Annotated in this window: 40 protein-coding genes, 1 tRNA gene, 1 rRNA gene and 2 pseudogenes (1 of these 44 cut by a window edge); 12 read left to right on the plus strand and 32 right to left on the minus strand. The window is 64.0% G+C overall.

The features are described from left to right. Positions 1-1,109, minus strand: partial view of a PucR family transcriptional regulator gene (locus ACNEOT_RS24255; protein ID WP_415977264.1) — the 5' portion only. Its footprint begins 196 nt before the window's first position; 1,109 of the gene's 1,305 nt are visible here — the first part of the coding sequence; it begins with the start codon at positions 1,107-1,109; its stop codon lies beyond the left edge, outside the window. A 256-nt stretch (positions 1,110-1,365) separates the two neighbouring features. Here ACNEOT_RS24255 and ACNEOT_RS24260 point away from each other — a divergent pair, with 256 nt between their 5' ends. From ACNEOT_RS24260 to ACNEOT_RS24280, 5 genes are all read left to right on the plus strand, one after another. Beyond that, positions 1,366-2,313 (plus strand): 3-hydroxyacyl-CoA dehydrogenase, encoded by a 948-nt coding sequence (locus tag ACNEOT_RS24260; protein ID WP_415977266.1) that lies wholly within the window; start codon positions 1,366-1,368, stop codon positions 2,311-2,313. A gap of 47 nt (positions 2,314-2,360) precedes the next feature. After that, complete coding sequence (locus ACNEOT_RS24265) at positions 2,361-2,705, plus strand: hypothetical protein (RefSeq protein ID WP_415977318.1); 345 nt, start codon at positions 2,361-2,363, stop codon at positions 2,703-2,705. A gap of 104 nt (positions 2,706-2,809) precedes the next feature. Continuing rightward, the gene (locus ACNEOT_RS24270) at positions 2,810-3,976 is read left to right on the plus strand and encodes a PucR family transcriptional regulator (protein WP_415977268.1); all 1,167 of its coding nucleotides are present in this window, start codon (positions 2,810-2,812) and stop codon (positions 3,974-3,976) included. Positions 3,977-4,384: 408 nt separating this feature from the next. Then, positions 4,385-5,911, plus strand: a complete 1,527-nt coding sequence (locus ACNEOT_RS24275; protein WP_415977269.1) for a flavin-containing monooxygenase — start codon at positions 4,385-4,387, stop codon at positions 5,909-5,911. Next, the gene (locus ACNEOT_RS24280) at positions 5,908-6,753 is read left to right on the plus strand and encodes an alpha/beta fold hydrolase (RefSeq protein WP_415977270.1); all 846 of its coding nucleotides are present in this window, start codon (positions 5,908-5,910) and stop codon (positions 6,751-6,753) included. Before ACNEOT_RS24275 ends, ACNEOT_RS24280 begins: the two co-directional genes overlap by 4 nt. A 388-nt stretch (positions 6,754-7,141) precedes the next feature. Here ACNEOT_RS24280 and ACNEOT_RS24285 read toward each other — a convergent pair whose 3' ends face one another. From ACNEOT_RS24285 to ACNEOT_RS24295, 3 genes are all read right to left on the minus strand, one after another. After that, positions 7,142-7,456, minus strand: a complete 315-nt coding sequence (locus ACNEOT_RS24285) for a DUF3263 domain-containing protein (RefSeq protein WP_415977271.1) — start codon at positions 7,454-7,456, stop codon at positions 7,142-7,144. A 73-nt stretch (positions 7,457-7,529) separates the two neighbouring features. Further along, complete coding sequence (locus tag ACNEOT_RS24290) at positions 7,530-8,636, minus strand: alpha/beta fold hydrolase (RefSeq protein WP_415977272.1); 1,107 nt, start codon at positions 8,634-8,636, stop codon at positions 7,530-7,532. Positions 8,637-8,711: 75 nt separating this feature from the next. Further along, entirely contained in the window at positions 8,712-9,536 is an 825-nt protein-coding gene (locus ACNEOT_RS24295) for an aldo/keto reductase (RefSeq protein WP_415977274.1), read from the minus strand. 552 nt (positions 9,537-10,088) lie between these two features. On the opposite strand from ACNEOT_RS24295, the gene ACNEOT_RS24300 reads away from it, so the two are divergent. Beyond that, positions 10,089-10,934 (plus strand): alpha/beta fold hydrolase, encoded by an 846-nt coding sequence (locus ACNEOT_RS24300; RefSeq protein WP_415977275.1) that lies wholly within the window; start codon positions 10,089-10,091, stop codon positions 10,932-10,934. A 104-nt stretch (positions 10,935-11,038) separates the two neighbouring features. Here ACNEOT_RS24300 and ACNEOT_RS24305 read toward each other — a convergent pair. The 4 genes and pseudogenes from ACNEOT_RS24305 to ACNEOT_RS24320 form a co-directional block, all read right to left on the minus strand. After that, positions 11,039-11,167 (minus strand): annotated as a pseudogene (locus ACNEOT_RS24305) (acyl-CoA dehydrogenase); the annotation flags it as partial. 190 nt (positions 11,168-11,357) lie between these two features. After that, positions 11,358-12,149, minus strand: a complete 792-nt coding sequence (locus ACNEOT_RS24310) for an enoyl-CoA hydratase-related protein (protein WP_415977277.1) — start codon at positions 12,147-12,149, stop codon at positions 11,358-11,360. Beyond that, positions 12,146-13,668 (minus strand): annotated as a pseudogene (locus ACNEOT_RS24315) (acetyl-CoA acetyltransferase). Before ACNEOT_RS24315 ends, ACNEOT_RS24310 begins: the two are co-directional and overlap by 4 nt. Before the next feature lie 67 nt (positions 13,669-13,735). After that, positions 13,736-14,341, minus strand: coding sequence for a TetR/AcrR family transcriptional regulator (locus tag ACNEOT_RS24320; protein WP_415977278.1), 606 nt, complete (start codon positions 14,339-14,341; stop codon positions 13,736-13,738). A 272-nt stretch (positions 14,342-14,613) separates the two neighbouring features. On the opposite strand from ACNEOT_RS24320, the gene ACNEOT_RS24325 reads away from it, so the two are divergent. Then, a complete protein-coding gene (locus ACNEOT_RS24325; RefSeq protein ID WP_415977279.1) occupies positions 14,614-16,221 on the plus strand; it encodes an acyl-CoA synthetase in 1,608 nt (535 codons plus the stop codon). 234 nt (positions 16,222-16,455) lie between these two features. On the opposite strand, the gene ACNEOT_RS24330 is transcribed toward ACNEOT_RS24325, so the two are convergent. Continuing rightward, the gene (locus tag ACNEOT_RS24330) at positions 16,456-16,602 is read right to left on the minus strand and encodes a hypothetical protein (RefSeq protein ID WP_415977280.1); all 147 of its coding nucleotides are present in this window, start codon (positions 16,600-16,602) and stop codon (positions 16,456-16,458) included. 460 nt (positions 16,603-17,062) lie between these two features. On the opposite strand from ACNEOT_RS24330, the gene ACNEOT_RS24335 reads away from it, so the two are divergent. The 4 genes from ACNEOT_RS24335 to ACNEOT_RS24350 all read left to right on the plus strand — a co-directional run bounded on the left by ACNEOT_RS24335 (position 17,063) and on the right by ACNEOT_RS24350 (position 20,738). Continuing rightward, positions 17,063-18,382 (plus strand): MFS transporter, encoded by a 1,320-nt coding sequence (locus tag ACNEOT_RS24335; protein ID WP_415977281.1) that lies wholly within the window; start codon positions 17,063-17,065, stop codon positions 18,380-18,382. Next, positions 18,379-19,617 carry an amidohydrolase family protein gene (locus tag ACNEOT_RS24340; RefSeq protein WP_415977282.1) on the plus strand — a complete coding sequence of 413 codons (1,239 nt, stop codon included), beginning with the start codon at positions 18,379-18,381 and terminating at the stop codon, positions 19,615-19,617. The genes ACNEOT_RS24335 and ACNEOT_RS24340 overlap by 4 nt, the downstream gene beginning before the upstream one ends. 2 nt (positions 19,618-19,619) lie before the next feature. Next, positions 19,620-19,991: a hypothetical protein gene (locus tag ACNEOT_RS24345; RefSeq protein ID WP_415977283.1), complete on the plus strand. Its 372-nt coding sequence runs from the start codon at positions 19,620-19,622 to the stop codon at positions 19,989-19,991. A 72-nt stretch (positions 19,992-20,063) separates the two neighbouring features. Further along, positions 20,064-20,738 (plus strand): GntR family transcriptional regulator, encoded by a 675-nt coding sequence (locus ACNEOT_RS24350; RefSeq protein ID WP_415977284.1) that lies wholly within the window; start codon positions 20,064-20,066, stop codon positions 20,736-20,738. Between the two features lie 40 nt (positions 20,739-20,778). On the opposite strand, the gene ACNEOT_RS24355 is transcribed toward ACNEOT_RS24350, so the two are convergent. The 4 genes from ACNEOT_RS24355 to ACNEOT_RS24370 all read right to left on the minus strand — a co-directional run bounded on the left by ACNEOT_RS24355 (position 20,779) and on the right by ACNEOT_RS24370 (position 24,294). Then, the gene (locus tag ACNEOT_RS24355; RefSeq protein ID WP_415977286.1) at positions 20,779-21,768 is read right to left on the minus strand and encodes a proline racemase family protein; all 990 of its coding nucleotides are present in this window, start codon (positions 21,766-21,768) and stop codon (positions 20,779-20,781) included. Beyond that, entirely contained in the window at positions 21,765-22,712 is a 948-nt protein-coding gene (locus ACNEOT_RS24360; protein WP_415977287.1) for an ornithine cyclodeaminase family protein, read from the minus strand. The genes ACNEOT_RS24355 and ACNEOT_RS24360 overlap by 4 nt, the downstream gene beginning before the upstream one ends. Positions 22,713-23,095: 383 nt before the next feature. Further along, positions 23,096-23,644 carry an ester cyclase gene (locus ACNEOT_RS24365; protein WP_415977288.1) on the minus strand — a complete coding sequence of 183 codons (549 nt, stop codon included), beginning with the start codon at positions 23,642-23,644 and terminating at the stop codon, positions 23,096-23,098. A gap of 269 nt (positions 23,645-23,913) precedes the next feature. Beyond that, a complete protein-coding gene (locus tag ACNEOT_RS24370; RefSeq protein ID WP_415977289.1) occupies positions 23,914-24,294 on the minus strand; it encodes a hypothetical protein in 381 nt (126 codons plus the stop codon). 112 nt (positions 24,295-24,406) lie between these two features. On the opposite strand from ACNEOT_RS24370, the gene ACNEOT_RS24375 reads away from it, so the two are divergent. Beyond that, a complete protein-coding gene (locus ACNEOT_RS24375) occupies positions 24,407-25,117 on the plus strand; it encodes a TetR/AcrR family transcriptional regulator (RefSeq protein WP_415977290.1) in 711 nt (236 codons plus the stop codon). 750 nt (positions 25,118-25,867) lie between these two features. Here the strand turns inward: ACNEOT_RS24375 and ACNEOT_RS24380 are convergent. The 19 genes from ACNEOT_RS24380 to rrf all read right to left on the minus strand — a co-directional run bounded on the left by ACNEOT_RS24380 (position 25,868) and on the right by rrf (position 43,516). Further along, positions 25,868-25,941 (minus strand) — tRNA-Pro (locus ACNEOT_RS24380). An 85-nt stretch (positions 25,942-26,026) separates the two neighbouring features. Then, on the minus strand, positions 26,027-27,475 hold the full coding sequence (gene der, locus ACNEOT_RS24385; RefSeq protein WP_243596100.1) for a ribosome biogenesis GTPase Der: 1,449 nt from the start codon (positions 27,473-27,475) through the stop codon (positions 26,027-26,029). Beyond that, positions 27,472-28,155, minus strand: coding sequence for a (d)CMP kinase (cmk, locus tag ACNEOT_RS24390; RefSeq protein WP_415977291.1), 684 nt, complete (start codon positions 28,153-28,155; stop codon positions 27,472-27,474). Before cmk ends, der begins: the two co-directional genes overlap by 4 nt. Beyond that, positions 28,155-29,360, minus strand: a complete 1,206-nt coding sequence (locus tag ACNEOT_RS24395) for a pseudouridine synthase (RefSeq protein WP_415977293.1) — start codon at positions 29,358-29,360, stop codon at positions 28,155-28,157. The genes cmk and ACNEOT_RS24395 overlap by 1 nt, the downstream gene beginning before the upstream one ends. 12 nt (positions 29,361-29,372) lie before the next feature. Then, positions 29,373-30,056, minus strand: a complete 684-nt coding sequence (gene scpB, locus ACNEOT_RS24400) for an SMC-Scp complex subunit ScpB (RefSeq protein ID WP_415977294.1) — start codon at positions 30,054-30,056, stop codon at positions 29,373-29,375. After that, positions 30,053-30,889: a segregation and condensation protein A gene (locus tag ACNEOT_RS24405; protein ID WP_415977295.1), complete on the minus strand. Its 837-nt coding sequence runs from the start codon at positions 30,887-30,889 to the stop codon at positions 30,053-30,055. The genes scpB and ACNEOT_RS24405 overlap by 4 nt, the downstream gene beginning before the upstream one ends. Then, the gene (locus ACNEOT_RS24410) at positions 30,886-31,848 is read right to left on the minus strand and encodes a ParA family protein (RefSeq protein ID WP_415977296.1); all 963 of its coding nucleotides are present in this window, start codon (positions 31,846-31,848) and stop codon (positions 30,886-30,888) included. The genes ACNEOT_RS24405 and ACNEOT_RS24410 overlap by 4 nt, the downstream gene beginning before the upstream one ends. Before the next feature lie 110 nt (positions 31,849-31,958). Next, entirely contained in the window at positions 31,959-32,873 is a 915-nt protein-coding gene (gene xerD, locus ACNEOT_RS24415) for a site-specific tyrosine recombinase XerD (protein WP_415977297.1), read from the minus strand. A gap of 5 nt (positions 32,874-32,878) precedes the next feature. Further along, positions 32,879-33,511 carry an NUDIX domain-containing protein gene (locus tag ACNEOT_RS24420; protein WP_415977298.1) on the minus strand — a complete coding sequence of 211 codons (633 nt, stop codon included), beginning with the start codon at positions 33,509-33,511 and terminating at the stop codon, positions 32,879-32,881. Then, a complete protein-coding gene (locus ACNEOT_RS24425) occupies positions 33,508-35,241 on the minus strand; it encodes a CTP synthase (protein ID WP_415977300.1) in 1,734 nt (577 codons plus the stop codon). Before ACNEOT_RS24425 ends, ACNEOT_RS24420 begins: the two co-directional genes overlap by 4 nt. Positions 35,242-35,392: 151 nt before the next feature. Next, the gene (locus ACNEOT_RS24430; protein WP_415977301.1) at positions 35,393-36,340 is read right to left on the minus strand and encodes a copper transporter; all 948 of its coding nucleotides are present in this window, start codon (positions 36,338-36,340) and stop codon (positions 35,393-35,395) included. Then, a complete protein-coding gene (steA, locus tag ACNEOT_RS24435) occupies positions 36,337-37,521 on the minus strand; it encodes a putative cytokinetic ring protein SteA (RefSeq protein WP_415977302.1) in 1,185 nt (394 codons plus the stop codon). Before steA ends, ACNEOT_RS24430 begins: the two co-directional genes overlap by 4 nt. Before the next feature lie 84 nt (positions 37,522-37,605). Beyond that, entirely contained in the window at positions 37,606-39,375 is a 1,770-nt protein-coding gene (recN, locus tag ACNEOT_RS24440; protein WP_415977303.1) for a DNA repair protein RecN, read from the minus strand. A 2-nt stretch (positions 39,376-39,377) separates the two neighbouring features. Further along, positions 39,378-40,343 carry an NAD kinase gene (locus ACNEOT_RS24445; protein WP_415977304.1) on the minus strand — a complete coding sequence of 322 codons (966 nt, stop codon included), beginning with the start codon at positions 40,341-40,343 and terminating at the stop codon, positions 39,378-39,380. Next, positions 40,340-41,161 carry a TlyA family RNA methyltransferase gene (locus ACNEOT_RS24450; protein ID WP_415977306.1) on the minus strand — a complete coding sequence of 274 codons (822 nt, stop codon included), beginning with the start codon at positions 41,159-41,161 and terminating at the stop codon, positions 40,340-40,342. Before ACNEOT_RS24450 ends, ACNEOT_RS24445 begins: the two co-directional genes overlap by 4 nt. Position 41,162: 1 nt before the next feature. Continuing rightward, a complete protein-coding gene (locus ACNEOT_RS24455; RefSeq protein ID WP_415977307.1) occupies positions 41,163-41,405 on the minus strand; it encodes a hypothetical protein in 243 nt (80 codons plus the stop codon). 52 nt (positions 41,406-41,457) lie between these two features. Further along, positions 41,458-42,447 carry an HAD-IIA family hydrolase gene (locus ACNEOT_RS24460; protein ID WP_415977309.1) on the minus strand — a complete coding sequence of 330 codons (990 nt, stop codon included), beginning with the start codon at positions 42,445-42,447 and terminating at the stop codon, positions 41,458-41,460. Continuing rightward, the gene (locus tag ACNEOT_RS24465) at positions 42,444-43,325 is read right to left on the minus strand and encodes a hypothetical protein (protein WP_415977310.1); all 882 of its coding nucleotides are present in this window, start codon (positions 43,323-43,325) and stop codon (positions 42,444-42,446) included. The genes ACNEOT_RS24460 and ACNEOT_RS24465 overlap by 4 nt, the downstream gene beginning before the upstream one ends. Positions 43,326-43,399: 74 nt before the next feature. Beyond that, positions 43,400-43,516, minus strand: a 5S ribosomal RNA gene (rrf, locus tag ACNEOT_RS24470). Positions 43,517-43,524 lie beyond the last annotated feature (8 nt).

Below are 43,524 nucleotides of genomic sequence, written 5' to 3' on the forward strand. Positions count from 1 at the left end.
ACCTGCAAACTCGCGGCCAGCCGCCGCGTCGTGTCGTCATCTTCGGCGAGGCGCCCCAGTGTCTGCTCGACGAACTGTGCCGCGTGTTTCGGGTCGGCGATGCACAGAGCGATCAAGGCTACGTCCGGGTATCTCGTCACACGTGCGTCTTCGCCCGCGCGCAGAGCCGCCACCCGGCGACCATGCTCGGCCTGGACATGAGTCATCCGGAAACCGGCGATGCCCTGGGCAGCCTGCCCGACGGCGACCCTGACACCAGGCGGGAGGGCTGGGGCACTTCCGCCACCGATGATCACGTCGCCCTCGAAGCCATGCCTGCGGCCGAACCAGCCGGCGATAGCTGCCGACCCCAGCGGGTGGGTGATGCTCGACTCGGCACCGTTCGCTCGGGCCGCGGCGGCGATCACCCCACTCAACATCGATGGGGTGACGTGCGCGTCCACTGCATGGTCCAGCCACACGACAACGCCGACGTGGTGCCGAGTGAGGTCGTACCGAAGCCGTGCAGAGAGTGCCGGCACGTCTGTGCTCCGATCGGCCAGCACATCGTCGATCGCTGCCACGCGCGCCGCCGCAGCTCCTTGCGACCACACCTCGCGCTCTACCTCGTACGCCTCGTCACCACGGGTCAACGCGCGATCGGCGAACAACGTCATCATGGTCGTGACGAGATCCAGGGCGATGGTTCGATCTTGTCCGTCGGGCGTGTTCTCGGCGATCTGATGATGCAGCCAACGCCACACGTGGGCGTGCACCAGACGGTAGGTGCGGGAATGCCACGCCAACGGGGTCTGTCTCCTGACCGCTGATCTCATGATGGCCACCGTCGACGGTGGCAGATCGCTTCCTGCCGGATCTTTACCATCTTCCAGCAGTGCAGCGAAGAGGCGCAGGGTCTCGGCCGTGCTCCAGATTGCTTCGTCCCTGGCCTGCACGTCATCCAACAGCTCGGCGACCTCGGTACGCACTTGCGTCACCGCATCCACGGCCAGAGCGTCGGAGGCGTGCTGCAACCTTGTGGCGAGAGGCTGCAGCACCTCGCGCCAGACTCGCTGAGCGGACTGCTCGCGTAAGGGTGGCCACTCGGGATCTGCGCGGACGGTGGCCATCTCAGCCCCTGAATCCGTACACGTTTCGACCCGAGTCGCCCATTCCGCGCACACCACGTATTGCCATCACGTTGTGATCGTGTCACAACGATCCGCACGAAGTCTGGCGTGGTGTGACGAGCGCAACATTCACATCCAGTCATAGGTTTCAGTGCAGTGAAGGCGACCAGCTGCTCCCACAGCAACGCGGAGTGCGCCGACGCTCCCTCCGACAAGGAGAGCGCCATTGCTACAAACTACGAAAGAAGCCACTCAAATGTCCTCCATCAGTTCGGTGACCCTGCTCGGATCCGGTGTGCTCGGCGGCCAGATCGCCTGGCACAGCGCATTCAAGGGCAAGAACGTAGTGGTCTACGACATCGCCGAGGATGCGCTGACTCACTGTCGAGAGGCGCATCAGCAGTACGCCGCGATCTACGCCGGGTCACTCGGCGCCAGCGAAACCGACATCGCGGCGACCCACGGCCGTCTGACTTTCACCACGGACATCGCGGACGCGGTCCGCGGAGCAGACTTGGTGATCGAAGCCGTCCCGGAGATTCCCGACGTCAAGACCGTGGTCTTCAAGGAGATCGCCGATCTGCTGCCGGAGCACACTCTTGTCGCGACGAACTCGTCGACCCTCCTACCCAGCACTTTCGCCGAAGCCACCGGACGTCCTGAGAAGTTCTGTGCTCTGCACTTCGGCAACGGTATCTGGGCCATGAACTTCGCAGAGATCATGGCGCATGCCCTGACAGCGCGCAGCACGTTGACACAGATCACCGAGTTTGCGATCGAGATCGGCATGATGCCCATCCCCGTGCGAAAAGAGCAGAACGGCTATGTGGTCAACACGTGGACGCTCGCGTTGTCCAACGCGGCGCAGACGCTGGTCACCAACGGGATCAGCACGCCGGAGGATGTCGATCGCTCGTTCATGAAGTTCGGCTTTCCGATCGGACCGTTCGGAATGCTCGACCAGGTCAACATGAAGACCGCCTTCGACATCTTGGCGTACTGGGGCGAGGTCCGCGACGACCGGCAGATGACGGCCAATGCGCAGTGGATCAAAGAGAACCTGATCGACAAGGGTCGCCACGGTGCCCAGTCCGGAGCGGGCTACTACACCTGGCCGGAACCAGCGTTCATGGCCCCGGACTTCCTCGCAATCCCCGACATCTCGAAGGTGCCCGAGATCGTCTCCCTGCTCCTGCCGAGCTAGACGTCGTCTCTCCGCTTTCACCCGCAACTACGGAAAGAGAGGTCACCGTGACCGCATCTACTCAGACCCTCCCCCAGCACGTCGATGTCCTGGTCGTCGGTGCCGGGCTGACCGGTATCGGCGTGGGGCATCACCTTCGAAAGCTTCAACCCGCAAAGACGTTCGCAATCCTCGAGGCGCGCGGCGCGATGCCTCGACGTCCGTACATCGATATGGGCACGGGATACGTGAATCGGGCCATGCACCTGTTCCCCCAGCAGGGAACCGAGGGCCCCTGGGTAGCCGCTCAGGACTACAAGAACGATCGTCGAATGTTGGGCAAAGACCCGATCGAGGACACCGCGCTGTCCTTCGCTGTCGCGACAGCGAAGACGCTCGACGCCGTGCGATGACAGCCGCCACCGCGCACACGCGTGCGCGGCCCCACCGTCGACTCAGGTCGCTCCCGCTGCTGCATGAGCGGCCGGGACCGGCGGTTATCGCCGCGTGCCACGAGATGGCCGATGATGTCGATGTTCTGGCAGGCGCCGTATCCGAGCAGATCTGCCAGAAGGAGCCGTACTACACCGAGGCTTTCGACCGCAGCCAACTCGTGGAGAGCGTGCGGCCCCACATCCTGGCGATCCTCGACGCCATCGGCGGCGATCATGGCGACGGGGACCCCGCACCACCGCGGCACACCGGAAGGCGCTGTGCCGAGCAGGGCGCTCCGCTGGCGGTGGTGCAGCGCGCCTACCGGTTGGGCATGTCGACCATCTGGGACGAGTTGGTCGGCAAGCTCGGCAGTGATCCCGCGGCGACGCAACACCTGCTCCGGTCGTCGGCAAGCTTCTGGAACACTCTCGACGAACACCTGGAGGTCCTCAATGCTGCTTACCGTGAACACGAGCTGGAGCAGACGAAACACGATCAGCGCCTCCGCGAGAGCGCACTGACGACGCTCTTCCACGGCCCGCATGGCGGTGGTATGGCGTTCTCCCAGGCCGCCACAATCCTCCGACTACCCACACGAGGACTGTTCGCAGTCGTGGCCGCCGACCCCCTCACGGCCGGTAGGAGTGAGGGGCCGGCGTCGGTCAGCAGAACGCTCGCAGCGTCAGGAATACACACAGTCTGGCGGTCCGACGGCGACGGGGAGGTCGGGCTCGTCATCCTGACCCGCGGATATTCGACCGAACGGCTCGCGGCCCTCCTCACCGGTGCGCTCCTCGGACGGGTAGGAATGAGCGAGGTCTTCACATCGGTGTCCGAGGCTCGCTCCGCTGCCTCTCAGGCGCGAGCTGCGCGCGGTGCCGCTCCGGCGGGCAGCAATGACGTCGTTCGATACGAGTTGGCCCGTCTGCCAGTGCTACTCGCCTCTACACGCGAGGTCTCGGCCGAGCTGATTCGTGATGTCCTCGGAGGGCTGGACCTGCTGCCCTCGGACGAGCAAGAGATGCTGATCGGCACGTTGAGAGCATGGTTCGAGGCAAAGGGCACAACCACCGAGGCGGCCCGGTTGCTCCACTGCCATCCCAACACCGTCAGGTACCGCATGGCCAAGCTGTGCCAGGCCACCGGCCGCACTCCGACCGAACCTGTCGACGCCGCGCACCTTTATCTCGCGATGGAGGCGCGTCGGCTACTCGGCCCCGTCGGTCCGCGGCGGCCACAGCACGACTGATCGACATGCTCGAGTGCTTCATCGAGCCCCGCTGCGGCAGGCCGCGTGGCGGTGCTCAGTCGGCACGGAGATTGTCGGTACAGGGCTGGTCGTGACGCAGGCGTTTGTCGCCGCGTCACAAAGGGTCGGTCAAAGTTGAACGCGTCGCGACAAGCGCTACAAGTATCCGTCCTCTTATCGTTGAAGTCCCGAGGAGTGATTCACGTCATGTCATCTACGCACAACCTGACGATCGTCGCGACGAACTCACCGACACTGCTGCCCAGCACCTTCACCGAGGCCACGGGCCGTCCCGAGCGGTGCTGCGCGCGGCCTAGGGCGTCGGCACCCCGAGGACGTCCACGTGCTGTCCCAGAAGTAGCCCCCTCAGCCTTTTCTTTCCTTCCCTTACCCCTTCAGGAGACCCATATGAGCAAGCGCCGCAGCACCGTCCACTCCACGTCGTCCCGCATCGTCCCCGAGCACGTCGACGTGCTCGTCGTCGGAGCCGGGCTGACCGGCATCGGTATGGGCTACCACCTGCGCAAGCTGCAGCCGGGCAAGAGCTTCGTGATCCTCGACGGTCGCGAGGAGATCGGCGGCACGTGGAGCCTGTTCAAGTTCCCGGGCATTCGATCGGACGCCGACCTCTACACCTTCGGCTTCGGGTTCAAGCCCTGGAACAAGGCCAACTCGGTCGCCAATGCCCACGAGATCGTCGACTACCTGCAAGAGACGATCGACGAGAACGACCTCGGACGTCGCATCCACCTCGGCCACAAGGTCCTTCAGGCCGACTTCTCGAAGGTCGACCAGCGCTGGACCGTCACGGTCGAGCGCACCGCCGACGGCACGCGCTTCGAGATGACCGCGAGCTTCCTCACCTCGGCTGCCGGCTACTACGACGGCGACCAGGGCTTCACACCGCACTTCGAGGGACGCGACGACTTCGCCGGGCAGATCGTCCACAGTCAGCACTGGCCGGCCGACCTGGACTGGACCGGCAAGAAGGTCGTCGTGATCGGCAGCGGTGCCACGGCCGTGACGGTAGTGCCGAACATGGCCGAGAAGGCCGCCCACGTCACGATGCTGCAACGCTCGCCGTCGTACGCGATGCCGATCCCGCGTCAAGACCCCTTGCCGATCTTGCTGCGCAAGGTGCTGCCCGACGCGGCTGCGGCGCGCATCACCCGCACGGTCAACCTCACCCGGGTCTCCTTTCTGTACAAGGCGAGCCGTCGCTTCCCCAACCAGATGCGGTCCCTCGTGCGCCGTATCAACGCCAAGGCTCTGCCCAATGGCTACGACGTCGATACCCACTTCGCCCCCGAGTACGCCCCATGGGACCAGCGCATGTGCTTCATCACCGACGGTGACCTGTTCGACTCGATCTCCTCGGGCCAGGCATCGGTCGTCACCGACCACATCGTGCGGTTCACCGAGACCGGCATCCTGCTGGAGTCGGGCAAGGAGCTCAAGGCCGACATCATCGTCACCGCGACCGGCCTTAACATGGTGCCGTTCGGCAAGATGTCGCTGTCCGTCGACGGCGAGAAGGTGGAGCTGCCCGAACACGTCTTCTACAAGTCGGCCATGGTCAGCGACGTGCCCAACTTCACCTACACGGTGGGTTACATCAGTTTGCCGTGGACGCTCAAGGCCGACCTGGTCGCGCAGTTCACTTGCCGCCTGCTGGCGCACATGGACCGTCACGGGTACTCGGCCGCCTCGCCCCGGCTCGACGACCCGTCGATAGGGCGCAAGCCGTTCATGGGACTCACGTCCGGCTACGTGGCGCGCGGGATCCACCAATTCCCACGGCAGGGCGAGTCGGGTCCGTGGACCGTACGCGAGGACTACAAGCACGACCGCCAGGTAATGGGCAAGGATCCCATCGACGACGGCTACCTGCAGTTCACCTCGGCGTCGGTCCCGACGCTGTCCAGCACCCGATGAGCATCGGTTTCATCGAGGTCGCCGGGCGCCGCACCCGGGTGCGGCTCGACGGTGACCCGGGCTCGAGCCCCGTCGTCCTGCTTCACGGGATAGGACGAAGCCTCGAGGACTGGTCGGAGGTGGTGCTGCGGCTGTCGTCGCAGCACCGGGTCATCAGCCTCGACCTGGCAGGATCGGGTTTCTCCGAACGCCTGGCCACGCCGACGGACCTCGCAGGGCTTGCGCGCGCAGTGCTTCAGACTCTCGACGAGCTGGGCGAGACACGCCCGGTTCACGCGATCGGTAACTCCCTCGGCGGCGCAGTCGCGCAGCAGCTCGTCGTCGAGGCACCCGACCGCGTCGCGAGCCTCGTGCTGCTCAACAGCGCGGGCTTCGGCTCGGAGGTCACTCCGGCACTGCGATTGCTCGCTGTTCCCGTGCTGGGTCGCTTCCTGGCGACGCATCCCACAAAGGACAGCATCGCCATGACCGAGCGCGCCTGCTACGCCGAGGCGAAGCACGCGACGTCCGTACGTCTCGAGCACGCGCGAGCCGTCGCTGCGGAACCCGGCACCGGCGAGGTCATGTGGGAGACCGTCCGATCGATGGCGACACTGCGGGCGGGCATCCTGCCGACCTGGCGTGAGCAGCTGCTGCGCCGGGTGGCCGAATCCGGCACGCCGACCCTCGTGGTCTGGGGCGACCGCGACAAGATCCTGCCGTCACGGCACCTCGAGGCGGCCCGCCGGGCTCTACCGGAGGCGTCGACGTACCTGTTCAAGGGCGTCGGTCACATGCCACAGGTCGAGCGGCCCGCTGAGCTGGCCGAGCTCGCCCTCGAGTTCCTCGCGGTTGCCGCATAAGCCGCGAAGTCCGGCACAACCTGTTGGCACTGCTCAGCGACGACAGCGGAACGCAACCCCGACCGTACCGCTGTCGTCGCGGGGGGCGAGCTACCCCGAGCTCGACGAGGCCGCCGGCGGCGCGGCCGACCTGCCGGTCGAGCTCGGGGTCAGTGTCGCGCTGTCAAGATCCTAGAAGGCCAGCTCGCCTGACGCGTCCCACTCGCGGAAGCGAGGCTCCACCGTCGACAACACCCCGATCCGATGTGGTCGGGGTGTTGTCGATGGTGGGTACTGCGTCGTGTCGGTGTCGTGCCGCCGCTACCTACGCTGAGACATCAGGAACGTCCGAGTGGAGTGGCCAGCGCGGAGACAGTCTCGACTTCGGTGGTCGACTTAGGTGGTCGACTCAGCGTGCAACATGCGGGCTTACGCCCGGTCGAAACGGGTCGGTAAGCGGTGACCGGCCGACCTCGACTCGTCGGACCTCGCTGTCGAGGCGGTGACGGCACACCCGGTGCAAGGCCTGCACGGACGGAGCGTCGAGACCGGTGGGCTGCGCCGGGTGTGTCAGCACGTGCTCGAGCCTCCGGAAGTACGTCTCCGGTGACATCCCGAACGTAACCATGATGTCTTCTGCTTCACCGCCCCCGTAGGGCATCCACCGGACGGCGAAGTCGAGCATCCGGTCACGCTCGTTCATGTTCTTCGATGTAGCAGGCATAACCTCAGTACCACCCCACCAGTGCGCTCTGCGGCTGCCAACTGCAGAGAGCGAATAGCTTCCGCAGCCTGACCTAACGAGCCGATGCGGTGTTCGGACTCAGATGATGGTCTCCGAGCCAGCCCAGGAGGGCGGTGTTGAACTCTTCGGACGCTTCGAGTGCCACCCAGTGCCCGGCAGAAATGCTGACTTCGACCAGATCGGTGCAGTGACTCCGCATCTGTTCCGCCAGTCGTGTGTTGGTGAGAGCGGCGATGGGGTCGAGCTGAGCCTCGACGAAAAGCGTCGGCATGGTCAGTCCCCCACCGTTCACCGATTCGTCGCTGTACTGGCGATTGTCGTCGTGGTTGAGGTAGTAGCTTGTCGGGCCAGCGAAGCCACCGGCCGAGAGCGAGTCGACAACCTGGCGGTAGAGGTCATCGTCGAGGACCTCTACGTCGCGCGGCACATCGAGCACTGCATCGTCGCCGAACCATCCGCCCGCGGCGGTGATGAACGCGGTGAAGGCCGGTTGGCCGATCGCTGCGGCCTCGCCTCGGCGGTAGAGCAGGCGAACCATCTGCTCGACGTGTCGGTCGAACAGCGACGTCACCTCCGCCGCGTTCTGCTCGTAGTAGGCCATGTAGTCGAACTGCGCGTACGGCATCGTGGCCTCGGGGTACAGGTCGCGGTCCACCAGGTCCAGCATCTCGGTGTAACCGCGCTCCAGCGAGCGATAGGTAACGACTGCCGACGCGACAGCCTGGCAGAGCTCTGGATGGTGCGCGGCGAGCGCCCACACCGTCGCGGAACCCCAGTCGTGACCGACCCAGATTGCCGACTCGTACCCCAAGTGTTCGATGAGCGAACGCATATCCCCGACCAAGTGCCGTTGGGCATATGCGTCCGAATTATCCGGTTTGAATGAACCGCCGTACCCTCGCAAGTCCGGAGCTGCGACCCGGAAGCCCGCCGCGGACAGCGCGTCGATCTGTGGTTTCCATGTCAGAGCGGGCGCCGGCCACCCGTGAACCAGCACGACCAGCGGGCCGGACTCCGGACCTGCTGTCAAGTAGGAGAGGTGACCCGCCGCGGTCGACATGCCCTCGCGCGTGACGCCACTGTTCGGGCCATATTCGGGGTGGCTTCGGGCGGACTCGCCGAGCGCGCCCGCCGGGTCGAGGGTGCGATCTTCAGGCATGGACTTCTCCTCGAGAATGGTGGTGACGACGGCGAGATGCTCGTACGTGTGAAACCCCGTTCAAAAACGGGAAGGTCAGTTCAGATCTTCGGGATCGGGACCGAGACGGCGATCGGTGTTCAACGCACTCACTGCGGCCATATCTTCGGCGGACAGCTCGAAGTCGAACAACGCGGCGTTCTCCTCCACACGGGATCGAGTGACCGACTTCGGGAACACGATGTCGCCGCGCTGTAGGTGCCACCGCAGGACGACCTGAGCTGGCGCCTTGTCGATTGCCTTCGCGATCCGAGTGATGGTCGGATCGTCGAGCACCAGACCCTGCGCAATGGGCGACCATGCCTGGGTCGCTATGCCACGAGCTGCGCCGAACGCCCGGAGGCTGTCCTGGCTCATGTAAGGGTGGATCTCGATCTGATTCACGGCAGGGACGATGTCTGCGAATTCGAGCAGCCTGCTCAAGTGATGTTCGTGGAAGTTGGAGACACCGATTGCCCGGACCCGTCCCGAAGCGTGAATCTGCTCCAGAGCCCGCCACGTATCGACGAAATCGACTGCGCTCTTCGGCATGGGCCAGTGGATGAGGAACAGGTCGAGGTAGTCGAATCCGAGTACCTCGAGTGAGGTGTCGAAAGCCTTGATCGCGTCTGCTGGCGCGTGGACGTCGTTGTTGAGCTTGCTCGTCACGAACACATCTTCGCGAGCGACACCCGACTCGCGTACCGCATCGCCGACGCCGCGCTCGTTGCCGTACAGCTGAGCCGTGTCGATGTGCCTGTACCCGACATCGAGCGCAGTCAGGACGGCATCCTTGGTCGCGTCCGGGTCGACCTGGAAGACCCCGAATCCCAGCTGAGGAATCTTGATTCCGTTGTTGAGCACGACAGACGGTACAGACATAGCAGCTCCTGGTTCTTGGTATCCGAACCCGTTGTCGGGCCGAATAATTCGACGCTATATGCATCCGCTCGAGACCGACATGGACCGGGGGCCGATGTCACGTCTCGAAGATTGTGTCGACACACAACGATGCTGCGAGGGCGGGAATGTCCCCATCGGCTCCTGATAGCCGGCACCCGAGTGATGTGATGCGATCGGCACAAGTGCACGAGGTTGCGCACTCGTTCGACGACCGTGCACTCTTGTCGGCCGCAGCCGATTTCGTAAATCCCTGCGTGACCCGAATCGGCACCGTTGCTGAAGCTGCGCATATTTACATACATTTACTGTCCGTAATACGATCGTCTCTGTGAACTCGCCGATCGAAAACTCTGCCTCGTCCGACCGAACAAGTACAGGATCTGTGACCGGTCCGGACCGGTCAGCGGGATCGTCTTCCCGACGGCGACTCACCCGTACCAGGATTGCCCCTCTTGCCTCCGACCTGCGGTCCGTCTGGGCGATGTTCTCGCCGCTGCGACCCACTCACCAGCTCGACGCACCTGCGCTGCCGTGGACCGAGTCACGCAAGTAGATCTCGGTCGCCGCGGGCAGCTGACGGTGCGGCACACGCCGAACATCGCGGCGTCCGATGCCGTCCCGGTCGTTCTCCTGCACGGGATAACACTGACTGCGGACGTCAACTTCTTTGCTTTGGCGGATCTCTTCGGCCCGGAGCGGCCCGTGATCGTCTTCGATCTCCCGAATCACGGGTCAGGAATTCGGGTCGACCACTTCGAGTTCGAAGATGTGGCCGACGACGTGATCGCTGTCCTGGACCGGCTCGGTGTCCAACAAGCGACCCTATGCGGGTACTCCCTCGGAGGGATCGTCGCGATGGTCACCGCCGATAGGCATCCTGACAGGATTGCGGGGCTGATCGTTCAAGCCGCCGCGATGCGCTACGGCGTGGAGGTACGAGAGCGCGTGTTTCTCCGTGCGATCGCAACCGCCCACACACTGGGACTCGATCACGCGACACGGGCACTGCCGGCTCGCTATTGGCGCGCCAGCGCGAGGACGAGCAAACATGCTGCGGCGCGGCAGCTTTGGGTCGAACAGCAGTTGACTGTATCCGGCGAACCGCGCTATGCCACCGTGTGGCGGGCCGTGCAGCGTAAGGATCACCGATCTGTGCGGTCGAGCGCCCCTACGGCAGTGTTGGTACTCGCCGCCGACCGAGTGTGTCCGCCAGTTCTGCAGATCGAGGCGGCAGAGTTGCTGGGGGCGCACGTCATTCGGCTCGACGCGGACCACGACGTGCCCGTCGCCGACCCGGCCAAGTTTGCGCATGCGACCGAGGAGGCGTTGCGCTGGGTAGATTCCGAACGTCGAAACCGATCTCAGCTCCCCCGCTAGGACACTTCCGGCCGGGGCCAGCCGGAAGTGTCCAGAATTCCTTTGCCGGCAACCCAACGAACCGCGACCGACCGGCAGAACTCCCCCGTAGCCACCGTCACAACGGTCCGCACGGTTGTCGTCACGAAGTCCGCGCGAACTCCCGACGTGATGTAAAGCTTCGTTCCGTTGACGACGTGAATGTCACCGTCCAGCCCGGCCGTGGTCTCGAGGGTGGCCACGTCGGAGCCGCTCGGCGTTTTCGGGGGTCGATGCGCCGAGCACACCCAATGCGGCTGTAGTGCGCTGCAACCCGCGGGGGATTTCGCCGTTCTTCTCTCACCGGGGAGGTTGAGCACGACGTGGGTGACGGTGAATTTTCTTGTCAGACCACGCAGTGCCGAACGTTCGTCGGTCTCCCGCGGTTCTCTGCCGATGGTTTTATCATCGACCACTCCAGATCGGGTCGCGCTTTTGAAGAAACGCGGTGATCCCCTCCATGGTGTCGGATGATGTACTCAGCCGCGCGAGGGCCTCCTCGGTAAGGGTCCACCCCTGCGTTTCCGTCGGAATGCGGCCGTCGACGATTCCTCGGGCAATCGTCTTGGAGGCCTGCACCGCCAAAGGTGCTCCAGCCGAGATGTTCTCGGCAAGCTCCAGTGCAGTGGTCAGCACATCGGCGCGCGGAACTACCCTGTTGACCAGACCCCACCGCAGTGCGTCTTCGGCGCTCAGTCCCGCGCCCGTGAGCAACAGCTCCAATGCAACGGCCCGCGGTATTGCGGTGACCAACCTGAACACACCGCCTGCACCGGCGATCAAACCGCGCTTGACTTCGGGAAGGCCGAACGTCGAAGTATCCGCTGCCACAACAAGATCACCGGCCAACGCGAGCTCGGTACCCCCGCCAAGTGCGTTGCCGTTCACCGCAGAGATGATCGGCTTGCTGATGTGGTGTTTGACCACCCCCGCAAAACCCCAGTGTGCGGTCTCCGGAGGGGTCACTCCGTCCGGGCCGGAGCTACCGAGGGCCTTGAGATCGGCACCGGCGCAGAACGCCGACTCCCCCGCACCGGTCAGGACAACCGCCCGGATGTCTCCCTCCGCCTCTGCCCTCTCCCATGCCTCGCCGAGGCCTCGGTGGACGTCACTGTTGACGCTGTTTGCCGCCCGGGGTCGGTTGATGGTGACCACCAACGTGTGACCGCGGACCTCTGTCAGTACTACGTCGTTCATGTCGGTTCCTCGTCTTCGAACGTGACCGCGACACATCCGTCGCGGTCGGTGATAGTGACGTGCGCGCCGACCAGGGAACGGGTGCCCTCGCGCGTGTGGCGAATCATTGCCTCCGCGTCGGCAGCATCGGTATGACCGGCTACGCGTGAACCCGCAGGGGTCGTGGCGATAACGATTCCGGTCGACGGCTCACCTGCTCGATCGAATTCCACAGTTGCAGAGATGATCTCCGCATTGCCGCTGTATCCGTGCAGGACCTCGGCAGCGGACGGAGGGATCGACTGCGCGACGGGATCGCCGACATATCCATCGGGGTGCGGGTGACGGGACAGGACCACCGAATGCTGTGAGGTCATATAGCCGCCGTTCGCATGCACCAGCGCCGGCCTGTCGTCCTTCGTGTGTCGCAAGATCCGAGCTGTCTGTGCAACCGCGTGGAGCGTGTAGCTGTTCAGCGGACCGCCGAAGAAGGAATGGCCGCCGAGGACGGTGGGAACGGTGGTCTGCGATAGACCGAGTGTTGCGGTCAATACTTTCGGAACGATCGGGAAAGGGCTGTACGCATCGATGAGCCCCAGGTCGCCTCCGGTCAGTTTCGTACGATCGAGGGTGCGGTGCACCGCCGACTTCATAGCAGCGGACGCTCCGAAGTCGTTGCGCGTCAGCACATCGTCCGGTTCCGATGCACCTGCTCCACCCCACAGGTACACGATGCGGTCCTCTCCCACCCCCAGCTCACGGGCAACGGCCAGGGAGCACACGAGCACTGCGGCGGCTTGATCCACGAAGGGCATCGCATTCATCATCAGCGGGTACGCATCGCTGATCGGCCGGTTCTTCGGCCCGGTCGTTGCGAGTTCGTCGGATGTCCGGAAAGTCGGCGACCAGGCGTTGGGATGCGCCACGGCAATCGAAGAGAACTCGGAGTACAAACGGGCAGAGTAGATGCGCGATTGCGCCGGGCTCTGACCGATGTCGTGGCTGAACCGATTCTCGAAAAGAGGGTAGACGCGAACCGGCGTGACGACGCCGGCCCTGATCATGTCGGGGCTCCCGAGGTCCTCGGCGGAGAAGGTGGGCGGGCCACCCGGCTCAGCGGACCACCCCCGCGCGCTCGGATCGACCCCTTGTTTCGTCAGAGCAGTGACAGACGCCTGAGTCTCTCCGCCGACGAGCAGCGCGACAGTCGTCTTTCGGTCGGCGATTTCGGAGCCGAGACGATCGAGCAGCGCCGCAGGCCAGTGGCCGCCGACGGAACTGGTCCAGGTCCGCGGCGCAGAGGCCCCGATGCGCTGCGCCAGGAGCATCGCAAGTTCTCGTAGGACCAGCTCGAGGTCCTGACGGCGTAGATTGCGTCGACTCGGGCTCCGAAGTCGTGGTTACCGGAGTCTCGCAGAGCTCCTTCCACCGCCTCCGAGATGAGCTCTACAGGCTCTTTGGGCGGTGCCGGATCTCCGAAGCGTCCGGATCGAACATCGGCGACTCCGACGATGACGGGCACTGCTGTTGCGTCGGTCACCCCCCGAACGGTAATACAGACATTCAGTGTCCGCAATAGGACGTGTAGTGCGACCCGACTCCCCGAGTCAGGTCAACGAACGCAGAACGGTGTCGACGATCAGCACCGAATGCGCTGGGCCGTAGGGCTTCACGCGTCCCGCATGCGCATGCGCATGCGAGAAGAGTGCATGAGCGAGAACGGCACCGGTCACGAGTTCGAGCAACAGCGTCGTCGACGTTCCTACCGGCAATTCCCCACGCTCGACAGCGCGTTCGACGATGTACCGGGCCGTGACCAGACGGCTCTGATTGAGCGTGTCGGTCAGATGTGACAAGAGGTCGGGATTGACCATCGCGTCGAGCGTTACCCGCAAAGACACCAAGCCCGCGAGATCTGTGTAACCGCTCTCGAGCTGAGCAGCAAGCTCGAGGAGATCACCTCGAACACTGCCGGTGTCGATCGGCGTGGACAACGGTGAGCGCGCCTCCAAAGCCTGTACCAACAGAGCCTCCTTGGTGTCCCACCGGCGATACAGTGCAGCCCTGCCGACCTTGGCTCGGCGGGCAACCGCATCGAAAGTGAAACCGCGCCAACTGGTTTCCCAGTACACCTCGAGTACGGCGTCGTAGACGCGGACTTCCATGTCCGCATCCCGAGGCCTTCCGGGTCCGCGCTGACGGTGTTCGAGCATGTGCCCATCATCGCACCCTCGCGTGTCACCGACAGTGCACTCATGCCTGGTCAGCACCGCGATCGTCCACCCAACTCGATGCACCCATCAGCTGCCCCACTATTGCGGACATTCAGTGTCTGTATTACCGTCGAGGTGATGGCGGCTAGCGACTGAAGTTCCGAGACAACCACTCAGACGCATCGACTGCCGGTGACATCGGCGGGGCGAAACTACGACCACCCGCCGATGCTCACATCGACACTGAAAGAGGTCCGCTCATGCCGACGTAATTGTCCAAGATATCCGACGCCATTCGGGCCTCGAGGGTCGTGCTCGAGGCCGGTCTCGTGCCATTTCCCCGCGTCGACCACGGACTCAAATCCTTGAATGCGGTGAACAAATACGGACCCTTTGCCGGACCTGTTTGCGCGCATGCCCAGAACGGCTACGACGCGGTCGCCATCATCGATGATCGCGGGCCCCTCACTTACGCCGATCTCGAACGCACGAGCAACGCGCTCGTCCGCTCCTGGCAGTCCGTCGGCATCACCTCCGAGACAGTCATGGGTGCCATGTGCCGTAACCATCGCGGCCTGGTGCTGACGATGTTGGCCGCAGCGAAGAACGGCACGAAGCTCGTCCTCATGAACACGGGCTTCGCTGCCCCGCAACTCGTCGACGTCGCCGCACGCGAAAACGTCGCGGCATTCGTCTACGACGACGAGTTCGCCGAGATCGCAACTTCCTTGCCCTCCGACACCATCATGTACCGCTCGTGGAGTGAAGCCGACACGGAAGCGCCCACCGCATCGGTCACCCTCGACGAAGCGGTGATCGGCCATGCAACGTCGACCGTCGCCGCGCCCGCGAAGAACGGCAGCTTCGTCCTGCTCACCAGCGGCACCACAGGAACCCCCAAAGGCGCACCTCGCGGACACATGTCTCCACTGGCCTCGGCGCAGTTCCTCGACCGAGTACCGTTGCGCCGCAACCAGATCATGATGATGGCGGCACCGGCCTTTCACGGAACCGGCGTGTCTCAATTCGCTCTTGCATTGGCGCTCGGACAAACGGTCGTCATGCACAGGAAGTTCGATCCGGAGAAAACAATCGAAGCAGTGGCTCGATTTCGTTGCGACAGTATCGTTCTCGTACCGACAATGCTGAACCGCATCGTGGGCCTGGGGCCGGATGTGTTGTCGAAATACGACGCCTCGAACCTGAGTATCATATTTTCGGGGGGTTCGTCGTTGTCACCCGACCTGTGCAAACGAGTCACCGCCACCTTCGGCAATGTCCTCTACAACCTGTACGGATCCACCGAAGTTGCAGTCGCCACGGTGGCGACGCCCGAAGACTTGACTATTGCCCCGGGGACTGCCGGTCGGCCACCGGTCACCTGCCACGTCGAGATATTCGACGACACCGACAAACGAATCACATCCCCCGACACCATCGGAAGAATCTTCGCGGCAAACGGTTTGAGCTTCGAGGGGTACACCGACGGTCGGGACAAAGAACGCATCGGTCGACTCGTATCCACAGGAGACGTCGGCCATTTCGACGCGAACGGACTGCTGTTCGTCGATGGACGGGACGACGACATGATCGTCTCCGGCGGCGAGAACGTCTATCCGCTCGAAGTGGAGAATCTGCTGGCCGACATGGACGATGTGGCCGACGTGGCGGTGATGGAAGTGGAAGATTCCGAGTTCGGCCACCGTCTACGCGCCTTCGTCGTCCTCGCCCCCGGCGCGGTACAGAATCCAGATGCGCTCCGCGGACACGTTCGTTCGAACCTGGCGCGATACAAAGTCCCCCGAGACGTCATCTTCATCGATCAGCTCCCGCGTAACGCCACGGGAAAATTACTGCGTCGCAAACTTACCGAGATCTAAACGAGAATGCGCCAGGCCACCCGAGTTCTCTGCTGGGTACCTGCAGCATGCTGATCGATGGTTAGCGTTGCACTACAACAGAATTCGACATTTCAACGCTTGACTGCGCCACGTGATGGCCAGTGCCTACGCATGCAGATTGCAGAAGTTGCGATGAAACCCAAGCCGCCGGCGGCGACTTCGAAGCGACGGTCGACGCGGACGTGTTTGCCGCCGCGCGCTCCCCTTTCGGCATCACCGGGCCGCGGCAGTATCGCTGTCGCCGAGGTGGATATCGTCGATGAACGCGAGAACGCCCGTATCGAGGCCGGGAATCCGCGAGTCCGCGAAGTCTTCGATAATCGTTCCACCGACCACGCCGTCGTCGCGTCGAAATCGCACCTTCTCATCATCGGTGGGCCCGGATTTTGTGTCACGTCGAGTGTCGTCATGACGGTGTTCGAAACAGATCACTCCCCCACGGCGAGGTGCGTACAGAAACTGCGAGAAAATCCGTTGCCTACGAAACAGATCTGCTGCGTGACGCAGTGGTGGTCCCTCCAGCGATCTCGACGAATCAGGTGCCCCCAAGTCAAGGTTCGAGGCATTACCGTCACCGCTAGCTGAAGGATCCGCCGCGGACCTGCACTTTGTCAGGAAGCGCGGAGGATCGACCCCGCAGGTAGAACCCGCGCCTGGCTCAGGGCGCTCTTCCGACGGATTGTCACGAGTTCGACCGCCGGCCGACATGTGGGAGAAATATCTCGTGGACACAATTGCCTTGTCAGTGCAATTGCACTGGTATAGCGTGCTCGTAACCCTCGAACGGAACATCGAGTCGTATCCATAAGAAGGAGTAGCGATGGCGACAACAGCCGCACATCCAACCCGGCGGACTGCTTCTCCGCTCATCAGCGGGTCGTTCGGAAATTTTGTGGAGTGGTACGACTGGGGCATCTTCGCCGTACTCGCAACTGTCTTTTCGGTGCAGATTTTCGACGCAGGCTCGGACGTCGGGTCTCTCCTGAAGACGATGACGACCTTTGCGGTCGGGTTCGCCGCGCGACCACTCGGCGCTATTTTCCTCTCGCCTCTCGGAGACCGCATCGGTCGGAAGAGGTTGTTGTCCCTGGCCATCATGATGATGGCGGGCGGGAGCCTCGTGCTGGGCCTGACTCCGAATTTCGAGGCAATCGGCATTTTCTCGCCGATCATTTTCATCGCTGCGCGGATTCTGCAGGGATTGTCCGCTGGTGCGGAGTTCCAAGCGGGGTCGAGCTACATCGTGGAGCACGCACCCGAGACTCGCCGGGGTCTCTACGGCTCCGTCACTCTCATGAGCAGCATCGCGGGCACGCTGGCCGCAACTGCAACCGGTGCGGTCGTCACGTCCGTCTTCGACGCCGAGACGCTCGCACAGTGGGGCTGGCGCGTCCCCTTCATCATCGGTGCCGCACTCGGTCTCGTCGGGCTCTATCTGCGCACACGCGCTCCTGAAACCGAAGCTTTCGAAAAGATGACGGGCGCTAACGCGTTGGTGAAGTCCCCTCTCTCCGAGGTCTTCAAGTACCACAAGCTCACAATGCTGCGCATCTTCGCGATTTCGATCTACACAGGCTCGTACTACCTCTGGACCGTCTTTCTGCCGACCTATGCGCACCTTGCGAGCGGCCTTCCGCTTCAAGACACTCTGCTCGGCGGAATCATCTCGCTGATCGTCATGTTCATCGCGCTTCCATTTCTCGGGCGGCTATCCGATCGCGTCGGGCGCAAGCCGTTGCTCCTCGCTCACTTCATCCTCATGGGTCTGTTCGCCTATCCGATGCTGAGACTCCTCGAAATCCCAAGCTTCGGAGTCTTTCTCGCCGTGGACATCATCGGCTGCCTGATCGTCGGGCTTGTCTCGGCGACGCAGTCGGCGACGTACTGTGAACTCACGCCTGCGAACATCCGCACCACTGCTATGGGCATCCCGTACAACCTGTCGTCTGCGCTCGTCGGCGGAACGATGCCGTTGATTGCGACGGCACTGGTGACCTCCGGCAACGGACAGGGTGTCGCCTTCATCATCATCGGCATCGCGGTCTTCTCCGCGATTGTGATTTTCTTGATGCCCGAGGTGCTTGGCCGCAGACTCGACACCATTGCACAGCGACCGACAGCGGAGGAAGTTCGCCTATGACAAGCATCGAAATCGTTCGGGCCACCGTGCTCGATCCGATCGTCGGCGAGCTCGCACCGGACCGGACTGTCCTCATCGACGGTGATCGCATCGTCGCCGTGCTCGGCCCCGACGATGCGCCTCCCGCCGGATTCACCGCGACGAACCAGATCGATGCGGCGGGCCGGGTTGTCTCACCCGGCTTCATCGACGCTCATGTGCATCTCCTCGGCTACGAGTCCGACCTGGGCGTGCCGGGCAAGGAGTCACCTCTGTACGTCGCTGCACGCGCGGCCGATCTCATGACCGCGATGCTCCGACGAGGGTTCACCACTGTGCGCGACGTGGGTGGGGCGGATCATGGCCTGGTCAGAGCGGTCGAGGAGGGCTACCTTCTCGGCCCACGCATCTTCCACGGAGGACCAGCCCTGTCCCAGACCGGTGGCCACGGCGACTTCCGGAGCGGGGGCGAGGTCTGCGCCCATCAAATGAGCACGGTCCTCCCGACAATCGGTCTCGTCTGCGATGGGGTGCCCGCTGTTCGGCAAGCCGTGCGTAACGAGATCCGCCGCGGAGCCCGACACATCAAACTGATGCTCGGTGGGGGAATCGCGTCGCCGACGGACCGCATCGACTCATCACAATTCTCCGACGAGGAGATCCGCGCGGCGGTCGAGGAGGCTGACAACGCCAACATCTACGTCACTGGCCACGCCTACACGCCGCGGTCGATCGCTCGCGCCCTGGCGCTGGGTGTGCGATGCATCGAGCACGGGACCCTGATGGACGACGAGACAGCGCGTATCTTCGTGAAGCACAACGCATTCCTCGTTCCGACCTTGGCGATCGGAGCTCTCCTCGCGTCCGAGGAGAGTACACAGTTCGGTGTCCCGGAGGAGTCCCGGCGTAAGGCCTCACAGATCCGTGCTGCCGGCACCGAGATGTTGCGAATAGCCCGTGCCCACGGTGTGCAGACGGTCTTCGGTACGGATTTCATCGGCCCGATGCACCAGTTCCAGTCTCGCGAATTCGCCATTCGCGCCGAAGTTCTTTCTGCGCTGGAAATTCTGCAGTCCGCGACGGTGACGGCGGCGAAGCTGCTCGGGCAGGAAGAGCAACTCGGGCGGGTGGCGAACGGCTACCTGGCAGACGTTCTCATACTGAACGTCGACCCTCTCTCCGACATTTCAGCACTCGCCGAGCCGGAGCGGGCAATCGGCACCGTGATCTCGCGCGGTTGCGTTGTACAACGATGAGCATGCTGCAATCGGTGCTGATCCTCTCGGCGGCACCGACGCGCTTCGGCGACCTCGTCGAGGAGTACAGACGTGTCGCCATCATCGAGGCGGCGATCCCATTCGGGCTGCTGCGCGGAGAAGCGGTGCACGAGGTAGTCAGTCACCGCCTGATCGTCACCTCGCTGTGGCGCGACGCGGCCTCGTACGAATCCTGGTTGACATCGGACGAACGAACCCGCGTGACAGCGGGACTCGGGCCTTTGACTGTCGACGATCAGGATCCAGTCATCGTCAAGATCCCGCGCCGTGCCGGCACAGACCCGTCGGCAACACTGCCACTGGACGGCATCGCCACGGGCCCGACGATCAGGGTGCTGCTCGTGGTTGCGTGAAGCTCTCCGTTCCCGAGGGCGGTACGCTTGCATCCAGTGTCAAATGCAAGCCGAGGAAATGAAGTCGACACCATGACAACACCTCCCGAGGTAGTCGAGCCGCTGCCACGAGCGAGAAACGTGCGGAGGGCCGTCAGCGAACGTCTTCGTTCAGCACTGATCAGCGGGCGGATGGTACCCGGGAAGTTGTACTCAGCACCTCAGCTGGCCGAGATGTTGGGAGTCTCCGCGACCCCTGTCCGCGAGGCGATGCTGGATCTCGTTCGCGAGCAGATGGTCGAGGTCGTCCCCAACAAGGGATTCCGAGTGCGTGACCTCGACGACCGGGAACTCGACGAATTGGTGGAAATCAGGCTGCTTCTCGAGGCTCCCATCATGGCCGAGATCGCGGCAACCTGTTCAGGCGACATTGCCGCGAGTGTTCGCGCCCTCGAACCTGTTTCGATCGAATTGGAAGACGCCGCACGATCGGGCGATCTGGTCAGGTTCATCACGCTGGACACCGAGTTCCATTCTTCGTTTCTCGCTCTGCACGGGAACCGAACGCTCGTGAACGTCATCCGCGAGTTCCGCGGCCGTAGTCGACTCTACGGTCTGCAGAAGCTCGCCGATGCGGGGCTTCTGGAGCAGACTGCCGTCGAACATCGAGACATGGTGCGCCTTGCTCTGGCCCGAGATTCGAACGGTATGGCCGAGCTGGTGCGTCACCACATCGCCCACATCCGCGGAGAGTGGGCCGCCGGCTGAGCAGCACTGCCCCGCCGGCACGCCTGAGCGAGCGCCGCTCTCAGCGCAGACTGAAACCCGAGGCCAGCGGGTCCCCATCCGCGAGTGAGAAGGAGCAGGTGCCGACCGAATAGGCCTGCCCGGTCACTTCGGGAATTACATCGTCACCCTGTCGATCCGCGACACGTGCGTGGAATCGCGTCCCGATGATCGAATCGTGGGTCAGCCACTCGCCGTCGGCAAGTTCACCCGTCGAAGCGAGGAGCGCGACGCGGGAGGCGGTGCCCGAGCCGCACGGGCTGCGATCGACCTCGCCGTCTGCGAAGACCGTGACGTTACGCTGCCAGGGCCCCGATTCGGTCCGACCGAGGTCGTCGAAAAGGATCGTGCCGTAGACCCCCGACAACCGATCGTCAGCGAGCTGGGCGGCAGGGTGCGCGTTCAATGCCCATTTGATCTCGCGCCCTATCTCGATGAGCTTGGTGGTGTCTTCCGGTACGACAGTGAGCCCGATCGACGAGGCGGGAAGCGTCGCATAGACAGCGCCGCCGAAGATGAGATCGACTCGCACTGTTCCACGTGAGGTCTCCAGTTCGATGTCCCGCTCTAGCACCCGCGAGGGAACGTTGCGGAAGATCACGCCAGTGGTCTGCCCGGCTTCACGCTGCACCCGGGCCTGAACCCTTCCACTCGGCACATCGATGGTGACAAGCACCTCGCCATCGTCCGTGGCAGAGACCTTGCCCGTGTCGACCGCCCACGCTCCGAGCGCCATGGTGCCGTGACCGCATGCGGTGGAGAACCCGTCCTTGTGCCAGAACAGGACGCCGAAGTCTGCGCCGTCGTCGTCGGGAGGTGTGACGAAGCCGCCGTACATGTCGTCATGGCCGCGCGGTTCCAGGCAGAGATACTGCCGCATACGATCGGGGTCTCCGCCGATCGCATTGACGCGCCGTTCTGCGACCGTGGCACCCACGGTCTGCACCGATGAGACGATCCGGAATGGTTCGCCCGCAGTGTGCCAGTCCTCTGTGGTTATCTTTGTTCTCATCGCGCGTTCTCCTTCATCCCTATGCTCATTGCTTCGATTGCCGCAGCCGCTATGACGAGGTCCTGCCACCCCATACCGCAGGTCTTGATGACCCGCGGACGGTCAGTGGTGGGCCGAACCATCCCGCTGGCCACATCGTGGAAGGTGATGAGCTCGTCTGCGCTGAGCAGACCCTCATCGATAGCCCGAACAACATCTCCCGCCTCGGTCGTCGCAACCGTTCGGGTCTCCACGATCACATGGCTCTTCGCGAGCAGGCCAGCGGGTAGCTCGCGCTTCTCGGGCTCGTGGGATCCGACCGCGGCGACCGTCGTCCGCGAGTCGAGCTCGCGGTCGAACAGGGCTTCGGACGAGGTCGTAGCGCAGACGACGATGTCCGCGTCCAGAGCGTCCTCGGCGTTACTCGGACGAACCGTGAGTTCTGGACACGACCAGAGTGCTGCAGCATGCCGAGAGCTCTGGGGAGTGCGCCCTACCACGCGAACGGCATCGATCGGCCGGATCCGCCGTATCGCGTCGACGTGATGGCGTGCTTGCGGGCCCGTGCCGAATACAGTCAACGTGCTGGCGTTCGCGGGGGTCACCAGATCGACAAGTGCCGCGGTCACGGCCGGCGTTCGAAGCGAAGTCAGCGCCGCTCCGTCGATGATGGAAAGCGGCTCGAGCGTGTCGCCGTCGAACAGCACGAAGAGGCCCTGAATGCGCTCCAACCCCCGAGACGGGTTTCCGGGAGCGACAGTGAGGACTTTGCAGCCCGCGTAGCCTGACGCCTCAGAGGGCATCAGAAGAAACTGTCCGCGCTCCGTGTCGACAGCAGAACGTTGAAATGCATCCTCGACGAGCAACCCGGCGGCCTTCTGGATCGAGGTGATTGCCGTCCTCATTGGAACAGCCGCACGCAGAGTCTCCGCATCGATAAGGGTGAGGTCTGCTATTTCAGTCACAGTGCAATTGTACTGTATCGACGACTGGTCCGTCGCTGAAGCCGGCCTCAGCAACCCATGAGCAGACGTGCCCGGCGGTACGACTCTCCCGAGGGAGAACGACGCAACGCCCGTGCCGAGGCAATCGGTCGCAGATACCGGGCAACATCGTTCGGAACGTTGCTGCGATGGTCGACCGGTTGCCGTTCGAGGCTCGTGAGATGGACACACCGTCCAGGACCGAGGCGGCGAAACTGCTCGCCCATGTTGGCCGCGAACCCCTGCCCCAGGCATGGCAATTGGCGATGCACGAATTGAGAAGGGGCGAGATCGCTGGCAAGCAAGACCCCGACCGTACACTTACCTCGGTAACCAGTCGGGCCCCTTGGTGGTGTCGCAACCTGTCAACCCTCGATCGCACCGAGTTGCCGAAGCAGACCGAGAGAATCTGCGTTGAACCAATACTCGGCGACTTTGCCATCCTGTGTCCTGAGGGTGTCGGTTCCATCGAAGGCTATCGTTCGGCCTACCGGCGCTTGTGCGCCCGGGAATCCGCCGCTGTAGGTACCCGACGCGTGCCAGCGGAGAACGAGATGGTCAACGTCGACTATTGGACCCACTTCGATATTGAATACCAAATCTGGTAGCACTGCTCGAATTTGCCGGATAAGCGCAACCATTCCATCTATTCCCTTGTTCGCACTACCGTCACCACCGTCGATAAGCGCTGCGTGGACCGTGTTGTTCGGAGAGATTATTTGCGGAGCCAGCGCATAGTTGCCGTTCCACAGAGCCACCCAATCTGCGGCGAGACCCTCCTGCGCGGCGAGTGTGTGCTGCGATGATAAATCCTGCGGTCGATCCGCTTCGGACGTAGTGCAGGCGATAGATCCTGAAAGGATCGCGCCGACAATCGCAGAGCCAGCAATGACTTTCGCGAAACGATTCCTCATAATGGTGGGCCTTTCATTCTTGTGCAGCTTGGCTGATGATTGTGGCTGTTCGAGAGAGTGCGGCGCGGCGGGTCGGCCGTGTGCGCGACTGGATCTCCAGCATTCGTAATCGCTGCTTGATGAAGCAATTATTCGATGAGTACTGCGGTATGTTTCTCGGCACCCCGGAAACAGCAACAGGCATTGGACCGGGTGCGTCGAAGAAGAGAACGGCGTTCGACGTCAATGCCGGCCAGGCGTGTTGTCGGGATTCAATGGTTTGCGTGGAGCTATTTCTTCAGCGTCCAGATCCGCATGATCAAGCCTGCTGATGCGGCCACGACCAACACGACCAGCGGCGTGTCGATGTCCTTCGACAGGCTGCCTGCGGGGTTTTCGCGTAGAGCCCATACGACCAACGGCGCGATGTACGCCGCAGTAAGAACACCTGCCAGAAGGCGCAGGCTCCCGAGCCATTTGTTGCGCAGTGTTCCTACGAGGACTACGCCGACCGGAATCAGGGCAAGCATTGCGAACTGTCCGAGAACCATGGTGGGGACTGCCCACGCCGAAACTGTGATGTATCGAGGGATTTCACTGCGAGAGAGCCGAACTGCCTGCGCGCGTGCGCCTTCGGGTGAGGTCCGGACCGGCTGAATCGCTGGCTTCATGTGCGCTCCTGAGTGGGCTGGGTTCATCGATATGTGAGAACCTATCAAGAAAGTGCCAGGGTGTCACGATAAGACTGATTATCACAGCACAAGTAGCTGCTACAGTGTGAATATGAATCGTTCTGTTTCCGGTACCAGTTCGGCCGCCCCCACCACGCGACGAGAGCGGTACCGCGAGCAGACGATCAACGAGATCAAGACCCTCGCGCTGGCTCAGGTCGTCGAAGGCGGCGAGGCGGCCGTCTCGCTCAACGCAGTCGCCAAACAGATGGCAATGTCTCCTGGCGCGCTCTACCGATACTTCGACAATCGCGAAAGTCTGGTTTCCGCGCTGGTTGTCGAAGCTTTCAACGCTCTGGCGGACCACCTGGAGGGTGTCGCCGCCACGAGGTCGACCGCCGCAAACAGGCTCCGCGGTCTAGGGCGCGCGTATCGCGCTTGGGCGCTTGCGAATCCGAATCTCTACCGACTCATATTCGAAACCGTCAGTATTGCGGGGCCTGCATTGGCGTCGGATGGGATAGTCGCTGCCTCCCAGCGCAGTATGAATTTGTTCCTACAGGTCCTCGCCGACGCGGCAGTTCGGGCCAATCTCGACTTGTCGGTGGAGTTCACAGAGCAAGCCGAGGCATGGGGTCTGCGCGCGGACCGCTCCGAACTGTCGGCCTCTACTCTGACTATGGCTCTGCTGCTCTGGACTCGTCTCCATGGGCTCGTCAGCCTCGAGATGGGGCAACATTTGCAGGCCACCGGAGTGACACCGGGGCTATTGTTCGACCTCGAACTCGATCTTCTGGTCCAGATGACGGGCTCGTCCGAGTGATTCGCTGACGGCGACAGGGCTGCCTCGCCTTCATTGTCCCAGAAGCAGGCCAACTCGGATCGGGGTTGCGGTTGTAGTCGCCGAAGAAACAACGGACATGGCGTAATTACTGGTCAGGGTTGATAGGCGTTTTCGGGCTGCAGTGTGAGCTGTTTGGTACCTGGCTGTCGATCGAAGGTGGCGACGGCGTAGGCCCGCTCCCTGTTTCGGTGCGGGTGTCGGCGGCATCGACGAGGTAGGCGGCGACGGCGGGCGGGATCTCCGGCTCGACGGCCATTGCCCGTGCTCGAAATGACTGCGGAAGGGGTTACCGCAAGTGTTCGGCCGGCCTGGGAGTCCATACGAGCAGGGTAGAGCAGCTCACCCTCAGGGTTGCAGAGCAAACCTGTGCTGATCTGGCGTTTTGGCGTAGATGGTGCGGAAAATGCAATTTACAGAGTCAACATCGGTCATTGCTGGGGCGAATGAATCACGCGGTATTAGGGTCCGGATCGCTCGGTATAACCGCGCCTGGCCGACCGTTGCCAGGGCTCGAACGGTGCGCACAAGAGTTGATCCGGGATTCGAAGTTCGCGCGGTCAAAGCGTCCGAAACCTCGGCTCAGTCAGGGCGGTCGAGGCGGACGTCTGCGGACACCGAAAATCAACTAAGGAACGAGTAGTGACACTGAGCGGCACGGAACTCTATTTTGGGCCAAGAAAGGCGGTCTCGGACCTCTCCGAAACCGCCTCTGGCCTGCATCTATCTATGTCGGGCTGACAGGATTTGAACCTGCGACCACTTGACCCCCAGTCAAGTGCGCTACCAAGCTGCGCCACAGCCCGCCGCGCCTCGAAAGGCGCTTGCTGAGATTACCCCAGCCCCACCCCCGAGAGGAAATCGCCTGCTCAGGGGCGGGGCCAAGCTACATCAGCGGTTGTTGCCCTTGCCCGGCCGTTCCCGCTTCTCGCGGATACGCACCGAGACGCGCACGGGGCTGCCGTCGAAGTTGAACTCCTCACGCAGACGCCGCTCGATGAATCGGCGGTAGCCGGCTTCGAGGAAGCCCGTGGTGAACAGCACGAACGTCGGCGGCCGTGTGCTGGCCTGCGTCGCGAACATGATCCGCGGCAGGCGTCCACCACGCATCGGCGGCGGAGTGGCCGCAACGACCTCTTTGAGCCACGTGTTGAGGCGTCCGGTGGGCACACGCTTGTCCCACGACTCCAGAGCGGTCTCGAGCGCAGGGACGAGCTTTTGAACCGCACGACCCGTCTGCGCCGAGATGTTCACTCGCTGCGCCCACGGCACCCGAGCGAGATCGCGATCGATCTCCTTCTCGAGCTGCTGACGACGATCGTCGTCCACCAGATCCCACTTGTTGAACGCCAACACCAGCGCGCGGCCGGCATCGGCGACCATGCTGAGCACTCGCATGTCCTGCTCCGAGATCACCTCGGAAGCATCGAGAAGCAGAATCGCGACCTCGGCGGCCTCGATCGCGGACTTCGTCCGCAGCGAGGCGTAGAACTCGGCGCCACTGGCATGGCTGACGCGCTTGCGCAGTCCGGCGGTGTCGACGAATCGCCATGTCTTGCCGCCCAATTCGACCAAGGAGTCGACCGGGTCGACGGTGGTTCCGGCGACATCGTGCACCACCGAGCGTTCGTCACCCGAGAGCTTGTTGATCAGCGACGACTTGCCCACGTTCGGCTTACCGACCAGAGCGACACGCCTGGGTCCCCCACCGGGGATGCCCTCACGCGGAGTCTCGGGCAAGGCCTCGAGCACCCGGTCCAGCAGATCACCGGTACCGCGGCCGTGGGTGGCCGAGACCGACAGCGGCTCCCCCAGACCCAGCGACCACAGTGCGGCGACCTCGGACTCGGTGCGGCCGTCGTCGACCTTGTTGGCCACCAACAGAACCGGTGTCTTCGACCGGCGCAGCACTCGTGCGACTGCCTCGTCCGTCGTCGTCGAGCCGACTCGTGCGTCGACGACCAACAGGATCGCGTCGGCGGTGTGCATGGCCAATTCGGCTTGGCGCGCAACGGATGCCTGCAGACCCTTGGCGTCGGGTTCCCAACCGCCGGTGTCCTGCACCAGGAAGCGTCGACCACTCCAGTTCGCCTCGTACGACACCCGGTCGCGGGTGACGCCGGGGACGTCCTCGACCACTGCTTCGCGTCGCCCGATGATGCGGTTGACGAGCGTCGACTTGCCGACGTTCGGTCGTCCCACCACGGCGAGAGTCGGTACGGCTACGGCATCTTCGCCGTCTTCGCCCTCGTTGAGGTCGACGTACTCCCACTCGCCCTCGTCGCTCCACGTTCCGTCGCCCGCGGTTTCCGCTGCGCCGGAGAAGAATTCTTCACTCACTGCACTGCTCCACTTCTGTCGTTCACCACGAGCAGCAAACGCTCGATCACGCCGTCGAGATCCAGCTCGCTGGTATCGACGATCACCGAATCCTCGGCGGGACGAAGCGGTGACACTGCTCTCGTCGAATCTGCATGATCACGGCGTTGCACATCCGCGAGCACCGATTCGTAGTCGTCTACACGACCCTGTTCTACGTTCTGCTTGTTGCGACGCTCCGCACGCGCTTCCGGTGAGGCGGTCAAAAACACCTTCACGTCGGCGTCGGGAAGAACGACGGTGCCGATGTCGCGACCCTCCACCACGATTCGCGTCGACGAGCTCGCCAGGTCGCGCTGCATCTGCACCAACAACTCGCGTACCGCAGGCACTGCAGACACGGCCGAGACGGCCTTGGTGACTGCGTCGCCGCGGATTTCGCCGCTGACGTCCTCACCGTCGAGCAAGACGGTCTCGGACAACGGGTCCTTACCGATCTCGAGGGGAAGAGCTGCAACAGCTTTCGCAACTGCGTCTGCGTCGGTGGGCTCGACGCCGGAGCGCAGCACCCACACCGTCGCGACGCGGTACATCGCACCGGTGTCGAGGTAGCTCGCTTCCAGTGCCGACGCCAGCCGACGCGATACCGACGATTTACCGGTGCCCGAAGGCCCGTCCATCGCCACGACGAGCGCACTCATCACAGGCCCACGGATTCGTAGAGCTTGCCGATTTCGCCGCGGCCGAGAACTCGCAGGGTTCCCGGACGCTGATCGCCGAGCACGATGTTGCCCACATCGGTACGCACGAGGCGTCCGACCGGGAAGCCGACCTTGTCGAACAACCGACGCACGATGTGCTTGCGGCCCTCGTGCAGGGTCACCTTGACGAGCGACTTACCTTCGGAGATGTCGAGCAGCTGGAAGCCGTCGACCTTCACCGGGCGGTCGTCGAGGGTGACGCCTTCGCGGAGCTGCTTGCCGAGTGTGCGGGGAATGGTGCCGAACAGCGTCGCGAGGTAGGTCTTCGATACCTCGAACGACGGGTGCATCAGGCGGTGAGCAAGATCACCGTCGTTGGTGAAGAGCAACAGCCCCTCGGTGTCGGCATCGAGGCGACCGACGTGGAACAGTCGCTGCCCCGCCTGCACCCGCTCGGAGACGATATCGCCGACGCACGGGCGTCCCAGATCGTCGGACATGGTGCACTGCCATCCACGCGGCTTGTTCATCGCGAGATGAACCAGCTCTTCCTTCACCACCACGCGGGTGCCGTCGACGCGGACCACGGCGATGTTCGGATCGATGCGGATGCCCTGTTCGGTGACGATGCGTCCGTCCACCTCGACGCGGCCGTCGGCGATCAGTTCCTCGGCAGCGCGACGCGATGCGACACCGGCCTGCGCGAGCACCTTCTGCAACCGAACGCCTTCACCGGCGGGCACGTGCTTGCGCGGTGAGGAATCGGTGTGCTGATGCTTCGCCGGCTTGGCGTTGCTGATCGTGGTCGCAGGAACCTGCTTCTTCTGCGGCTTTGGCGGCCTGGGACGCGACGGCTTCTTACGGGGGACGGCGTCGTTGCTGCGGTCGTTGACGCCGGTCTCCACGGGCGTGTAATCCGTCGATTCGTCCTGCTCGACGCCACGGCGAGGGGCAGGTCGGGCTGGTCGGGCACCTGTGCGAGGAGCTCCGGTGCGCGGTGCGCCTGCGCGGGGCCCTCCAGTGCGCGGTGCGCCTGTGCGAGGAGCCCCGGTACGGGGAGCGCCGTCACGGGGTGCATCGTCGCGAGTGCGATCTCCGCGGCGTGCGTCACGCGGGGTGTCCGACCTACCAGCGGTCGGCTTCCTGCGTGGGTCTTGTCTCTTGTTACGGTCCGGTGTGCCATCACGGCGAGCGGGCTTGTTCACTTGTCTTACCTATCAGTCGTCCGAGTCGAGCTCGGCTGCCGGATCGGGTTTCGATCCGCGGTTCTTGGTGGAGCGGGTCGTTCTCGGGTCGGTATCCATGCTGTCACTGATCTCGTCGATCAGGTCCACACCCGGCAACAGCGGTGCCAGTTCGGGTAGATCGCCCAGCGATGCGAGCCCGAGCCGTTCGAGGAACAACTCGGTGGTGCAGTACATCGTGCCGTTCGTCTCCGGGTCCGTTCCTGCTTCGGAGATCAGTCCACGGGCGAGCAACGTACGCATCACTCCATCGACATTGACTCCTCGCACGGCGCTGACTCGCGCGCGGGTCAACGGTTGACGATAGGCGATCACGGCCAGGGTTTCCAATGCCGCGCGTGTGAGTTTGGACCGAGCGCCGTCCAGAAGCAGCCGTTCGACGTACGGCGCATAGGCGGTTCGGGTGTAGAAACGCCAGCCGTCACCGGCGTAGCGGAGGTCGATTCCGCTGGCGCGTTCGGTCAGTGCCGCGGCCATCGCCTTCAATGCGGCACGCACCCGGACCACCGACGCACCGACTGCGGAGGCGAGCTGCTCGTCCGAGGCCGGCGTGTCGACGATCAGCAACACAGCTTCGAGAGCCGACGCGAGGGTGGCGTCGTCGAGCTCGTCGGAATCGTCGACGTCCTCGAGCTCGAGTTCTGGGTCGGCACTCATGCGTAGTCCTCTTCCGTGACCACGATGGGCCCTTCGTCCTTACCGGTCCAACTCACTCGGAGGTCGCCGAGTGGCTCGGGTTGCTCGAATGCGATGACTTGTTGCCGGAACAGCTCCAGCAACGCCAGGAATCGCGCGATTATTTCGACCTGCACCTCGCAGTCCTGCACCAACTCCGAGAACGACGCCCACTCGTTCAGGCCGCGGCCCTGCAGATTCTCGAGCAACCACGCCGCCTGCTCGGGAATCGAAACCGCGTGCTGATGAATGTGATCGAGCCCCACCTGCGGAATCGGCTTGGGTCGAAAGGCCGCAGCGGCGATATCGGCGAACGTGGCCGGGTCGACGCCCAGCAGCACCTCGGGAATCAAGTCGGCGTACCTGTCCTCCACCGACACCGACCGCGGATAACGCCGCAACGCAGCAGCTTCCAGCTCTCCGAACAGCAGGGCGACCTGCTTGTAGGCGCGGTACTGAAGCAACCGCGCGAACAGTAGATCTCGGACTTCGAGCAGCGCCAGATCCTCGGCGTCCTCCACGTCACCCGATGGCAGCAACCGCGCCGCCTTGAGATCGAGCAGTGTCGCGGCAACGACGAGGAATTCGGTTGTCTGGTCGAGGCCGACATCGGCACCGAGTGACTTGGTAAACGAGATGAAATCGTCTGTGACGGTGTGCAACGCCACTTCGGTGACGTCCATGCGGTGCTGACTGATCAGCGACAGCAACAGATCGAACGGACCCTCGAAATTGAGCAACCGCACCCGGAATTTCGACGGATCCGCGTCGGCGGGAACCTCGATCGGGGCGTCGTCGGTGGCGTCGACGGTCACGGACCGGACCGGTAGATCACCTCGCGCGCGAGAGCGCGGTATGCCTGTGCGCCGCCGGATTTGGGAGCCCACGTGGTGATCGGTTCACCGGCCACACTGGTTTCCGGGAATCGAACGGTACGGGTGATCACCGTGTCGTAGACGACGTCGCCGAACACCTCGACCACCCGCGTCATCACCTCACGCGAGTGCAAGGTGCGGGCGTCGAACATCGTCACCACGATGCCGGCCAATTTGAGCCGAGGGTTGAGCCGATCGCGCACCTTCTCGACGGTGTCGTTGAGCAACGCGAGTCCGCGGAGGCTGAAGTACTCGCACTCCATGGGGATCAGCACCTCGTCGGCACACGTGAGCGCGTTGACCGTCAGCAGACCGAGGGACGGCTGGCAGTCGATGAGTACGTAGTCGTACCGATCGAGAATCGGATGCAGCACTCGCCCGAGGGTCTGCTCGCGGCCTACCTCGGTGACCAACTGAATCTCGGCCGCGGACAGGTCGATGTTGCTGGGCATCAGATCGAGGTTCTCGACGCGAGTCCGCATGATGATGTCGTCGGCGGACACCTTCGCTTCGACGAGCAGGTTGTAGACCGTCAGATCGAGCTCGTGATGTGCGACGCCCAATCCCGCGGAGAGTGCGCCCTGCGGGTCGAGGTCCACCAGGAGCACGCGGCGGCCGTAGCCGGCCAGCGACGCACCGAGATTGATGGTCGACGTCGTCTTGCCGACGCCACCCTTCTGGTTGCACATCGCGATGATCTTGGCCGGGCCGTGATTGGCCAACGGCTGCGGATCCGGGACGGGCCGAGTCTTTCGACCGGTGGGCCCGAGCTCGTTCGGAGCAGGAATGATGTCGCGTGTCTCCCGACTGGATTCCGGTTGACGCGTCTGGAACAGGGCGCCGTCGAGATGCGGATGATCCAGGCCTGACTCCGCCGCTGGCGGCTGCGGTGTCGACACGTTCCAGCGCTCCCCTGTCCCGTTCGTCTTCGAGTAGTTCACGCAAACGCTACCGCTTGACGCTCGCGCAATGTCATCGGACACGCTGACGCACGGTCGCAGGCATCGTGCTAGCGCGCCCGTGGATGCGCTCCCGCCCACACTTCGCGCAGCGTGTTGACGGTGACGAGAGTGTAGATCTGCGTCGTCGTCACCGAGGCATGACCCAACAGCTCCTGCACGACGCGAACGTCGGCACCGCCGTCGAGCAGGTGCGTCGCGAAGGAATGCCGCAGTACGTGCGGCGACACTCCTGCGGTGATTCCGGCTCGCTGGGCGGAGTCCTGGAGTACCTGCCACGCGCTCTGCCGCGACAGCCTGCCGCCCCGCACATTGAGGAACAGCGCGGGATTCGAGCGAGAGACAAGCCCCGGCCGGCCACGCACCAGGTAGGCGTCTACGGCCTCGATCGCGGGCCGTCCGACCGGAACGATGCGCTGTTTGCCGCCTTTGCCTCGCAGCAGCACCGAGCGGGACTCGCTGTCGATGTCGTCGACGTCGAGCCCGACTGCCTCGGATATACGAGCCCCGGTGGAATACAGCAGTTCCAGCAGCGCTCGACCCCGCAGTCCGCGCGGGGCGTCGGGACCCGCGACGGAGGCCGATTCGAGCAACGCAACGACCTGATCGACGGGCAGCGACTTGGGCAGTCGCTTCGCGGGCTGGGGCGGCTTGACCTCGCTTGCGACGTTGCGCTCGACCATGCCCTCCGCGAGCGCGAAGCGGTGCAGACCCCGCACCGCGATCAACGTCCGGGCCGCCGAACTCGCTGCGAGAGCGGGGAATTCGTCGTCGCCACGCCGCAGGGAGAGCACGAACTCGGTGATGTCGTTCTCGGCGACCTTCGCCAGATCGGTGATGCCGTAGCCACTCAGGAACCGCTCGTAGCGCACGAGATCACGACGATACGACGACACCGTGTTCGGTGCGGAACCGCGCTCGACCACCAGATGGTCGAGGTAGGTGCCGATCTGCTGGTCGATCACGGTGGCTACTTTCGTGAACTCTTCCGATTCTCGAATGCCGTCGGCAGATCCGTCCACGGGGCGTCGGCCGGGCGCAGTTCGGTACCGGCAGCGCGCGCCGCGGCGAACGCGAGAACGCCTGCGACCGCGGATGCGTTGACGATCTCTCCCGCCAGCGCGCGGCGGACGGCCTCGTCCATCGGCACGTAGGACAACTCGATGTCGGCTTCCTCGTCGTGCGCCTCGGGCCGATCGACCCGAGTCAGGCCCTGGGCGAGAAAGATTCGCACGGCCTCGTCCGTGAACCCGGGTGAGGCCAGCACGTCCACCAGCACCGACCACTTCTCGGCAGCGAGACCGGCTTCCTCGGCAAGCTCACGCTGAGCCGCCAGCACCGGCTGCTCCCCCGGCTCGTCCAACAGACCGGCAGGCAACTCCCACAGGCGACGACCGATGGGATGGCGGTACTGCTCGATCATCACCACACGATCCTGATCGTCGACGGCCAGAATCCCGACTGCGCCGTGATGCTCGATCACCTCGCGCTCGGCCTGACGGCCGTTCGGCATCGCGACCTGATCGAGCCGAAGCGCGAGAATCGCGCCGGAGTACGCCGCCGTCGAGTCGAGTGTCGTGAACTCGTGCCGAGGCTCGCTCATCCGACGGTCTCGGCGGCGGCGTCCGCCTCCTCCGTCTGGGCGGTGTCTCCATGCACGTCGACCGGAAGACGCTCCGCTGCCTTGTACTTCAGAGCCGCACTGATCAACGACGCGAACAGCGGATGCGGGCGGGTAGGCCGGCTCTTGAGCTCCGGGTGCGCCTGCGTGGCAACGAAGAACGGGTGCACCGAGGCAGGCAGCTCGACGAACTCGACCAGGTGGCCGTCCGGAGAAGTACCGCTGAACACCAAGCCGCTCTTGGCAATTCGATCCCGGTAGACGTTGTTGACCTCGTAGCGATGACGGTGACGCTCCGAGACGGTCTCGGTGCCGTACGACGCTGCGACCACCGAACCCTTCTGCAGGGTCGCCGGGTAGGCACCGAGGCGCATGGTGCCACCGAGATCGGCATCACCGGCGACGGCGTCTTCCTGATCGGCCATCGTGGAGATCACCGGATCCTTGGTGTCCGGGTCGAACTCGGCGGAATTGGCGTCGGTCAGACCGACCGAACGAGCCGCCTCGATCACGACACATTGCAACCCCAGGCACAACCCCAACAACGGAATTTTGCGCGTACGAGCGAATTCGATGGCACCGAGCTTGCCCTCGATACCGCGGATACCGAAACCGCCGGGAATGAGCACGGCATCGACATCGCCCAGTGCGGCCTGCGCCCCCGCAGGCGTCGAGCACTCGTCGGACGGTACCCACTTGATCTCGACCTTCGCGCGATGAGCGAATCCGCCGGCGCGCAGCGCCTCGGTGACCGAGAGGTACGCGTCGGGCAGGTCCACGTACTTGCCGACCAGGCCGACGCGCACGGTTTCGCGCGGCTGGTGGACGCGCTCGAGCAGTCCGCCCCAGATGGTCCAGTCGACGTCGCGGAACGGCAGACCGAGCTGCCGGACGACGTACGCGTCCAGGCCCTCCTTGTGCAGGACCTTGGGAATGTCGTAGATCGACGGCGCGTCGGGTGTGGAGATGCAGCCGTCGACGTCGACGTCGCACATGAGCGCGATCTTGTTCTTCAGTCCCGGCGGCACGTCACGGTCGCACCGCAGGATCAACGCGTCGGGCTGAATACCGATGCTGCGCAGTGCCGCGACGGAGTGCTGGGTGGGCTTGGTCTTGAGCTCACCGGACGGGGCCAGGAACGGAACCAGCGACACGTGCAGGAAGAACACATTGTTGCGGCCGACGTCGTGGCGGACCTGACGCGCTGCTTCGAGGAAGGGCTGCGACTCGATATCGCCGACCGTGCCGCCGATTTCGGTGATCACCACGTCCGGCTGGTGCCCCTGCAGGTCCGGTCCGTTCATCGCCAGAATTCGACGCTTGATCTCGTCGGTGATGTGCGGGATCACCTGAACGGTGTCGCCCAAGTACTCGCCGCGGCGCTCCTTGGCGATGACCGTCGAATAGACCTGGCCGGTGGTGACATTGGCGAAGCCGGACAGATCGCGGTCGAGGAAACGCTCGTAGTGTCCGACGTCGAGGTCGGTCTCGGAACCGTCCTCGGTGACGAAGACCTCACCGTGCTGGAACGGATTCATCGTGCCGGGATCGACATTGAGGTAGGGATCGAGCTTCTGCATGGTCACGCGGAGTCCGCGTGCAGTCAGTAGCTGGCCGAGGCTGGACGCCGTCAGACCTTTTCCGAGCGAGGATGCAACGCCCCCGCTGACGAAAATGTGCTTGGTGTCGGAACGCGACTGAAGGCGTGACAATGAGGCTCCCGTGACGAGTCTGCAGGGCTTGCTCCTATCAGGGGGCTGATAAGAGAGGTACAGCGTGGAAATTGGGCCTGCTACCCACGGGACTTCACGGTAACACCAGTACCTACCTCACCGCCAACGACACGCGTGTTCGGCGTGCCGATCAGCTCGCAGGCGCTCCGACGGTCACCGCATTCGCGTTGGCTCCGGTGCCGTAGCGGCCCGATGCCCCGTCCAGCTGCTCCGCGAGGGCGAGAACAGTGGTGATGCGTCCGGCTTCACGGTCGACGTTGTCGACCGTGCTGAGCGCGGAGGACAGCGCCGAATCGGCTCGTACGACGGCGATCGATCCGTTGCCTTCGGAGGCGGCGGATCGACCCGCGAGCACGGCACCTGCGCCGCGCGAATCGAGGGCACCTGCGAAGCGCGCCACGATGGCACCGCGATTGCCGTCCTCGACGTCCGAGGTACCGGCACCGGTGACGACCACTGCCAGCTGAGCGGGGGCGACGGCACCGTTGTCGTAGGCGATGAATCCGCCGCTGCGCAGCGTTTCGAGCGCGAGCGAGAGCTCCTCGGGAGTCGACTGCGGCTGCGCGGTCTGCGCGTTGAGCAACAGCACCGAACCCAGCAGGTCGCCCGCCAGGCTTCCCTGATCCACCGCACCGGTGCGCAACTGCACACCGGCCGGGATGACATTGGTCAGGCGGGTACGCAGGTCGTCACCGTTGGCTGCAGAAACGAAGGCATCGGTGAGCGATACCCGCCCGGTGACGGTGGCACCCGATGCTCCGATGGACCGCGTGACTCCGTCGACATCACCGGGATCTGCATCGGGGGTGGTGATGACCACAACACTGCGGTCGACCAACGTATCTCGCAGAACCCGCCCCGATACCGCGGACTCGAAACCGTCGGCCGAGTTGAGCTGCTCACCGAGCTGATTGTTGGTCGCCTGCAGATCGTCGACTTGATTCTGCAAGCCGGTCTTGTCGTCCCGAAGACCCGAGACCAACCCACTCGAGAGCAGACCCGAACCGAGCACGATGCCGATGGCCAGTGCAACGAAGACCGCAGCCAGCGAAATGGCATGTTGGCGAAGCGAAATCACGAAAGCAACCCCTGGAACCACAGAGCGAACCGGTTCCACAGATCGATTGCCCAGTCCAACGCTTCACCGCCGATGTTGGACACGGCCAACGCCACGATCACAGCAACGAGCGCGGCCAGGATCAGCAGAGCGATCGCGCCACCGGACACGCGGCTGCGATAGAGCGTCGCCACGGCTTTCGCGTCGACCAGCTTGGCACCGACCTTGAGTCGAGTCATGAACGCGGCGGGGTTCGTGTTGCGTCGACCACGATCGAAGAACTCGTCGAGGCTGGCCGGGCTACCGACCGACACGATCAGCGAGGCCCCGTGATGATCGGCCAGCAACAGGGCGAGGTCGGCAGCGGCACCGGTCGCCGGGAACGTCATGGCACCGATGCCGAGGTCCTGAATGCGTTCCAGTCCTTGAGCATGGCCGTCAGAATCCGCCGGAAGGACCACCTCTGCACCACATTTGAGGGTCTGAGCCGTGACGTCCTCGGGATCGCCGACGATGAGATCGGGTCGATGACCCGCCTTCATCGCAGTGTCGGCCCCTGCGCCGACGCCGATGATGACGGGTGAGTACTCCTTGATGAACGGCTTGAGGTTCTTCAGATCCTCGGCGTGACCGGGACCGTCGGCCACGATCACCACGTGGCGACCCTTGAGATCGATGTCGATGTCCGGGACGCCGACGCCATCGATGAGCAACGGACTCTCGGTTCGGATGAACTCGATCGTGTTGCCCGAGAACGCTTCCAGGTGGTCGACGAGACCGGTCTTGGCCTCGATCATCTTGTCGGAGATCTCGGCTTCGCTCTGCTCGTCACCTTTGGCCAGACGACGATCGCCGGTGTAGACGCCGCCGTCGTTGAGGCGAATCTTGGTGCCGTCCTTGATCTTCTTGAAGATCTCGGTGCCGGCCGAGTCGATCAAGGTGATCCCGTTGGCCACGATGACCTCGGGACCCAGATTGGGATAGCGCCCGGAGATCGACGGCGACGCGTTGACGACCGCGAGCACCCCCGCCTCGACGAGCGCATCTGCGGTCAGTCGATCCAGATCCAGCTCGTCGAGCACGACGATGTCGCCGGGGCCGACCCGCTTGAGCAGCTTGGCCGTGTTCCGATCGACGCGCGCGATCCCGGTGAGTCCGGGCAGCGAATCCTGACTACGTGAGAGCAGAGCCGGCATCTTCATGTGGACCATGATGACCCGATCGACACGCCCGGCGACGGAGGCGCGCCGAAACAACTACCACACTGATCACATCAGCACCAAAAGTTACAGAGCGGCTCGATCGGCGTTCGCAGTGGCCAGCAGCTCCTCGGCGTGTGCGCGACCGGTCTCCGTGTCGTCCAGACCCGCGAGCATTCTCGCGAGCTCGACGACCCGCTCCGACGACGTCAGCGTCCGAACGCCGCTGTTGGCCGCACCCTTCTTCGCATCGGTCTTGTCGACCACCAGATGTGTGTCGGCGAACGCTGCGACCTGCGGCAAGTGAGTGACGACGATGACCTGATGGGTGCGAGCCAACCGGCCGAGCCTGCGCCCCACCTCGACGGCAGCGCGACCGCCCACTCCGGCGTCGACCTCGTCGAACACCATCGTCGCGCCCTTGTCCGAGCCCGCCAACACCACCTCGAGCGCCAACATCACCCGCGAGAGCTCACCGCCCGACGCACTCTTGCTGATGGGAAGGGCCTGGGCGCCGTCGTGCGCAGACAGGCGAAACTCCACCTCGTCGACGCCATTGCTCCCCGCATGCAGTTCGGCACCGTCGACGACGATCGGAGCCGTGTCGGACGGTCCGGCAGGCAAGGCCCGAACATCGATCTGCAGCTTGGCTTTTCCCATCGCCAGCCCCGCCAGCTCGACGCTGACAGCCTTCGAGAGCTTCACGGCCGCCTTCGCCCGAGCCGCACTGAGCTTCGACGCGGCCGCCGCGACGTCGACCGCGGCCGCGTCGACCTTGGCGCTCAACTCGGCGAGAGCATCGGCCGAGGTGTCGATGTGCGAGAGGCGCTCACGGGCCTCATCCGCCCAGGCGATGACCCCGTCGACATCGGCGGCGTACTTCCGCGTCAACGACTTCAGCTCGGCCTGTCGATTCAGGATCGCGTCGAGCGCACCCGGATCGGACGGCAGATCCGTCAGATAGGAGGTGAGATCTGCGCCGATGTCACCCACGATCGCCATCGCGTCGTTCAGTCGCGGTAGCAGCTCCGTCAGAGCTGCGTCGTCGGCATGTTCCAGGCGAGAACGCGCCTCGCCCAACAGGTACAGCGCGGATGTCGTGTCCGACGCCTCCTCGGAACTCCCGACGAGTGCGGCCGACGCACCTTCTGCGGTCTCACGCAGCGAATCGAGATCGCCCAGCCGACGCACGTCCTCGGCGACGGAACGATCCTCGCCCGGCTCCGGTGCGAGAGAGTCGATCTCCTGCAGGCCGAACTGGAGACGGTCGGCTTCCTGCGCCAGCTCGCGGCTGCGCTCGGTGCGGTCGATCAACTCGTTGCGAGCATCGAGCCACGTCTTGCGCGCAGTACGGTATTTGGAGACCAAGGACGCCACCGCATCGCCGGCGAACCTGTCCAGGGCGGCGAGTTGCTGATCGGGGCGCAGCAATCGCAGCTGATCGTTCTGACCGTGCACCGTCAGCAACGAGTCCGTGAAGTTCGACAGCACCGACGCGGGCACACTGCGCCCACCGAGATGCGCGCGCGAACGGCCGTCCGAGTTGACGGTACGCACGGCGATGATCGAATTGTCCTCGTCGCGTTGCCCTCCCGAGGATTCGAGTACCTTCTCGACATCGTCGATCACCTGCTCCGATGCGGTATCGGTACTGAATCGCCCCTCGACCACCGCGCGCTGCGCGCCGAGCCGAACCCGGCCTGCGTCGGCTCGGGCACCGGAGAGCAAGTGCAGGCTGGTCACGACCATGGTCTTACCGGCACCCGTTTCGCCGGTGAGTACCGTGAGCCCCTCGTGAAACTGTGCGCTGGCACCGGAAATGACTCCGAGGCTGTCGATCCGAATTTCTTCGAGCATCCCTACCTCGCTCTCCCCCGCCACCCGGTCACGGGCAGTTCGAATTTCTTGACCATGCGATCGGCGAACGGTGCCGAATCGAGTCGAACCCACTTGATCGGTGACGCGCCCCGTACGACCTCGACGCGGGCACCGGCCGGCAGGCTCAATGTGCGCCTGCCATCGCAGAACACGAAACCCGCGTGCCCACCGGCATCGATCTCGACGGCCACGATCGACTCGGGACTGGTGACGAGCGGCCGCGCGAACAACGCGTGTGCGTTGCTCGGAATGACCAGTATGGCTTCGAGTTCCGGCCACACCACAGGCCCACCGGCCGAGAACGCGTAGGCGGTCGAACCTGTAGGCGTGGAGACGAGAACGCCGTCGCAGCCGAATGCGGACACCGGTCGACCATCGACCTCGAGCACCACCTCGAGCACTCCGAGCCTCGACCCGTTCTCGATGCTCGCTTCGTTCAGAGCCCACCCGCGATCGACCACCTGGTCGCCGACGCGAATCGCGATGTCCAGCGTCATACGTTGCTCGATGCGGTAGTCCCCGGCGATGACGCTGGCCAGGGCACCTTCGAGATGGTCGGCTTCGGCCTCGGCGAGAAACCCGACGTGACCGAGGTTGATGCCGAGAACCGGAATGGACGCTGCTTGCGCGAGTTCGGCTGCGCGCAAGAAGGTCCCGTCACCGCCGAGAACGAGGACCATCTCGCAGCCGGCAGCCGCGTCGGGTCCGAACTCGACGACGTTGAGCTTCATGTCCGCGACGAACACGTGGTCGTGTTCCTCCGTGTCGGAGGCCTCGATCTTGGAGGGCTCGACCTCGTCCACGAGTACCCGTAGGCAGATCCCGGCTTCGTCGAACACCTTGCCCACGCGGCGCGCAGTTTCGGCGATGTCCGGTCGACCAGGATGGGCGACGAGAAGAATTTCTCGAGTCGACTCCAGTTCCGGTGCTGCATGGGACGGAGTCACTGTGGTCCTTCCTCGATCGCGAGCCGGACGAGTTCCGTGATGTCGGCGCGCGGCGAATCCTCGCCTGCACCTGCCCTCAGCCACAGAAAGTACTCGACATTGCCCGACGGGCCCGGCAGTGGGCTTGCTGCCACCGCCCGGACCGTGAGGTCCAAGCCGACGGCTGCGGTGGCGACATCCTCGACGGCCTCGGCCCGCAGCGCCGGATCTCTCACCACTCCGCCGGCACCCACCCGATCCTTGCCGACCTCGAACTGTGGTTTGACCATCAACACCATGTTGGTGCCCGGCTTCGAGCACGCGACGAATGCGGGTAGAACGAGCTTCAGCGAGATGAACGACAGGTCGGCGACAATCACGTCGACCGGTCCACCGATCGTCTCGGCGTCGATCGACCTGACGTTGGTGCGGTCGATGACGTGAACTCGATCGTCGGATTGCAGACGCCATACGAGCTGGCCGTATCCGACATCCACGGCAACCACCTCACGCACTCCTCGACTGAGAAGAACGTCGGTGAACCCACCGGTGGACGCACCGGCGTCCAGGCAACGAGCGTGTTCGACGGTCAAGCCGAGGGGCTCGAAAGCGTCGAGGGCGCCGAGCAACTTGTGCGCGCCGCGGGAGGCCCACGAGACTTCGTTGTGCTCTTCTGCCACCAACAGCGGAGTGCCCGGCTCCACTGCGGTCGCAGGCTTGGACGCCACAGTGCCGGCAATCTTCACCCGGCCTGCGTCGATCAACTCCGACGCGTGCTCGCGTGATCTTGCCAGTCCCCGACGAACCAGTTCGGCGTCGACGCGTGCCCGACGAGCCACGTCAGGTCTTGTCGACGGTGGTCAGGGCGCGCACCAGAACCTCGTGCGCCCGGTCCAGCAGACTTGCGTCGCGAGCCAAGGCGTCGGAGTCCACGACCTCCGGTTCTTCGTCGACAGTCGAGCCGATGGTGAGCTGATTCAGCAGCGACGAGACCTCGGCGCGAATAGTCTCCGGATCTGCCGACGGCTCATCACCGGCGCCGCTGGGCCGGTGTTGTCCTGGGAGTGGGATCGACGTGCTCATCACCTCTCACGCTATCGGATGGGTACGACGACCGCCCGATCGCCGCCGCTCTTCAGCACCCGAGAAGCGAACGCACATCGCCGAGGAGATCACCCTCGAACCGAACGTCCGAGAACTCGGAGCCGGACCACGCGACATGCAGTACCGCGAGCGCACCCTCGAACGGGTCGGGCTCGACGTCGCCGTCGTACCGCACCGAGAGCACACCGTTGTCGATACCAACCGCCCAACCGTCCTTGGCACCGACGCTGGAGGCGATCTCCTCCTTGTTCAACACGCCGAGATCCGGGCCGATATGGGTGGGGCGCAGATGCCGGGGAGCGTGCAGCAACTCGGCAGCCGTGCTCACACCGGTCAACACCAGCAGCGACGGCAGATCGGTCTCGTTGGCCCCCGCGATGTCGGTGTCGAGCCGATCGCCGACGACCAGCGCCGAGTGCGCACCGCTGCGCTCGATGGCGTCGTGCATGATCGGCGAGGCCGGCTTGCCGGCCACGATCGGCTCGATGTCGGTGGCGTTGCGAACAGCTGCGACCATCGAGCCGTTGCCGAGAACGAGTCCGCGCTCGGTAGGCAAGGTGGCGTCGATGTTGGTGGCCACCCAGAGAGCGCCCGCTCGGATGGCGAGTACTGCCTCGGCAAGCATTCTCCAGCCCGTATCGACCGAGTGACCCTGCACCACGGCGACGGGATCATCGTCCGCAGACCGGACCGGCTTCAGCCCGACCTTGGTGATCTCCTTCGCCAGTGCGTCGGTACCGACGACGAGCACCCGTGCACCTGGATCCAGCCTCTCCGCGAGCACCCGGGCTGCGGCCTCGGAACTGGTGACGACGAATTCCGCGGTGGTATCGAAGCCGAGACTGCGGAGGTGTTCGGCGACGTCCTCGGGTGCCCGGCTGGCATTGTTGGTGACGAAGTACTGTTTTTCGGAGCCACCCGAAAGCGCTTCTACTGCACCGGGAATGGGGTCTTTACCGGCATAGACGGTGCCGTCGAGGTCGAGCAGCAGAACGTCGTGGGCGTCACGCAGCAACGTCACTGACTGCCTCCGGACAGCTCCTCGACCCGCTCTTCTGCGTCGGTCTCGCCATCGACATCGGCCGCGGCAGCATTGAGGAACCACTTCACACCTTCGTCGACGCGACCAGCTGCAACCAGCGCATCGGCGTAGACGTAGAACAACCGAGCGGCCGCGGTTCCCGACCGCGACGCATCGAGATCAGGGGTTTGCAGCGTGACGACGGCCTGGTCGTACTGATTCAGATCCATTCGGGCACCTGCCACTACGATTCGCAGTTCCGACGCTTCCTCACCGGTGAGCTCACGAGCCTCGTCGCTTCGACCGAGTTCGATAGCCCGCTCGGGGCGTCCGAGTCCGCGTTCGCAGTCGGCCATCACCGCGATCAGGCCCGGTCCGCCCGCCATGCGCCGAGCGGCGCGAAGCTCGGACAATGCCTCGGCCCACTCCCCCGCGTGATAGGCCGCGATGCCTGCGGTCTCACGGACGACAGCGATGCGGCCGGCACGTTGACGAGCAGCGCGCGCGTGCAGCAGCGCCAACTGCGGGTCGTCGTCGAGCAGTCTGCTGGTCATCACGAGGTGACGAGCCACAGCGGTCGCGTTGTTCTTGTCCAAGCTCAACAGATCTCGACGCACCGCGGGCTCTAGCTGCCCGGCCTCGACCTCGTCGGGAAGATCTGGCTCGTCGGGACGCGGTGGTCGACGGTCGGACGGTGCGCTGTTTCCGCGGCGATCTCCGGAGAAACCGCCTTCACCGCCACGCCTGCGGGGAGGACCGTCCGAACGACGCGGGTCGCCGCGACGGTCCTGAGCGCGAGGGTTGCGATCTCGGGATTCGCTCGGGCGGTTGCCGCCGTCCCCTCGGGAGGGGCGACGATCGTTGTTGTCTTCCGACACGGACGTCCTTTCGGATTTCGAGTACAAAACGCAAAAAGGGGACCCACCAAGTGGGTCCCCTTCTTACAACGGGTGTTCGGCGGTGTCCTACTCTCCCACACCCTGTCGAGTGCAGTACCATCGGCGCTGGAGGGCTTAGCTTCCGGGTTCGGAATGGGACCGGGCGTTTCCCCTCCGCTATGGCCGCCGTAACTCTGCG

The sequence above is a fragment of the Rhodococcus sp. 077-4 genome (assembly GCF_047782425.1).
Lineage (GTDB): Bacteria > Actinomycetota > Actinomycetes > Mycobacteriales > Mycobacteriaceae > Rhodococcoides.

Excerpts from the sequence above, each read along its gene's own strand:
- ACNEOT_RS24310 (WP_415977277.1), bottom strand. The coding sequence starts at position 12,149 with ATGAACGACGTAGTACTGACAGAGGTCCGCGGTCACACGTTGGTGGTC.
- scpB (WP_415977294.1), bottom strand. The coding sequence starts at position 30,056 with ATGAGTGCCGACCCAGAACTCGAGCTCGAGGACGTCGACGATTCCGAC.
- ACNEOT_RS24260 (WP_415977266.1), top strand. The coding sequence starts at position 1,366 with ATGTCCTCCATCAGTTCGGTGACCCTGCTCGGATCCGGTGTGCTCGGC.
- cmk (WP_415977291.1), bottom strand. The coding sequence starts at position 28,155 with ATGAGTGCGCTCGTCGTGGCGATGGACGGGCCTTCGGGCACCGGTAAA.
- ACNEOT_RS24320 (WP_415977278.1), bottom strand. The coding sequence starts at position 14,341 with ATGCTCGAACACCGTCAGCGCGGACCCGGAAGGCCTCGGGATGCGGAC.
- ACNEOT_RS24420 (WP_415977298.1), bottom strand. The coding sequence starts at position 33,511 with ATGAGCGAGCCTCGGCACGAGTTCACGACACTCGACTCGACGGCGGCG.
- ACNEOT_RS24350 (WP_415977284.1), top strand. The coding sequence starts at position 20,064 with ATGACAACACCTCCCGAGGTAGTCGAGCCGCTGCCACGAGCGAGAAAC.
- recN (WP_415977303.1), bottom strand. The coding sequence starts at position 39,375 with ATGCTCGAAGAAATTCGGATCGACAGCCTCGGAGTCATTTCCGGTGCC.
- ACNEOT_RS24290 (WP_415977272.1), bottom strand. The coding sequence starts at position 8,636 with ATGCCTGAAGATCGCACCCTCGACCCGGCGGGCGCGCTCGGCGAGTCC.
- steA (WP_415977302.1), bottom strand. The coding sequence starts at position 37,521 with ATGAAGATGCCGGCTCTGCTCTCACGTAGTCAGGATTCGCTGCCCGGA.
- ACNEOT_RS24370 (WP_415977289.1), bottom strand. The coding sequence starts at position 24,294 with ATGAAGCCAGCGATTCAGCCGGTCCGGACCTCACCCGAAGGCGCACGC.
- ACNEOT_RS24285 (WP_415977271.1), bottom strand. The coding sequence starts at position 7,456 with ATGCCTGCTACATCGAAGAACATGAACGAGCGTGACCGGATGCTCGAC.
- ACNEOT_RS24455 (WP_415977307.1), bottom strand. The coding sequence starts at position 41,405 with ATGAGCACGTCGATCCCACTCCCAGGACAACACCGGCCCAGCGGCGCC.
- ACNEOT_RS24355 (WP_415977286.1), bottom strand. The coding sequence starts at position 21,768 with ATGAGAACAAAGATAACCACAGAGGACTGGCACACTGCGGGCGAACCA.
- ACNEOT_RS24270 (WP_415977268.1), top strand. The coding sequence starts at position 2,810 with ATGGCCGATGATGTCGATGTTCTGGCAGGCGCCGTATCCGAGCAGATC.
- ACNEOT_RS24340 (WP_415977282.1), top strand. The coding sequence starts at position 18,379 with ATGACAAGCATCGAAATCGTTCGGGCCACCGTGCTCGATCCGATCGTC.
- ACNEOT_RS24365 (WP_415977288.1), bottom strand. The coding sequence starts at position 23,644 with ATGAGGAATCGTTTCGCGAAAGTCATTGCTGGCTCTGCGATTGTCGGC.
- ACNEOT_RS24280 (WP_415977270.1), top strand. The coding sequence starts at position 5,908 with ATGAGCATCGGTTTCATCGAGGTCGCCGGGCGCCGCACCCGGGTGCGG.
- ACNEOT_RS24345 (WP_415977283.1), top strand. The coding sequence starts at position 19,620 with ATGCTGCAATCGGTGCTGATCCTCTCGGCGGCACCGACGCGCTTCGGC.
- ACNEOT_RS24335 (WP_415977281.1), top strand. The coding sequence starts at position 17,063 with ATGGCGACAACAGCCGCACATCCAACCCGGCGGACTGCTTCTCCGCTC.
- ACNEOT_RS24275 (WP_415977269.1), top strand. The coding sequence starts at position 4,385 with ATGAGCAAGCGCCGCAGCACCGTCCACTCCACGTCGTCCCGCATCGTC.
- ACNEOT_RS24295 (WP_415977274.1), bottom strand. The coding sequence starts at position 9,536 with ATGTCTGTACCGTCTGTCGTGCTCAACAACGGAATCAAGATTCCTCAG.
- ACNEOT_RS24375 (WP_415977290.1), top strand. The coding sequence starts at position 24,407 with ATGAATCGTTCTGTTTCCGGTACCAGTTCGGCCGCCCCCACCACGCGA.